Source organism: Rhodoferax lacus, assembly GCF_003415675.1.
Classification (GTDB): domain Bacteria; phylum Pseudomonadota; class Gammaproteobacteria; order Burkholderiales; family Burkholderiaceae_C; genus Allorhodoferax; species Allorhodoferax lacus.
Genome location: NZ_QFZK01000008.1, coordinates 57672 through 113654 on the forward strand (window position 1 = coordinate 57672; position 55983 = coordinate 113654).

The window sequence follows — 55983 nt, forward strand, 5'->3', positions numbered from 1 at the left end:
CGCATCTGGCTCACGAGCTACCCCGCAGGCGTGCCGGCCGACATTGATGTCGGCCAGTACGGCTCGTTGGTGGACTTGATGGAAGAGAGCTTCCGCACCTATTCCAGCAGGGTTGCCTACAGCTTCATGGGACAGGACATCAGTTATGCGCAGACCGACAGCCTGAGCCAGAGCTTTGCCGCCTATCTGCAAGGCCTCGGTCTGGCCCGGGGCGACCGCGTGGCCGTCATGATGCCGAACGTGCCGCAGTACCCGGTGGCCGTGGCGGCCATCCTGCGGGCCGGGCTGGTTCTGGTGAATGTGAACCCTCTGTACACGCCGCGCGAGCTGGAGCACCAGCTCAAGGACAGCGGCGCAAAAGCGATTGTCATCATCGAGAACTTTGCCAGCACGCTGGAGAAGTGCCTGGCTGCCACGCCGGTGAAGCATGTGGTGCTCTGCGCCATGGGCGACCAACTGGGCGTAGTCAAGGGCGCCGTGGTGAACTACGTGGTGCGCTCGCTCAAGAAGCTGGTGCCGCCCTTCGACTTGCCCACGGCGGTACGCTTCAACCAGGCCATTGCGCGCGGCAGCAAGGCCGACTTCACCCGCCCGCTGCTCAAGGCCGATGATGTGGCGGTGCTGCAATACACCGGCGGCACCACCGGCGTTTCCAAGGGTGCGGTGCTCCTGCACCGCAACGTGCTGGCCAACGTGCTGCAGTCCGAGGCCTGGAACGCACCGGCCATGGACCGGGTGCCAGCGGGGGTGCAGCCCACCAGCGTCTGTGCCTTGCCGCTCTACCATATCTTCGCCTTCACCATCGGCATGATGCTGACCCTGCGCACCGGTGGCAAGCTCGTACTCATCCCCAACCCGCGTGACATCCCGGCGGTGCTCAAGGAACTGTCCAAGCACACCGTCCACACGCTCCCGGCGGTCAACACCCTGTTCAACGCCCTGGCTACCCACCCGGACTTCGATACCGTGGACTGGAGTCAGCTCAAGGTGTCTGTGGGCGGGGGTACGGCCGTGCAAAGCGCGGTGGCCAAACTCTGGCTGGAGAAAACCGGCTGCCCGATTTGCGAGGGCTATGGCTTGAGCGAAACTTCTCCTTCGGCCAGTTGCAACCCGGTCACCTCGCTGGAATACACCGGCAGCATTGGCGTGCCTCTGCCCAATACCTGGTTCAAACTGCTCGACGATGAAGGCCATGAGGCCGCTCCCGGCCAGCCCGGCGAGATCGCCATCAAGGGGCCGCAGGTCATGGCCGGTTACTGGCAGCGCCCGGATGAAACCGCCAAGGTCATGACGCCTGATGGTTACTTCAAGACCGGCGATATCGGCGTGGTGGATGCACGCGGCTTCTTCAAAATCGTGGACCGCAAGAAGGACATGATTCTGGTCAGCGGCTTCAACGTGTACCCCAACGAACTGGAAGACGTGGTGGGCCAGATGCCCGGCGTCATGGAGTGCGCCTGCGTGGGCATTGCCGACGCCAAGAGTGGTGAGGCCGTCAAGCTGGTGGTCGTGCGCAAGGACCCGGCCCTGACCGAGGCCGATGTGCGCGCCTGGTGCAAGGAAAATCTCACCGGCTACAAGCAGCCCCGTGTAGTGGAGTTCCGTGACGAATTGCCCAAGACGCCGGTAGGCAAGGTGTTGCGCCGCGAGCTGCGCGACAAATGAGCCTGCAGGTCCACGCCTCTGGCCCGCTGGCCATTCTGAGCGCACTGGCCGAAGAGCAGGCCGGTTTGCTGGAGCAACTGCAGGGGGCAGAGCGCACCCTGCATGCCGGGCGCGAATTCTGGCAAGGACAGCTCGATGGCCTCCCCGTGGTGCTGGCGCTCTCGCGCATTGGCAAGGTGGCCGCAGCCACTACGGCTGTGGCGCTGATCGAGCGCTTTGGCGTTGGGCAGATTGTGTTCACCGGCGTGGCCGGCGGTGTGGGTGCGGATGTGCAGGTGGGCGATGTGGTGGTGGGCACCGGCTATGTGCAGCACGACCTGGATGCCTCACCCCTGTTTCCGCGCTACCAGATACCGCTGACAGGGCAGACCGTGCTGGTGGCCGATGGCAGCCTGGTGCAGGCGCTTTTGGCCGCCTGCGATGCGGGGCTGCACGGGCTGCAGCACGCAGGCCGCGTGCCGGTGGTGCACCAGGGTCTGATTGCCAGTGGTGACCGATTTGTGAATGGCGCCGAAGAAACACGCCGCATCGTGCAGGCCCTGCGCAGCCACGGCCACGCGCCGATGGCTGTGGAGATGGAGGGCGCTGCCGTGGCGCAGGTGTGCCTGGACTACGGCCTGCCTTTTGCGGCGGTGCGTACCATTTCTGACCGTGCCGACGACACGGCGCATGTGGACTTTCCCGTGTTTGTGCGCGACGTGGCACGCGTCTTTGCGCAGCGCATCATGGCCGCGCTGGTGCGCACGCTGTAGGCCGCAGCCCGGCTTCAGCGCAACCAGCCGCGTTTGTAGAAGTACCACATGGGCACGATGGCGCTGGCCACCATCACGCTCACGGTATAGGGGTAGCCCCAGCCACCCAGAAACTCCAGCTCCGGGAACTTCAGGTTCATGCCGTAGACGCTGGCCACCAGAGTGGGCGGCAGCAGGGCCACGCTGGCCACCGAGAAGATCTTGATGATCTTGTTCTGGTTGATGTTGATAAAGCCCACCGTGGCGTCCATCAGGAAGTTGATCTTGTCGAACAGGAAAGCGGTGTGGCTGTCCAGCGAATCGATGTCGCGCAGAATCTGGCGTGCATCGTCAAACTGCTCGGCGTTGAGCATCTTGCTGCGCATCAGAAAGCTCAGGGCGCGCCGCGTGTCCATCACGTTGCGGCGAATGCGCCCGCTCATGTCCTCGTGGCGGGCAATGGCGCCCAGGGCTTCGCCGGCAATGGCATCGGTCACGTTGCCCGACAAGACCTTTTTGCTGACCTTTTCCAGTTCGTCGTAAATGCCTTCCAGTGTGTCGGCCGAATATTCGGCATCGGCATCAAACAGCTTGAGCAGAACTTCCTTGGCGTCCTCGATCAGGCCGGGGGCGCGGCGTGCGCGCATGCGCAGCAGGCGGAACACCGGCACGTCTTCATCGTGGATGGAAAACAGGATGCCCTTGCTGCGCAGGTCGTCGTTGACCAGGTTCAGGATAAAGGCGGCGCGCACCGTGTGGGGCTCATCGTCATCGGCCACCAGAAAGTCACTGCGGATATGGATTTCACCATTGTCCTCGGCATAAAAGCGCGCCGACTCTTCGATGTCTTCGTCCATCACGTCTTCGGGGATGGACAGGCCGTAGTACTGCTTGACCCAGCGCTTTTCTTCCAGCGTGGGCGACTCCAGATCGACCCAGATGGGATTGAATTTGGAGAGCTCTTCCAGCGACTCGATCTCTTCCTGAAAGAGCCGTCCGTTGGCGAGCGTAAAGATATTGAGCATGGCTCACTCCCGGGGGGGTTGGTATCAATGCAAGGCGGTGGATGGGCTTGCTTTCAACCCCGCTGCATGAATGGGAGTTGAAAGCTACCGACTGGGGTAGTTTTCCAAGGAGCGTTCTCCGATTGTTGATCTGCGTAAATTATCGCACCATTAAATCAGGCCAGAGTCGTGCAACTCGCGTTTCACATAGGCGTAGTACAGGGGTGCAGCGACCAGACCGGCCACCCCGAAAATGGCCTCGCCGATGAACATCACGGTGAGCAATTCCCACGCTGCGGTGTTGGTGCGTTTGCCCACCACCTTGGCATTGATGACGTACTCGAATTTGTGAATCGCCACCAGAAACAGCAGGCAGGACAGCCCTACGGTGGGCGACACCGAAACACCGGCAATCGTCAGCACGCTGTTGCACAGCAGGTTGCCCACAATCGGTATCAGCCCGGCCACAAAGGTCAGGCCGACCAGGGTGGCGGAGTAGGGAATGCTCACGCCAAACAGGGGCAGGGCAATCCACAAAAACGCTGCGGTGCAACTGGCGTTGAAGACTGCAATCCAGAACTGGGCCACGACGATTTGCCGGAAGGCCGCCATGAAGTCGGCGCCGCGTTGGCGCAGGGCCTGGCGCAAGGGTCCATTGGCCAGCGGCGTGGGCGTGCCCACGATGAGCGCACCCACGACCAGACCCACATACACCAGCAGGCTGCCGCGCAGCCCGGCCGTGCCAAAGCCGGTGAGCGCATGGGCCTGCGATTGCAGGTACTCCACCAGCCAGCTCTGGGCTGACAGCAACTCGTCTGGCAGATGGCTGGCCAGGTCCGGCGGCAGTTTTTGCCGAATCTCCAGCACGGTGCCCGCCAGATGGTGCAGCAGCGCCTGGTACTGGGCCACTGCGCCAAAGGCCATCCCCTTGGCGTTGGCAAACAGAAAGACCAGGGCAATGATGGGCATGGTGATTACAAAGGCCGAGGCCCAGGCCGGGCGCAGATGGGGGCCGCGCAGCCGCTGCAGGCCCACCAGGGCGGATGCAAACAGGTGCCCCGCGCAAACCGCCAGCAGGCCGGGCAGCAGGCCATAGATCAGCGTGGCCGTGCACAAGGCCACCGCCAGAAGATAGCTGGCCGTGCCTGGGCCCCAGGCTCCAGCGCCAGAGGGAGAGGGCACAGAAACAGGGCGGGACTTGTTATTGGAAGTAACCATAAAGCGTGGTGTGAGGTGACAGGTGTGATTGAAAGTGCATGCCAGCATGTCGGTCCGGCAAAGCCCACAGTGTGTTGCGGCGCATCAGAAGATATCGTTGCCAAGTGCCATTTTCGGGCGCATAGTGAATCCAACGCCATGCAATTGAAACAGACTTTTTTCCCCTGCGTTTCGCGTTCTGCGAGCGCTTCTTCAACCCTGAGAGCAACTGGAGGTTAGATATGAATTTGACGATCAGCGGTCATCACCTTGAGGTTACCCCGGCCCTGCGTACGTATGTGACGACCAAACTGGATCGCATCATGCGACACTTTGATCAGGTGGTGGATGTCAAAGTGCTACTCACGGTAGAAAAGCAGAAGGAAAAGGAAAGGCGTCAACGAGCCGAATGCAATATCCACGTGAAGGGCAGCGACATGTTTGCCGAATGCTCGCACCAGGATTTGTATGCTGCAGTGGATGAACTGGTCGACAAACTGGACCGCCAGGTGGTGCGCCACAAGGACCGTGTACAAAACCACCACCATGAGGCACCCAAGCGCCTGATGTAGCGCCGGGCCGGATTGGCTCCTTCCTTGCACCAAAACCGCCCCCTGCAGGGCGGTTTTTTTATGTGCATAATCGCCTCAACCACCATGAACCAACTCTCCCGAATCCTGCCTCCCGCGCAAGTCTGCGCCCAAGTGGAAGTCACCAGCAAGAAACGCGCTTTTGAGGAAGCAGGCTTGTTGTTCGAGAACCAGCACGGCCTGAGCCGCGCCCTGGTGACCGACAGCCTGTTCTCCCGCGAGCGTCTGGGCTCGACCGGCTTGGGACATGGTGTAGCCATTCCCCATGGACGCATCAAAGGACTCAAGGCGCCTCTGGCGGCCGTGTTCCATCTGGCCCAGCCCATCGGTTTTGATGCGCCGGATGACCAAGCGGTCAACCTGCTGATTTTTTTGCTGGTGCCCGAGGCTGCAACGCAAAAGCATCTGGAAATCCTGTCCGAGATCGCCGAGCTGCTGAGCGACGCCTCCCTGCGCGACCAGATGACCCAGTGCACCGATTCCCTGGCGCTGCATGGGCTGATTGCCGGATGGCATTCGGCGCGCGTGGCCTGAGCCCTTCGCCTCCACAGACTGCCCTGTGAAACCCACCGTAGTCAGCGCCGACGTCCTGTTTGAAGAATTCCGCGGCACGCTGCGCTGGGAATGGGTGGCTGGCCTGGGCGCGTCCGAGCGCCGCTTTGACGAGGTGGCCGTACGCGCCGCCCGTTCCGGTGCCGACCTGGTCGGTTACCTCAACTACATCCACCCCTACCGCGTGCAAATTCTGGGTGAGCGCGAGGTTGCCTACATCACCAACGCGCCGCCTGAAGACTGCGCCCGGCGCATTGCCCGCATCGTCACCCTGGAGCCGCCGGTTCTGGTGCTGGCTGATGGCCAGGTGGCGCCGCAGGCCCTGCTGTCCATGTGCGAGCGCGCGCAGATTCCGATGTTTTCCACGCACGAGTCCTCGGCCTTTGTGATCGACGTGCTGCGTGCCTACCTGTCCAAGCACTTTGCCGACCGCAGCTCCATGCACGGCGTGTTCATCGACATTCTGGGCCTGGGTGTGATGATCACCGGCGAGTCGGGCCTGGGCAAAAGCGAGCTGGGCCTGGAGTTGATTTCCCGCGGCAACGGCCTGGTGGCCGACGACGCGGTGGACCTGTACCGCATCAACCAGACCACCATTGAGGGTCGCTGCCCCGAGCTGCTGCAAAACCTGCTGGAAGTACGCGGCATTGGCCTGCTGGACATACGCGCCATCTTTGGCGAGACCGCCGTGCGACGCAAGATGCGCCTCAAGCTCATCGTGCATCTGGTGCGCCGCGAAACCCTGGAGCGCGAATACGAGCGCATCCCCTACGAGCCGCTCACGCAGGACGTGCTGGGCGTGCCGGTACGCAAGGTGGTGATTCAGGTGGTGGCCGGTCGCAATATCGCCGTGCTGGTGGAGGCGGCGGTGCGCAACACCATTCTGCAGTTGCGCGGCATCGACACCTACCAGGAATTTGTCGAGCGCCACCGCAACGCGATGGCTAACGGAAACTAATAAAAGCTTTTCACGCGTTTCGGTGCGGGCACGCGTCGCGTGTGCAATGCGCGTACAAGCTGAGTGCGTGGTCTGCGATGGCGAAGCCCTTGGCTTTGGCCACTGCGTGCTGGCGCTTTTCAATTTCGGCATCAAAGAACTCTTCCACCCGGCCGCAGTCCAGGCACACCAGATGGTCGTGGTGCTGGCCTTCGTCAAGTTCGTACACCGCCTTGCCGCTCTCGAAATGGCTGCGCAGCAGGATGCTGGCCTGCTCGAACTGGGTCAGCACGCGGTACACCGTGGCCAGGCCCACGTCCGAGTTGTCTTCCAGCAGCACGCGGTACACGTCCTCGGCCGTCATGTGGCGCTGCTTGCCGCGCTGGAACACTTCCAGGATTTTCAGGCGCGGTATGGTGGCCTTGAGTCCGGTGCTTTTGAGTTCGTCGATGTTGGTCATGGTGTCTGGTCACGCCGCTCGGGCGGCTAAAGGTCCGGTATGCCCGGCAAAGGCCCAGCCGCTACAATGGTCCGATCATATCGCTCAGTCCCACATCCATGCTTGATACCCCTCGATTGCGTCTGCCCTTGCTGGCCTTGGCTTTGCTGACGGCCGGGCTTTCGGCGTGCTCCAGCACTCCGGCATCCAAGAGCTTGCTGGACACCATTTCCCCCTACCGCTTCGACCGCGTCCAGGGCAATGTGGTTACCCGTGAGCAGGTTGCCGCATTGAAGACCGGCATGCCACGCGCAGTGGTCAAGGACATCCTGGGCACACCTTTGCTGACCAGTGTGTTCCATGCCGACCGCTGGGACTATGTGTTTACCTTCAGGCGCCAGGGTTCGCCTTCGCAGGAGCGCCGGGTTACGCTGTTCTTCAAGGGCGATGCCCTGGACCACTTTGAAGCCGATGATTTGCCCACCGAAGCCGAGTTCGTGGCCACACTCAAATCCATGCCCACCGAGGGCAAGCTGCCCCCCATGGAGGCGTCCGCAGAAAGCCTGAAGAAATTCCCGCCCGCTGCCAAGCCCGAACCGGTGGCCCCCACGGCCTCCAGGGCGTCTGCCGACTATCCGCCGCTTGAGCCACTGAGCAAATAAGCGTTCGCTGCATATTCGCCCTTTCGCCCTTTGATTGGCACCCACGACACGTTTTGACAGGATTGGGAACATGACCCACAGAATCGCAGTTGCCGGTGCGTCCGGCCGTATGGGGCAGATGCTCGTGGATGCCATTCGGGCATCCGACGATTGCACGCTCACCGGTGCCCTGGACATAGCAGGCAGCCCGGCCATTGGCAAGGACGCCGGCGCGCAGTCCGGCCAGCCCACCGGCACCCTGATCACCGCCGATTTGCGCGCGGGCCTGGCCCAGAGCCAGGTGCTGATCGACTTCACCCGCCCCGAAGGCACGCTGGCCCACCTGAAGGTGTGTCGCGAACTGGGCGTGGCCATGGTGATTGGCACCACCGGTTTTACCGAAGCGCAAAAGGCCGAGATCACTGAGGCTGCTCAGCACATTGCCATCATGATGGCGCCCAATATGAGTGTGGGTGTGAACGTCACGCTCAAGCTGCTGGAGATGGCGGCCAAAGCCCTGTCCACCGGCTACGACATTGAAATCGTCGAGGCGCATCACCGCCACAAGGTCGATGCACCGTCCGGCACGGCCCTCAAAATGGGCGAGGTCATTGCCGACGCCCTGGGGCGCGACCTCAAGGACTGCGCCGTCTATGCCCGTGAAGGCGTGACCGGCGAGCGCGATCCCTCCAGCATCGGCTTTGCCACCATTCGCGGCGGCGATATTGTGGGTGACCACACCGTGCTGTTTGCCGGCATCGGCGAGCGCATCGAGATCAGCCACAAGTCCTCCAGCCGCGCCACCTACGCCCAGGGCAGCCTGCGCGCCGTGCGCTTTCTGGGTGGCAAGACCAGCGGGTTGTTCGACATGTTCGACGTCCTGGGTCTGAAATGAATCCCGCTGACTTTTTGGGCCATCGCGATGCCGTGGGCACGGCAGTGGCCTTGCTGCTGCTGATGATGTCGGTGGGCAGTTGGGTGGTGCTGCTCTGGAAGGGCTGGCTGCTCAAACGTGCCAGCGCCGATATGGGGCGCAGCACCATGGCCTTCTGGCAGGCTGCGTCGCTGGAAGACGGCCTGACGGTGGTGCGCGCCCTGGACCGCGAAGCCCTGCTGCTGCCCCTGGTGGAAGCCGCTCTGGCCAAAACCCCTGCGGGCCATCTGGGCGCTGCGGGCGACAAGTCCCAGCAACTCACCCGCGTGCTGCGCGATGCCCTGCATGGCGTGCTGCACAAGCTGCAGGCCGGGCAGGTGCTCTTGGCCACCGTAGGCTCCACGGCTCCCTTTGTGGGCCTGCTGGGCACGGTCTGGGGTATTTACCATGCGCTCATGGGCATTGCCGGTGCGGGCCAGGTCAGCATCGACAAGATCTCCGGCCCGGTGGGTGAGGCGCTCATCATGACCGCAGCCGGTCTGGCCGTGGCCATCCCCGCCGTGCTGGGCTACAACATCCTGGGTCGCTTCATAGGCCGCATCGAAGCCGACCTGGAAGGCTTTGCGCGCGATCTGCGTGAGCTGCTTTTGACTGCAGCGAAGCCATGATGGCAATTTCCCGCCGGGCCGCCCCAAGGGAAATTCGCCCCCTCGGGGGGCAGCGACCCGCGCAGCGGTGGAGCGTGGGGGCCATAGCCATATGAGCTTCGGCAGGCTTGAGCGTTCGCAGGGCTCCACGCCCATGAGCGACATCAACATGACGCCGCTGATCGACGTGATGCTGGTGCTGCTGGTGATCTTCATCATCACCGCGCCGCTGATGGTCAGCTCGGTCAAGGTCGATCTGCCCAAGGCCGCGGGCACCAGTGCCTCCGCCGCGCCGAAGTTTGTGGAACTCAGCATTGACCGCAGCGGCCAGGTCTACGTGGCCGACGTGGTGCAAAACAGTGAGGCCCTGGCCAATCTGCTGGCCAGCACCGCACGGGCCAATGCAGACGCCGAAGTGCGCCTGCGTGCCGACACCACCGTGCCCTATGGCCGCGTGGTGGAAGTCATGGGCCTGGCGCAAAAGGCGGGTTTGAGCCGCATCGGTTTTGTGGCCGATGCGCCGCCAGCGGCCAAGCCCTGATTCCCTGCCGCACACGCTCCCGGGCTTCTGCCCCGGCACTGCCTCCTGCAGCGCCTAAAATCGCTGCAAGCACCTCTTTTCAGGCCACGCGGCCCAAGCCACACCCATGCAAGACAAATACCAGCACACCGACGTAGAAAAAGCCGCCCAGGCCCATTGGGCCCAACCCTTGTGGAGCGGGCGCAATGCCTACCAGGTGGTGGAAAACGCGCTGGACGCCAAGGGCCAGCCGCGCAAGAAGTTCTATGCCTGCTCCATGCTGCCTTACCCCAGCGGCAAGCTGCACATGGGCCATGTGCGCAACTACACCATCAACGACATGCTCACGCGCTACCTGCGCATGAACAGCTACAACGTGCTCATGCCCATGGGCTGGGACGCCTTCGGCCTGCCTGCTGAAAACGCCGCACTCAAGAACAAGGTGCCGCCAGCGCAATGGACGTACGAGAACATTGCCTACATGAAGAAGCAGATGCAGGCCATGGGCCTGGCGGTGGACTGGAGCCGCGAGGTCGCCACCTGTGATCCGCAGTACTACAAGTGGAACCAGTGGCTGTTTCTGAAGATGTTGGAAAAAGGCATTGCCTACCGCAAGACCCAGATCGTCAACTGGGACCCGGTGGACATGACCGTGCTCGCCAACGAGCAGGTGATTGACGGCAAAGGCTGGCGCACCGGCGCCACCGTGGAAAAGCGCGAGATCCCCGGCTACTACCTCAAGATCACCGACTACGCCCAGGAACTGCTGGACCATGTGCAGTTGGGCAACGACAAGGCCACGCTGAACGGCTGGCCCGACCGAGTGCGCCTGATGCAGGAAAACTGGATCGGCAAAAGCGAGGGCGTGCGCTTTGCCTTCACCCACACCATCCAGGGCGCCGACAAGTCCCTGATCGGCGACGGACGGATGTATGTGTTCACCACCCGTGCCGACACCATCATGGGCGTGACCTTCTGCGCCGTGGCACCCGAGCATCCGCTGGCCACGCACGCCGCGCAAACCAATCCGCAGTTGGCCGCCTTCATTGAAGAGTGCAAGGCCGGTGGCACCACCGAGGCCGAGCTCGCAGTCAAGGAAAAGCTGGGCATGCCCACGGGCCTGCAGGTCATGCATCCGCTCTCGCACCGCCTGGTGGATGTGTGGGTGGGCAACTATGTGCTGATGGGCTATGGCGACGGCGCCGTCATGGGCGTGCCCGCGCACGACGAGCGCGACTTTGCCTTTGCCAAGAAATACGGCATCCCCATCCATGACGTGGTGCACATCGACGGCCTGACCTACGACCACGACCACTGGCAGGATTGGTATGGCGACAAGCAGCGCGGCGTGACCGTCAACTCCGACGTCTACAGCGGACTGTCCTGCAAGGACGCGGTGGATGCCGTGGCCGCCGCCCTGCACGCCCACGGCCTGGGCGAGAAGAAGACCACCTGGCGCCTGCGCGACTGGGGCGTGAGCCGCCAGCGCTACTGGGGCACGCCCATCCCCATCATCCATTGCGAAGAGCACGGTGCCGTGCCCGTGCCGGAAAAAGACCTGCCTGTGGTGCTGCCGCAGGACTGCGTGCCCGATGGCTCGGGCAACCCGCTGCACAAGCACGTGGGCTTTCACGCCGGCGTGGTCTGCCCGGTGTGTGGCAAGAGTGCCCGCCGCGAAACCGACACCATGGACACCTTTGTGGACAGCTCCTGGTACTACATGCGCTACTGCGACCCCAAGAACACCGACAGCATGGTGGCCGAGGGCACCGCCTACTGGATGCGCGACCAAACCAAGGCCACTGGCGGCAGCGGCATGGACCAGTACATAGGCGGCATCGAGCACGCCATCCTGCACCTGCTGTATGCGCGCTTCTGGACCAAGGTGATGCGCGACATGGGCCTGGTGAGCGTGGATGAGCCCTTCACCAAGCTGCTCACACAGGGCATGGTGCTCAACCACATCTACTCCCGCAAGGGCGACAAGGGCGGCAAGGAATACTTCTGGCCGGCCGATGTGGAGCACGTGCTGGACGCCACTGGCAAGGTGGTAGGCGCCAAGCTGACCAAGCAGGTCGGCGACCTGCCCGCGGGCACGGCGATTGACTACGAGGGCGTGGGCACCATGTCCAAGTCCAAGAACAACGGTGTGGATCCGCAGGACCTGATCGAGCGCTATGGTGCCGACACCGCGCGCCTCTACACCATGTTCACAGCACCACCTGAGGCCACGCTGGAGTGGAACGACGCGGCCGTGGAAGGCAGCTACCGCTTTCTGCGCCGGGTCTGGAACTTCGGCCACAAGCTCTCCACCATGGACTTCGCGGCCGCCAACGCCGAGGTGGCAAAGGCCGGCAGCCTGCAGGAAGTGGCCTTTGGCAAGGAAGCCAAAGCGCTGCGCCTGGAGATGCATACCGTGCTGCGCCAGGTGGACTACGACTACCAGCGCATGCAGTACAACACGGTGGTCTCCGGCACCATGAAGATGATCAACGCCCTGGAGAGCTACGCCCCCACGCTCGACTCCAAGGCATTGGAGTCGGCGGGCTTACAGGCCGCGCTGCGTGAAGGCTTTGGCATTTTGCTACGCTGCCTGTACCCGGCCACACCCCACCTGGCCCACACCTTGTGGTCCGAGTTGGGCTATGCCGCGCAACTGGGCGATCTGCTGGATGCGCCCTGGCCGCAGGTGGATGCCACCGCACTGGTGCAGGACGAGATCGAACTGGTGTTGCAGATCAACGGCAAGCTGCGCGGCGCCATCGTGGTGGCTGCCACCGCTGACAAGGCCGCGATTGAAGCCGCCGCCCTGGCCAGCCCCATCTTCATCAGCCACGCGGCCGGCGCCAAAGCCAAGAAGGTGATCGTGGTGCCGGGCCGTCTGGTCAACGTGGTGGTTTAGCCATGGCCTTGCAGCGACGCTCCCTGCTGGCGATGCTGGCCCTGCCAGTGGCTTTGGCCACGCTGGCAGGCTGCGGCTTCAAGCTGCGCACCAGCCAGCCGCTGCCCTTTTCCACCATAGCGGTCACGCCGGAAAAATCAGGTGGCGTGGCCGGAGACCTGGCGCGTTACCTGGGTGACATCGTGCGGCCGGTGGCGCCGGGTGCCGGTGGTGAATTGCCCGAAGTGATTCTGGACATCCTGCAGGAAGGGCGCGAGAAATTGGTGGTGGGTGTGAACGCCTCCGGCCAGGTGCGCGAGTTCGAATTGCGCATGCGCGTCAACTTCAAACTGCGCACCGCCAAGGGCGTCGAGCTGATCGCGCCGTCGGTAATCGAGCAGCGCCGCAGCATCAGCTTCAACGAATCCGCCGTGCTGGCCAAGGAGGCCGAAGAGGTGCTGCTGTACCGCGACATGCAGGCCGACATCGTGCAACAGTTGCTGCGCCGCCTGGGGGCCTTCAAGATGCCAGGCCAGGCGTCCGCATTGCCCGCGGCACCTGTGCCGCCTCTGCCGTCCCCAGCACCCGAATAAAGCGGCCCATGCAAATCTCTGCGGCTCAACTGGCCAACCACCTGCAGCGCGGGCTCAAAAGCCTGTACACCCTGCATGGCGACGAGCCGCTGCTGCAGCAGGAGGCGCTGGACGCCATCCGCTTGCATGCGCGCAGCCAGGGCTTTAGCGAGCGCTCCTCGCACACCGTGTCGGGCGCGCACTTTGACTGGAGTGCCGTGCTGGCAGCCGGCGGCTCCATGAGCCTGTTTGCCGACAAGCAGATCATCGAGATCCGCATCCCCAGCGGCAAGCCCGGCAAGGACGGCAGCGTGGCCCTGCAGCAGTTGGCCGAGGCCTCGCGCGAGAACGCCGAGGTGCTGACCATTGTGCTGCTGCCGCGCATGGACAAGATGGGCAAGTCCGGCGCCTGGTTCTCGGCGCTGGAGAGTTTTGGCATCACCCTGGAAGTGCAGCCAGTGGAGCGCAGTGCCTTGCCGCAATGGATTGCCCAGCGCCTCTCTGCTTTGGGCCTGCGCGTGGAGCCGGGTGAGGCCGGGCAGCGCAGCTTGCAGTTTTTTGCCGACCGGGTGGAGGGCAACCTGCTGGCCGCGCACCAGGAAATCCAGAAGCTGGCCCTGCTGTTTCCGGCCGACTTGCACGGCGGCGTGCTGACTTTTGAGCAGATCGAGAGCGCGGTGCTCAACGTGGCGCGCTACGACGTCTTCAAGCTCTCCGAATCCGTGCTGGCGGGCAACCCCGAGCGGGTGCAGCGCATGCTGGACGGGTTGCAGGCCGAGGGCGAGGCCGAGGTGCTGGTGCACTACACCCTGGCAGAGGACATTCGTGCCCTCAAGCGCGTGAAAGACGCTATTGGCCAGGGCCGCCCCCTGCCGATGGCCCTGCGCGAAAACCGCATCTGGGGCAACAAGGAGCGCCTGTTCGAGCGCGTATTGCCGCGCCTCTCCAGTGCAGCCCTGGCGGAGCTGCTGCAGTCCGCACACCTGGTGGACGGCATTGTCAAAGGCCTCAAGCAACCCGACTGGCCTGCCAGTGGCTGGCAGGCCCTGCATCGGCTGGCGCTGCAGCTGTGCGGCCTGTGTGCCACGGGTGGGGCGGTATCCAAACCCCGCATTTGAGCCAAGCCCGTGGCGTTCTGCGAAAATCCCCGCATGAATGCGCTCAATATCTCCGAATACACCCAAACCCTGGGTTTGCAGGCCAAGGCTGCCGCATGCCACATGGCGGCTGCCTCCACCGCGTCCCGCAACAAGGCCCTGCGCCGCCTGGCCACCCTGCTGCGTGACAACACAGAGGCCCTGCAGCTGGACAATGCCAAAGACCTGGAGCGCGCCGTGGCTGCCGGTTTGTCCGCGCCCATGGTGGACCGCCTCAAGCTGAGCCCCAAAGTGCTGGAAACCTGTGCCCAGGGCTGCGAGCAGCTGGCCGCCATGGCCGATGTGATCGGTGAAATCATTGGCATGAAGCAGCAGCCCAGCGGCATCCGCGTGGGCCAGATGCGGGTGCCCATTGGCGTGTTCGGCATGATCTTCGAGAGCCGCCCCAACGTGACGATAGAGGCCGCCAGCCTGTCCATCAAGAGCGGCAATGCCTGCATCCTGCGCGGCGGCTCGGAGGCCATTGATTCCAACAAGGCGCTGGCCCGCCTGGTGCAGCAGGCCCTGAGTGACAGCGGCCTGCCCGCCGACGCGGTGCAGCTGGTGCAGACCACCGACCGCGAGGTGGTGGGCCAGCTCATCACCATGCCACAGTATGTGGACGTGATCATCCCGCGCGGTGGCAAGGGCCTGATTGAGCGCATCAGCCGTGATGCCAAGGTGCCGGTCATCAAGCACCTGGACGGCAACTGCCATGTCTATGTGGACGACCCCTGCGACATCGCCATGGCTGTCAAGGTGGCCGACAACGCCAAGACCAACAAGTACAGCCCCTGCAATGCTGCCGAAGGCCTGCTGGTGGCGCGCGGCGTGGCGGCTGAATTTTTGCCACTGATAGGCCGGGTGTACGCCGACAAGGGCGTGGAGATGCGCGTCTGCCCTGAGGGCCGGGCGATTCTGCAAGCGGTGCCGGGTGCCCAGCTGACGGACGCCAGCGAGCAGGATTGGTCCGAGGAGTACCTGGCACCCATCATCAGCGTGAAGGTGGTGTCGGGCCTGGACGAGGCGATTGCCCACATCAACCGCTATTCCAGCCACCACACCGACGCCATCCTCACGCGCGACCACATGCACGCCCAGCGCTTTCTGCGCGAGGTGGACTCGGCCAGCGTGATGGTCAACACCAGCACCCGCTTTGCCGACGGCTTTGAATACGGGCTGGGCGCCGAGATCGGCATCAGCACCGACAAGTTCCACGCCCGCGGCCCGGTGGGCATTGAGGGCCTGACCTCGCTCAAGTACGTGGTGCTGGGCGACGGCGAAGTGCGGCAATAGTTTGTGCACAGCGCTTGAATCCGGCCCGGCGGGCTCCATCTAAGGGTGTTGCTACATCCATAACAACGCATTTTTGAAAGTTCCCGCATGGTCCCGCACCTCGTCACCGCCCTGACTGGCCCCATCAACGAGCTGGAGCAGCGCGTGCTGGACTCCATGCCCGCCATCGAACGCTGGTTCCGTCTGGAGTGGATGGAGCACACGCCGCCGTTTTACTGCTCGGTGGATGTGCGCAACGCGGGTTTCAAGCTCGCACCCGTGGATACCGACCTCTATCCGCGCGGCTGGAACAACCTCACGCCTGCCATGCTGCCCCTGGCGGTGCAGGCCGCCATGGCGGCCATCGAGAAGATCTGCCCGGAAGCGCGCAACCTGCTCATCATTCCGGAAAACGACCTGGGCAACACCTTCTATCTCGCCAACCTGCAGCAGATGGCGCGCATCTTCCATATGGCCGGTCTCAACGTGCGCTTTGGCTCCATCAGCCCGGAGGTGAAGAAAAGCACCACCTTCAAGCTGCCCGATGGCGATACCCTGGTCCTGGAGCCGGTGATACGCACCCGTGGCCGCGTGGGCGTGAAAGACTTTGACCCCTGCACCATCCTGCTCAACAACGACCTGGTGGCCGGGGTGCCCGGCATTCTGGAAGACCTGAGCGAGCAGTACCTGCTGCCACCCCTGCACGCCAGCTGGAGCACGCGCCGGCGCAGCACCCATTTCAAGACCTACGAAGAAGTGGCCAAGCGCTTTGGCAAGCTCATCGGCGTGGACCCCTGGCTGATCAACCCCATGTTTGACCGCTGCGGCGGCGTGGACCTGGGCACCGACGAAGGCCTGGAAGCGCTCACCGCCCGGGTGGAGACCCTGCTGGCCAAGGTGAAGAAGAAGTACAAGGAATACGGCATCAAGGAGCGCGCCTTTGTGGTGGTCAAGGCCGACAACCTGGGCGGCAGTGCAGGATTGATGTCGGTGCGTGATGCCAAGGATGTGAATGCCCTGGCCAAAAAAGCACATGGTGCGGCGGGCAGCCCGTTCCAGGGCGTGCAGGAGCTGATCCTGCAGGAAGGTGTGCTGACCCTGGAGCGCATGAACGCCGCCGTGGCCGAACCGGTGGTCTACATGATGGACCGCTATGTGGTCGGCGGCTTCTACCGCATCCACGCCGAGCGTGGCATTGACGAAGACCTGAATGCGCCGGGTTCCGCCTATGTGCCACTGGCCTTTGACCAGAGCACCCATCTGCCCCAGCTCGGTGTGCGTCCCGGTGCCAGCGCACCCAACCGTTTCTATATGTATGGCGTGATTGGCCGCCTGGCCATGCTGGCAGCCAGCTACGAACTCGAAGCTACCGACCCGCAGGCAGAAAAGTACGATTAAGGCGCCTGGCCCCCGGGTCAGCTTCTACTGGTGTGGCGCGTCCCCATAGCACTTCGCAGGGGTGGGGGCAAGGCAGTTGCTGCGCCGCAACACGGTTTTGGCATGTCAAATATATGCGTCAGCGCCTGTTGCCCCCAGCTTGACCGGGCGCAAAATAGCGCTCCCGAACGGAATGGACTCCGGCCTCTCGCTGGGCCGGGATAACTTGTGTCAGCATCAAAATCGTCTCTAGCGGCGCTTACCCTGGGCGCCATCGGTGTCGTGTATGGGGATATTGGCACCAGCGTGCTGTATGCCATGAAGGAAGTCTTCGGATCTGGCCATGTGCCGTTCACCGAAGAAAACGTCTACGGCATTCTTTCCATCTTCTTCTGGACCCTGACGGTCATCGTCTCCCTCAAGTACGTGGTGCTGGTGCTGCGGGCCGACAACAAGGGTGAGGGCGGTCTGGTGGCCATGCTGGCGCTGGCCTCGCAGTCAGTGAAAGACCGGCCCAGGCTGCGCCGGGTGCTGCTGCTGGTAGGGGTGTTTGGCACCTGCCTGTTCTATGGTGATGGCGTCATTACCCCGGCCATCTCGGTGCTGTCGGCCGTGGAAGGCCTGGAGGTGATTTCCCCAACCTTCAAGAAGTATGTGATCCCCATCACGCTGGTGATCCTGTTTTGCCTGTTTGCAGTGCAAAAGCGCGGCACTGCGGGTATTGGCAAGTTCTTCGGGCCCATCACCGTGGTCTGGTTCCTCACGATTGCCACGCTCGGGGTGGTGCATATCATGGAGGATCCGGACATCCTGTGGGCCATCAGCCCCACCTACGCCCTGGGCTTTATCTGGAAGCAGCCCGGCACCACCTTCATCATTCTGGGTGCCGTGGTGCTGTGCGTGACCGGGGGCGAGGCCCTGTACGCCGACATGGGCCACTTTGGCAAGAAGCCGATCCGCGTGGCCTGGTTTTCCATTGTCATGCCCTGCCTGACGCTCAACTATTTCGGCCAAGGTGCCCTGCTGCTGACCCATCCGGAGGCTGTCAAGAACCCTTTCTTCAACATGGCGCCGGACTGGGCGCTGATACCGCTGGTCATCCTGGCCACCATGGCCACGGTGATTGCCTCGCAAGCCCTGATTTCGGGCGCCTTCTCGGTCACCAAGCAGATCATCCAGCTGGGCTATCTGCCGCGCCTGCAGGTGATGCACACCAGCGTCAAGGACATGGGCCAGATCTACCTGCCGTTCGTGAACTGGGGCCTGTTTGTCACCATTGTCCTGGCGGTGGTGATGTTCAAGTCGTCGAGCAACCTGGCCGCGGCCTACGGCATTGCGGTCTGTACTGACATGCTGATCACCACGGTGCTGACCTTCTACGTCATACGCCACGGCTGGAAGTACCCGCTGTGGCTGTGCATCGGCGCCACCGGTTTCTTCTTCGTGGTGGACTTTGCCTTCTGGGCCTCCAACCTGCTCAAGCTGTTTGACGGCGGCTGGTTCCCCTTGCTGATTGGTGGGGTGGTGTTCACCCTGATGCTGACCTGGAAGGACGGCCGGCGCCTGATGAACCAGAAGCTCAAGGCCGACGCCATCGACCTGCCGAGCTTTCTGGAGGCCGTGTTTGTCAGTCCACCCACGCGCGTGGATGGCACGGCCGTGTTCCTGACCGCCGAGGTCGGCACGGTGCCCAATGCGCTGTTGCACAACCTCAAGCACAACAAGGTGCTGCACGCCAACAACCTGTTTGTCACCGTGCGCAGCCACGAGACGCCCTGGATTGGCCTGGACAAACGCATCGAGATCGATTCCCTGGGTCACGACTGCTGGCAGGTGGTGATCAACTACGGCTTCAAGAACGATCCTGACGTGCCCAAGGCCCTGCAGCACATCAAGGCGCGTGGCTGCGACTTGAACGCCATGACCACCAGCTACTTCCTCTCGCGTGACACCGTGGTGCCCACGCTGGGCGAGGGCATGGCGCCCTGGCGTGAAAAGCTCTTTGCCCAAATGCACCGCAATGCCAGCGCCGCGGCCGACTTCCTGAACCTGCCCAACAACGCCGTGGTGGAGTTGGGCAGCAAGGTCGAAATCTAGGGGCCAGCACTGCATGCGGTTCTTGAAGGACTGGAGCCTCTCGGCCTTGAGCGCCGGCTTTGTTGCCGTGCTGGTGGGCTTTACCAGCTCGATTGCCATCGTCTTCCAGGCCGCACTTGCCTTTGGCGCCACCCCGGCGGTCATGGCCTCGTGGATGTGGGCCATCGGCCTGGGTATGGGTCTGTGCACCCTGGTGCCCTCGCTGTGGTTGAAGAAGCCCGTGATGGTGGCCTGGAGCACGCCCGGTGCGGCGGTGCTGGCCAGTGCCGGTGTGGCCGGCGGTTTCACTATGCACGACGCCGTGGGGGCCTTCATGCTGTGCGCAGCCCTCATCGTGCTGGTGGGTGCCACCGGCTGGTTCGAGCGCCTGATGGACCGCATTCCGGTGGCCATTGCCTCGGCCCTGTTGGCCGGTGTGCTGGCGCGCTTTGGCCTGTCGGCTTTCACGGCCGCGCAAACCAATCTGCCGCTGGTGGTGCTGATGCTGGTCACCTATTTGGCGGGCAAGCGCTTCCTGCCGCGCTATGCCGTGCCGCTCACCCTGCTGCTGGCCGTGGGCTATGTGGCGCTCACCCATGGATTTGTGGCCACCGACATCCAGTACGGCCTGACCACGCCGGTGTGGGTGTCGCCCGCGTTTTCTGTGTCGGCCTTTGTGAGTCTGGCGCTGCCGCTGTTCATCGTTACGATGGCCTCGCAAAACCTGCCGGGGGTGGCCGCCATCCGGGCTGCCGGTTTTGGTGACCAACGCGCCAATGGCGGCGATGCCGGCATCCCGATCTCGGCCACCATCACGCTCAGCGGCCTGTGCACCCTGCTGCTGGCGCCCTTTGGTGCCTTTGCCCTGAACCTGAGTGCCATCACGGCAGCCATCTGCATGGGGCCCGAGGCCCATGCCGATCCCAAGCGCCGCTACACGGCGGCCGTGTCCTGCGGCGCCATCTATGTGCTGGTGGGCCTGTTTGGCGCCACCATCATCGGCGTGCTCACGGCTTTCCCCAAGGAACTGGTGGCAGCCATTGCCGGCCTGGCCCTCTTGGGCAGCATTGCCGGGGGCTTGCGCGTTGCGCTGGACAAGGAGCAGGACCGCGAGGCCGCCACCATCACCTTTTTGGTCACCCTCAGCGGGGTCACGCTGGCCGGTGTAGGCTCGGCCTTTTGGGGTGTGGTGGCTGGTGCACTGGCGCTGGCCGTGCAGCACTGGCACAAGCCCCAAACCATTTAGCTTCCGTGGGGCCAGTCCCCGCGTTTCACACGTAAAGAACCATGCACATTCTGTTTGTCGCCGACCCGCTGGACTCGTTCAAGATCCACAAAGACACCACCTTTTCCATGATGCGCGAGGCCCAGCGCCGCGGCCACACGGTGGCGGCCTGCGAGCCCCGGCACATCGTCTGGCAGCGCGGCGGCGTGGTGCAGGCCCTGGTGCAGCGCATCTGCCTGACCGGCCACGCAGAGAACTGGTTTGAGGTCAGCGCCACCGAGACCGTGGCCCTGCATAGCTTTGACGCCATCATCATGCGCAAGGACCCGCCCTTTGACAGCGAGTTCTTCTACGCCACGCATCTGCTGGAGCAGGCCGAACGCGAGGGCGCGCGCGTCTTCAACCGCCCGCGCGCCCTGCGCGACCACCCGGAAAAGCTGGCCATCATGGAGTTCCCGCAATTCATTGGCCCCACGTTGGTCACACGCGACCCGCAGGCCGTACGCGCCTTCCACGCCGAGCACCGCGACATCATCCTGAAGCCTCTGGACGGCATGGGCGGCACCGGCATCTTCCGCGTCAAAGACGACGGCCTGAACCTGGGCGCCATCACCGAAACCCTGAACGCCGACGGCGCCCGGACCCTCATGGTGCAGAAGTTTTTGCCCGCCATTGAATTCGGCGACAAACGTGTGCTGGTGATTGGCGGCAAGCCCGTGCCCTTTTGCCTGGCGCGCATACCGCAGGGCGGCGAGGTGCGCGGCAACCTGGCCGCCGGTGGCAAGGGCGTGGCACAGCCCCTCACAGACGCTGACCGCGCCATTGCCGAAGCCCTGGGGCCGATCCTGGCCGCGCGCGGCCTGCTGCTGGTGGGCCTGGATGTGATTGGTGACAGCCTCACCGAAATCAATGTGACCAGCCCCACCTGCTTTCAGGAAATCACCGACCAGACTGGCTTTGATGTGCCCGCCATGTTTATCGATGCGCTGGAGGCGGCGCTGCAGAACCCGCTGGTGTAGTGCCTTCGGGCGGCCTTGGCGGCGTCCGAGGCCGGTTCCTGGTGAGGTGTGAAAAACCAATCGGTCTGAAATTTAAACTGGTTAGTTTTCATATATACCACACAGTATTTATGGATACTCAATGGTAACTATGATCCGTTTGCGTCACATTTTTGGCGCTTTAACGGATCTGGTATCCATTGGAGAATTCTGTGAAAAAGACACTTATTGCATCGTTGCTGGCATTTGGCGTGGTGTTGTCTGCCCAGGCCAAGGACATTGTGGACACCGCCGTGGCAGCCGGCAGTTTCAAGACACTGGCAACCGCCCTGACGGCAGCGGGACTGATTGACACACTCAAGGGCCCTGGCCCCTTCACCGTGTTTGCGCCCACCGATGAAGCCTTTGCCAAGGTACCCAAGGCCGATCTGGACGCCCTGCTCAAGGACAAGGCCAAGCTCACTGCGGTGCTGACCTACCACGTGGTGGCTGGCAAGGTGATGGCCGCCGATGTCAAGGCAGGCAAGGTCAAGACGGTGCAGGGGTCCGAGCTGACTGTCAGCACCATGGGTGGTGTCATGGTGGACAAAGCCCATGTCATCAAGACCGACATCGTGGCCGACAATGGCGTGATTCACGTCATCGACAGCGTCATCATGCCCAAGTAAACCGGGTCGCAACCAGCGGTTCTGCCAAGTCACCGGCTAGTCCGGTGCCTTGGCTTTTTTGCTTTTTGAGCACCTCAGACCAGCAAGGCGCCGTCGCAAAAAGCCCGCAGTTCGCCGGGCTGCATGGCCACCCAGTCCTCGTTGGTGGTGAGCGGTTCGGTCACCACAATCACCAGCCGGTCTTCGGGGCCGTTGAAGTCGGACAGGTCCATGCTGACATCCTCGTCCTTGAGATGCACCGAATTGAAGGGGTACTGGCGCTGCACATAGTGCAGCTTGGTGCTGGCGTGCGCCCACAGCGCCTGGCCGTTGCTCAGCAGAAAATTGAAGGTGCCGTGTCTGGCAATTTTGGGGGCCAGTTCAGCCAGGGTGTGGGAGAGTTCCTCCACCGAGGGCACCGTGGCATGCGACTTGTTGAGCTCTTGCATCAGCCAGCAAAACGCCAGCTCGCTGTCGGTGCTGCCTACCGGCTTGAAGGCTCCATGCAAAGGCGGGTTGAAGTCCTTGAGGTCGCCGTTGTGGGCAAAGAACCAGTAGCGGCCCCACAGTTCGCGCACAAAGGGGTGGCAGTTCTCCAGCGTCACCGCGCCTACCGTGGCCTTGCGCACGTGGGCTACGACATTGTGGCTTTTGATCGGGTAGCTGCGCAGCATCTGCGCTATCGGCGAGGTGGAGGCACTCTCCTTGTCGACAAAGTGCCGCGCCGCACGTCCCGGCGTCTGGCCATCGGCCTCGAAGAAGGCGATGCCCCAGCCATCCGAATGGTGGTCGGTGCAGCCCCCGCGTTGCGAAAACCCCGTGAAGCTCAAGGTCAGGCTGGCGGGCAGCCGACTGTTCATCCCTAGCAATTGGCACATGCGTTCAGTTTACTCCCGGTCAGCGTGAGGGCAGAGAGCGACACGCAGTGCGCGAACGTGGGGGCGACATTCAGCTTCTGGGTTCGGTCCAGAGCTTGCCTCCGGTGGCCCAGTTTTCGCGTTTCACGTCGGTGATCAGGATGTCCACCGAATCGGGGGAGCCGCCCAGCACTTCGACGGTGATGCGCGTGATCTCCTGCACCAGCTTGCGCTTTTGCTCGATGGTGCGGCCTTCAATCATTTCAATATGGTACGTGGGCATGTTTTGCTCGGCAGTTAGACTGCAGACATTGTATGGATGGACTGCCTGTTTTGCCCCCGCTGAATTCGAATATGCACATGACAGACGCGTTGTTGCAGCACGCGCAACGCTTGCCCACGGGCACCCGTTGGCTGCTGGCCCTGGTGTTTGGCCTGCATGCCCTGCTGGGTGCGGTGCTGGGCCTCTCGGTGGACGAGGCGCACTACGCGCTGTACGCCGCCCATCCCGCCCTGAGCTACTTTGACCATCCTCCCCTGGTGGGCTGGGCGCAGTGGCCACTGGTGGCCCTGGGTGCGCCCACCGTGGTGCTGCGCCTGGTGCCGGGCCTGCTGTGGCTGGGCACCCTGCTGCTGGTGTACCACCTGGCCCGGCGCTTGCAGGCCGCAGCGCCTGGCGGAGCAAGTGAGCAGGCCGGTTTCTGGGCTGTGGCCAGCCTCTTGCTGGCGCCCTTGATGCACATCCTGGGCATCAGCCTGTTGCCCGATACCTTGCTGATGTTCTGGTCTGCTGCGCTCATGCTGCAGACCCTGCGGCTGATGCAGCGCACGCAGCCCCCGGCACTGTCCCAGTGGCTGCTGCTGGGCGCCCTGCTGGGCCTGGCGGGCCTGAGCAAGTACACCGCCATCTTCACTGCCGCAGCCGTGGCCCTGTGCCTGCTGCGCGCGCATGGCATGGCGGTGTTGCGCCAGCCCGGCCTGTGGCTGGGTACGCTGCTGGCGCTGCTCATCGTCAGCCCGGTTCCGATCTGGAATGCGCAGAACCACTGGGTCTCGTTTGTCTACCAGGCCAAGCACGGCGCGGGCAGCGGCTGGCAGGGTTTGAATGTGGCGCGCTTTGGGCTGCTGCAACTGCTGGCCTATGGACCACTGCTGCTGTGGGGCTGGCAGGGCCTGCGGGTTGCCACTGCAGCGCAGCGCAGCCTGCTTGCTTTCTTTGTGATTCCCTTTGTGGTGCTGGCTTACCTGTCCGGTGGCGGCTCCAGCCTGCCGCACTGGACGGCACCGGCCTGGGTGGCGCTGGCACCGTTTGCCGGCGTGGGCCTGGCGCGCACCTGGGCTGCTGGCAAGCCTTGGGCGGTGCGCGCCCTGGTGCTGCTGCAGGCCCTTGCTTGCGTGGCCCTGCCCGCTGCCATGGTGAGTGCCGGCATGCCCTTCCTGCAAGGCCAGGCAGCCAGTGCCCAAGCCGGCAATGCGCCCAACCCGTTTGCCGACCTGCATGGCTGGGACGCCGCCGGAGAGCGCGCCCAAGCGCTGGCGGTGCAGCACGGCCTGGACGCGCTGGCGGTGCAAAACTGGACACTGGCCAGTCGCATCGGCTGGTATGCGCGGCCCCTGAAGGTGCATGTGCTGCACGACGGCTTTGACCAGTTTGACTTGTGGGCCGGCAAGCTGGCCGCGGGGGGCAGTGCGCTGCTGGTGGACTGGTCGCAGTTGCCCTATGAAACCCCGCTGGGTGCCCATGGCTTTGCCCAATGCAGCTGGCTGGAGCGCCAGGAGGTTCAGCGCCTGGGCTATGCCGTCTCCAGCTTCGATTTTTATGCCTGCAGCGGCTGGTCCGGCGCGCCCCAGCCGCGCCTGCGCTCCATGCCTCTCCAGCCGGGTGCGGATGCAGCCCGTTCTACGGCCACACCCTGATATGCGCAGCATGCCCTTTTCCCTCTTTCCGGCGCGCCTGTGGCTGCTGCCCTTGCTGGTCTTCGTGCTCTCGGCGCCGCTGTGGCTGCATGTCTGGGAGCCGGGCATGTTCGTGTTTCTCAACCAGCTGTGCCTGCCGGTGGCCGCACCGGTGTGGACCGGGCTGTCCTTGCTGGGCAATGGCTGGGGCGTTCTGGCGGTCACAGCGCCGCTGCTGCGCTGCGCGCCGCGATTGATGTGGGCCTGGGTGTGTGCGGCGCCCTTTGCCATTGTGTTTGCCCGCGTGGGCAAGGCCTATCTGGTCAGCCCGCGCCCGGCGGCCGAGGTGGACAACGCACAGATGCGCATCGTGGGTGAGGTGCTGCACAACGTCTCCATGCCTTCGGGCCACACCACCACGGCCTTCGCTGTGGCCAGCGCTATTTTCTTTGCCCTGACGCCCCGGCAGCGCAAGCGGCACGGGTGGATTCTGCTGCTGGCGCTGGGTGCGGGTCTGTCGCGCATTGCGGTGGGTGCGCACTGGCCGGGCGATGTGGCGGTAGGCATCAGCTTGGGATTGTTGGCCGGCCTGCTGGGTAACGTGCTGCTGGCGAGCCTGCCTGCGCGCTGCCTGGACGCGTCGCACTGGAGCCTGCGGCTGCTGGCGCTGCTGGTGCTGTGCGCGGTGTATTTTCTGCTGACTGAGGAGCTGGACTTTGCCGAGAACCTGCCGCTTCAGCGGCTGCTGGCGGGCGTGGCGCTGCTGTCGGTGCTGGCCTTTGCCATGCGCAGCGCCAGGGCGCTCAAGGCCTCGTAGGCGGCACCGGCCTGCGCATCCCATTGCGTGACGGCGGCGGCCTGTTGGGCAATGGCTGCCACGTCGCCCCGTGCGGCCGGGCCGGTGAGCGCGCCTTGTGGCCCCAGGCGCGTGATGTTGGCCACCGCATTGTTCAGCAGGGCGGCACGCAAACCCGGCAGTAAATCGGTGGGCACACCGCTGGCCGTCCAGGCCTCTTCGGCCACGTTCTGCAGCACCGGCAGGAAGTTGGTGGCGAATACGGCGGCTGCGTGGTAGAGCAGCTTGTCCTGGCTTTTCACCGCAAAACAGCGGGCCTCAATGGCCGTGAAGGCCTGGTGCAACAGAGCCGTGGCCAAGGTATCGCCCTCCAGCGCGCAGGGCGTGCCGGAGAACTGCTGCAGGGCGGCCTGAGCCGAGGCAAAACTGAGGATGCAGTGGGCGCTGGCGGTCTGCCAGCCCTTGGCTGCCAGCGGCGCCAGCAGGGCCGCGCTTTGCGCGCCGCTGCAGTGGAAGACGGTGGCGGGCGGTAGCTGCTCTGCCTGTGCTGCCAGCGCCTGTGCCGTGGCTGCAATGTGGGCGTCCGGCACGGCCAGCATCCAGACATCGGCGGCACGCATATGGGCAGCTTGTGTCACCGGTGTGCCGGCGCCCATGAAGTGGCAGGCGGCCTGCGCGCTGGCGGGTGATTGGGTCAGCACATCCTGCAAAGCGAAGACGCCTTGGCTGTGCCACAGGCGCCCCAGGGTTTGGCCTACGCGTCCGGCGCCGATGATGTTGAGGGTTTGCATGGTGCGAGTTCCCGGGCGCGCTGTGGGCCTAGACGATGAGCGGCGGCTCTTCCATGGCTTCGAGCTGCTCCTCGAGCATCTGCACCTGCCCCTGCCAATAGTCGCTGCTGCCAAACCACGGAAAGTTGGCCGGAAACGTCGGGTCGGTCCAGCGCCGCGCCAACCAGGCGCTGTAGTGGATCAGGCGCAGCGTGCGCAGCGGCTCGATCAAGGCCAACTCAGCCCGGTCAAATTCGCGGAACTGCTCATAGCCATCCACCAACGCGCCGAGCTGGCGCTGGCGCTGCTGGCGGTCACCGCTGAGCAGCATCCAGAAGTCCTGCACGGCCGGGCCTGTGCGGGCATCGTCCAGGTCCACAAAGTGGGGCCCGGGCCCGAGGTTGGGTGCGGCATCGGCCGGGGTCCAGAGGATGTTGCCAGGGTGGCAGTCGCCATGCAGGCGCAGCACGCGGATGTCTCCTTTGGGCGCTTCGGCGTTGAGCGTGTCGTAGCTCCGGATCACGGCAATGGCTTTTTCCACGCCGCGCGTCCAGGCCGTCTGCACATCCAGCGGCACCATGTCGTGGCCCAGCAGCCACTGCATGGGTTCCTCGGCAAAGGTCTGCACGTTGAGTGCCGGGCGGGTGACAAAGGGCTTGCGGGCCCCCACGGTGTGGATGCGCGCCAGAAAGCGGCCTATCCACTCCAGTACCTCACCATCGTCGAGCTCGGGCGGGCGTCCACCGCGGCGCGGGCTCACGCTGAACCAAAAGCCGCCAAAGGTATGCAGGGTTTTGCCGTTTGCCGCATCGGGCAGCACCAGGGGGCCAATGGCGGGCACCTCAAAGGCCATCAGCTCGGCGGCGAAGGCGTGCTCTTCCAGAATCTGGGCCTCGCTCCAGCGCTCGGGCCGGTAGAACTTGGCCACCACCGAGGTGCCGTCTTCCAGCTGCACCTGGTAGACCCGGTTTTCGTAGGAGGAGAGTGCGGTCAGGCGCCCGTCACCGCGCAGGCCCACGCTCTCCAGGGCATCGAGAACCAGATCGGGCGTGAGGGATTCAAAGGCATGGGTCATGCACCCATTGTCGCGCTATCAGAATGGCCAGTCGGAATCCGAGTCGGAGTAGCCGCCTGTGAGTGCGCCATGCTGGGAGGGGGCATCGCCCAGAAGCTCGAAGGGCACGGCCTGCTTGACCAGGATGATGGTGCAAGGTGCGTCCATGGCCACCTTGATGGGCACGGTGGCTACAAAGCGCTGGGTCAAGAGGCCGTGGGTGGCCGCACCCATGACGATGACGCTCACGTTGTTGCCCCGCGCATAGTCCAGCAGGGCCTGCGCCACATCGCCCGACTCCAGCACGTGGAAGGACATCTGCTGGTCCGGTTGGTCCAGCGGTTGCGCCCATTGCTGCAGGGTGCTGAGGTAGCGCCGGTGCACATTGGTCTCGCTTTTGGCCTCATCCGAGGCGCTGGTCTGGCTGGGGGATATCACGGTGACGCAGGCCAGGCGCGCACCGGGCCGCGTGCCCAGCGAGCGCGCCACGGCCTGGCGCAGGGAGTACAGCGTGGCGTCGGTCACGTCCTTGTGCGGCACGGCGACCATGACGATGGGCACCTCGTCAATCTGCTGCGAGGGCAGGGGGCTGGGCTGGTAGTGCATGCCCGCGGCCTTGATCCAGCGCTTGAAGTGGGTGCGAAAGCTCGTTCCCGTGACGTTGTTGCCGCGCGCCGTGACGCGGATCTGCTCCGGCTTGGACAAATCAAACGCCAGGTGCGCGCCCGAGGGGTAGCGCAGCGCCGCCTCAGGCTCCAGGCAGCGCAACACCACTTCCTGCAACCAGGGTGGCAGGTCGGGCTTGAGCTTGCGCGGCGGCGTCGGGTCCATCCACAGGCGCTGGCGCATGCCGGCGGCGGTTTGCGGCTCGCCAAAGGGCAGCTCGCCGGTGCACAGCTGGTAGAGCATCACACCAATGGCGAAGATGTCGCTGCGCGGGTCACCGCGCACGCCCACCACCTGCTCGGGCGCAATCCAGGCGGGTGAGCCCACGGCCTTGCGCAGCTGCTCGGCCAGCAGGTCGGGGTAGTGGGCGTGGCAGGACAGGCCGAAGTCCAGCAGCACCGCACTGCCGTCCGCGCGGATCAGCACATTGGCGGGCTTGAGGTCCAGGTGCACCGTGTTTTGCTGGTGCAGGGCATGCACGGCCTGCGCCATGGCGACACCCAGGCGGGCAATCTCGTCCACGCCGGGCAGGGTGTCCGCGTCCAGCCAGCTTTGCAGGGTGCGGCCGTGCACGTACTCCATCACCAAGTAGGGCACGCGGTTCAGGTCGCCGGCGGCAACAAAGCGCGGCACATGGCTGCCGGTGAGCACCTGCATGATCTGCGTCTCGACCTCGAAGCTGACGATGTTCTCGGCACCGTCCCCGGCGGTCATGCGCGGGATCTTCATGGCCATGGGGAATCCGGGGCCACTCCGGTTATCGGCGTAGCGCACTTCGTAGATGTGGGCCATGCCGCCGGAGTGGATGCATTCCTCCACCACAAATCCGTCCAGCACGGTACCGGGTTCCAGCAGTTTCATCGGCCCTTCTCCAGTCGGTCGGCAAAGTAGTGCGGCAGCCCGGCCGCGCGTATGGCCCAGGCGGCAGCCCCATGGTCGTAGGGTACGCGGTGGAAGGTGAGCTGCCAGCGCTCGGTATCCAGCACGGCGTACATGGCCTCGGGCCTGCCGTCGCGCGGCTGGCCGACTGAACCCACGGTGGCCAGCCACTGGCGGTGGCTTGGCACCGGCACCGCCACGCCGGGCTGGGGTGTGAACTTCATCAGGCTGGCGGTGGATCCGCGGTAGTACAGGCTTTGCTCGTGCACGTGGCCGCCAAACACGTAGCGCACACCAGCCCAGCCGTTGATGGCTGCATCCAGGCTGGCGGTGGCGGCGCGCTCGTCATAGACATAGCGCCAGAGTTCGGGGCCGTCGGCACTGGCGTGCACCAGCAGGACCTTGTCCAGTTGGGCGCTCAGGGGGAGTGCGTCCAGCCAGTCGCGCTGCTCGGGCGTGAGCTGGTTGTGGGTCCAGGCGGCGGTGCTGGCACCTACGTTTTTGACTTCTGCCGGGGGGTGCACGGCCATCTCGTCGTGGTTGCCCTTGAGCACCAGGGCACCTTCTTCGGTGAGCAGCATGATGCGCTCCAGCACCGCGTCGGGGTCGGCACCGTAGCCGACCATGTCACCCAGAAAGGCAAAGCGTTGCGCCTTCTGCGCGCGCGCATGGTGCAAGCAGGCGTCCAGCGCCTGGATGTTGCCGTGGATGTCGGACATCAATGCCAGTCTCATGCGGTCTCCGGAATTTTTTGGGCTTGTTATGGCCCCAATCATGCCGCAGCTGGCTGACGCGAGGGTTGCAGCGCTATTTGTTGAAGCGTTTGCGCGTCAGGGCCAGTGCCACCCAGAACGACACACTGGCGTAAGTCGCCAGCACCAGCAGGTGGCGGGCAGCGTCGGTAGGCCACTGGTCCATGAACAGGGGTCGCACCAGGGCCACGGCGCTGGCCAGGGGCAGCCAGTCGGCCACCAGGCGCACGCTGGCAGGGAGTTGCTCCAGCGGGAAGAACACGCCGCTCAGGAACATCACCGGGGTGAGGAACAGGGTGAAGTAGTAGGTGAAGAAGTCGTAGCCCTTGGCCAGTGCGTTGAACACCAGGGCCATGCAGCTGAAGGTCACGCCCACGCCAAACAGGATGGGCCAGGCCAGCAGGATCTTGGGTGAATGGGTGATGCCCAGCGCCAGCATGACGCCGATGATGGCGGTGACCGTGAACAGGGCCTTGAAGGCGGCCCACAGCATCTCGGCCAGCACGATGTCGTCCAGGCCCACGGGCGCGTTCATGATGCCGTCCCAGGTCTTTTGCACATGCATGCGCGAGAAGGCCGAATACAGCGCCTCGAATGACGCCGCCTGCATGGCGCTCATGCAGATGGAGCCACTGGCCAGGAACAGGATGTAGGGCACGGGCACCGGCCCTTGCGGTGTTTGTACCGTGATCTGGCCGACCAGCGCGCCCATGCCGTAGCCAAAGGCCACCAGCCACATCAGCGGCTCGGCAATATTGCCCACCAGGCTGGGAATGGCCAGCTTGCGCCAGACCAGCAGGTTGCGCAGGAACACGGGCCAGAAGCGCAGGGAGAGTTGGGGCGCGCGCCAGACGTTCTGCGTAGTTGGGATTGAATTGTTAATCATAGAAAAGGTCTTCGCCTGCAAGGTATTTTTCAGGGACACCGCAGAACCGGCTTCGCCGGGCTGCTGGTGTTGCCCCCTGCAAGGGGGAAAGAGGCCACACGCAGTGGGCAAGCCGGGGGGTGTGCATACCTAGGCGTCTTCCCGGATCTGGCGGCCCGTCAATTTCAAAAACAAATCTTCCAGGTTGGCCGGCCGGTGCAGGGTGCGCAGGTTCGGGTGTATGCCCAGGGCGTCCAGCAGGTCGCGGGCGTTCTGGGTGTAGAAAAACACGGTCTCGCCGCTCACCTCCACGCGCGCGGCATAGGCGCGCAACGGGCTGTCCACCAGGCCCAGGGCGCCGTTGCCATACACCTCCACCACATCGGGCTCCAGGTGCGCGGCAATCAGCTCGCGTGGGGTGCCTTCGGCAATCTTCTTGCCGTGGTCCAGCACCAGCAGGCGCGTGCACAGGCGTTCGGCCTCGTCCATGAAGTGGGTGGTGAGCAAAATGGATTTGCCCTGTTGCAGCAGCAGCTGCAATCGCTCCCACATCAGGTGGCGGGCCTGCGGGTCCAGACCGGTGGTGGGCTCGTCGAGCAGCAGCAGCCGGGGGTCGTTGACCAGTGCGCGCGCCAGCGACAGGCGGCGCTTCATGCCGCCCGAGAGTTCACCAGGCTTGGCACTGGCTTTGCTGGTGAGCGAGGCGAATTCCAGCAGCTCGGGGATGCGCGCCCGGATGTCACGGTCCTTCATGCCGAAGTAGCGGCCGTAGACCAGCAGGTTTTCCGCGCAGGAAAAGTCCGGATCCAGCGTGTCGAGCTGCGTCACCACGCCCAGCTGCGCCTTGATGGCCAGCGCATCACGCGGCATCTCCAGGCCCATGGCGTGGATGCTGCCGCTGTCGGGTGCAGTCAGCCCCAGGCACATGCGGATGGTGGTGGTTTTGCCCGCACCGTTGGGGCCGATCACGCCCAGGCATTCGCCCGGCGCGATCGAGAAGGACAGGTCGCGCACCACCTCGGTGTCGCCGTAGCGCTTGACCAGGTTGCGGGCGCTGAAGAAGTCAGCGGGTGTGGAAGATGCAGTGTCGGGCGGCATGATGCGGGCTTGTTTCGGGGAGTCGGTGGCTATTGGAACGCCACTTCGGCAAAGCTGCGCAGCTTGCGGCTGTGCAGCTGGTCGGCGCCTTGGGCGCGCAGCAATTCGAGGGCGCGCATGCCGATGCGCAGGTGCTGGTCCACGCGCTCGCGGTAGAAGTGGTTGGCCATGCCGGGCAGCTTGATCTCGCCGTGCAGGGGCTTGTCGCTTACGCACAAGAGCGTGCCGTAGGGCACCCGGAAGCGAAAGCCGTTGGCGGCAATGGTGGCACTCTCCATGTCCAGTGCCACGGCGCGGCTTTGGCTGAAGCGGCGCTCGGCCTGGTTGTCGGGCAGCAGCTCCCAGTTGCGGTTGTCGGTAGAGGCAACCGTGCCGGTGCGCATGATGCTCTTGAGCGCAGCGCCCTCGATCTGCGTGACATCGGCCACGGCCCGCTCCAGCGCCACCTGGATTTCGGCCAGCGCGGGAATCGGCACCCACAGCGGCAGCTCTTCGTCCAGCACATGGTCTTCGCGCACATAGCCGTGGGCCAGCACGTAGTCGCCCAGTTGCTGGGTGTTGCGCAGGCCCGCGCAGTGGCCCAGCATGATCCAGGTGTGCGGGCGCAGCACGGCAATGTGGTCGGTAATGTTTTTGGCATTGGCCGGGCCCACGCCGATGTTGACCATGGTGATGCCCATGCTGTCTTCGCGCACCAGGTGGTAGCCCGGCATTTGCGGCAGGCGTGGCGGCGCTTTGCCCAAGGCATCGGCGTCCTGCGCGGGCAGGCCTGCGCGGCGCGTCACCACGTTGCCGGGCTCAATAAAGGCGCAGTATTCGCTGTCAGGGTTGGCCATGGCCGCGTGGCCCAAGGCGATGAACTCGTCGATGTAGAACTGGTAGTTGGTGAACAGCACAAAGTTCTGGAAGTGCTCGGGGCTGGTGCCGGTGTAGTGGCGCAGCCGGTGCAGCGAATAGTCCACGCGCGGCGCGGTGAACAGGGCCAGCGGCAGGGCGTCACCCGGCTTGGGTACAAAAGTGCCGTTGGCAATGCCGTCGTCCATGGCGGCCAGGTCGGGCAGGTCAAACACGTCGCGCATGAGGGCGCGGCGATCGGCCGACATATTGCCCTCCACATGGTCGTGCTCGGCAAACGAGAAGTGCACCGGAATCGGCTGCGAGCTGGTACACACCTCGAGCTCCACGCCGTGGTTTTCCAGCAGCAGGCGGAACTGCTCCAGGTAGTAGCGGTGGTACAGGTCGGGGCGGGTCAGCGTGGTTTCGAAGCGCCCGGGCCCGGCCACAAAGCCAAAGCTCAGGCGCGCCAGGTCGGCGCCCCCGGCCCGCGACACGGTGGAGGTGTGGATGCGCACCATGGGGTAGCAGGCGCGCACATGGTCGGTGATGTCATCGCCGGCCACAAAACGCTGCATGGCGCTGCGCAGGTGGGCAATGCTGCCCTCATAAATCTTGTGCACCTGGGCCAGCGCTTGGGCGGCGTCGGTGAAACTCTGGGGCGCGATAAAGGGGGGGCGTATGGGCATGGGCGTATTGTGCCCGTGGCCGATGGCAAACCGGTTACCAACGGGCTTCTTAGCACCCGCTTGGGCTTGCAGCCTATTTGCACAGCACCTGCAAGGCGGCGGGCGCCACCTGTACCGTAAGTGCATTGGCCGCCCCGATGTATTCGCCATCCGTGGCCAGCGGCAGTGCCTGTGCGGAAGCAATGGCCATGTGCTGGAAGCGCCGGGTCTGCACCCGCGGGTGGCTCAGGTGCCGGGCCGCCAGCAGGCGCGGCAGCATGGCCAAGGTCTGCAGGGCGTTGAACTCTCCAGCCACCAGCACGTCCAGCGCGCCATCGTCGATGCGTGCCGCCGGCACGGCGGGCATGCCGCTGCCATAGGTGGGCGTGTTCAGGGTGGAGGCAAACAGGGTGCTGCCCTGGTGCAGCGGCACGCCGTCCAAGGTGACCTGCATGTCCCAGGTCTGCAGTGCGGACAGCTCGCGCAAGGTGGCCAGCAGGTAGCGCGGCAGGCCGCGCAGCCAGCGCGGGCCAATCAGGGCCCGGTAGCCCACGGCCGAGTCAAAGCCCACGGTCAGGCTGGAGAGGAAGGGGCGCTGCAGGGTGTCGGTGTGCAGCCAGCCCACGTCCATGGGCCGGGGTGTTGCCGTTTGGGCCAGCTGCAAGGCGTGCTGCCAGGGCATGCCATACACGCCGATGGCCCGCGCCACATCGTTGCCGCTGCCCTGGGGTATCAGGGCCATGCATAGTGCGTTGTCCAGCAGGGCCGGCAACATCTGGTTGACGGTGCCGTCACCACCCACCAAGGCCACCGTGGCGCCGCGCGGCAGGGCCCGGAGCCAGTCCAGCGCCTGGGGCACGCTGTCGGCCACACACAGTGCGCCCGGTGTGGCATGCGCGCGCACCCGTTCCTGCAGCACCGGGACAAGACGGGCAGCCCTGCCGCCACCTGCGTGCGGGTTGATAAGTATGTTGAGTGTTCCCATGCGGGGCGAGTACACCAGACCCGGACCATGGTTGTCAAAGCAGGCCGGGTAGGACATTGCGCAGCCTTGGGTTAGAGTTGCGCCACTTTATTCATGTGCTGGAGCGCGTTGGTGCCGGACCCCAAGAAACCACCCAAACCCGAAGTCGGCTTTCCCTCGCTGAGTTGGGAAGAGGAAGAACTCGCCACGCGGCCCATGCCCCTGCATGAGCGGCCTCTGCAAGCGCGGGTGGATGTGGAGATGGCCCTGATTGCCCAGTACCACGTGCGCATTGCCCTGGCGGTGGAAAGCTTCTGGGGCCACCGCGACTGTGTGGACTACCTCCAGGGCCTGGTGCTCAGCGGCTACAAGGAAGGCGAGAAGCGCATGGGCTTCAAACCCGAGGTGCTGACTGCGCTCATGACCTTGGTGGAACTGCACAAGCAGCAGTTCGGAAAATAGGGCAGGCCGCTCGCGCAGCGAGCGACCGTGGGGGCAATAACCCGCGCCGGGCCGCCCCAAGCGGGGTTGGCCCCCTCGGGGGGCAGGGAGCTACGCGCAGCGAGCGAGCGTGGGGGCAATAACCACCCCGCGCCGGGCCGCCCCAAGCGGGGTTGGCCCCCTCGGGGGGCAGGAAGCTTCGCGCAGCGAGCGACCGTGGGGGCAATAACCCGCGCCGGGCCGCCCCAAGCGGGGTTGGCCCCCTCGGGGGGCAGGAAGCTACGCGCAGCGAGCGACCGTGGGGGCCATCTCTCAGGAGGCTTTTACCTTCAGGCGCCAGGCGTGCAGCAGCGGCTCGGTGTAGCCGCTGGGCTGCACCAGGCCCTTGAACACCAGATCGCAGGCGGCCTGGTAGGCCATGCTGGTGCCAAAGTTGCCAGCCATCTTTTGGTACAGCGGGTCACCGGCGTTTTGCTTGTCCACCACGCCAGCCATGCGCTCGAAGGTCTCGGTGATTTGCTCCTTGGTCACCACGCCATGGTGCAGCCAGTTGGCCATGTGCTGGCTCGATATACGCAGGGTGGCGCGGTCTTCCATCAGGCCGATGTTGTGGATGTCAGGCACCTTGGAGCAACCCACGCCCTGGTCCACCCAGCGCACCACATAGCCCAGAATGCCCTGGGCGTTGTTGTCCAGCTCCTGCTGTTTCTCGGCCGCTGTCCAGTGGGGGGTAGCGGTCACGGGGATGGTCAACAGGCCGTTCAGGAGCGTGTCGCGTTCCTTGTTGGCGTTGATTTTTTCCAGCTCTTTTTGCACGTCGGCAACCAGCACCTGGTGGTAGTGCAGGGCGTGCAGGGTGGCGCCAGTAGGGCTGGGTACCCAGGCGGTGTTGGCACCGGCCTTGGGGTGGGCAATCTTCTGCTCCAGCATGGCCTTCATCAAGTCGGGCATGGCCCACATGCCCTTGCCGATTTGTGCCTTGCCACGCAGGCCGCAGGAGAGGCCCACCAGCACGTTGTTGCGCTCGTAGGAGCTGATCCAGGCGCTGGTCTTCATGTCGCCCTTGCGGATCATGGCGCCGGCTTGCATGGCGCTGTGCATCTCGTCGCCGGTGCGGTCCAGGAAACCGGTATTGATGAAGGCCACACGGCTCTCGGCGGCTGCAATGCAGGCCTTCAGGTTGACGCTGGTGCGGCGCTCTTCGTCCATGATGCCGAGCTTGACGGTGCTGGGTGCCAGGCCCAGCACTTTTTCCACGCGGCCAAACAGTTCATTGGCAAAGGCCACTTCCGCTGGGCCGTGCATCTTGGGCTTGACGATGTAGACCGAGCCCTTGCGCGAGTTGCGCACCCGGCCCGCTGCCGCATCCTTGGGCGTGCGCTGCAGGTCATGCAGGGCGATGGTGGTGGTCACCATGGCGTCCAGAATGCCTTCGGGGATTTCGCGCGTTTGCCCCAAGGCGTCGGTGTAGGTGATGGCCGGGTTGGTCATCAGGTGGCCCACATTGCGCACAAACATCAGCGAGCGGCCGTGCAGCGTGACTTTCTTCTTGCCGTTGGGCGCGGTGTAGACGCGATCGGGATTCAGGCCGCGCGTGAAGGTCTTGCCACCCTTGCTCAGCTCTTCGGTCAGCGTGCCCTGCAGAATGCCCAGCCAGTTGCCGTAGGCCTGCACCTTGTCATCTGCATCCACCACGGCCACGGAGTCTTCCAGGTCCAGAATGGTGGAGAGGGCGGCTTCCAGCACCAGGTCGCAGACACCAGCGGCGTCGCTCTTGCCGATGACGGTGTCGGCATTGATGATGAGGTCCAGGTGCAGGCCGTTATGCGCCAGCAGCACGGAGGTGGGGTGCTTGGCCTCGCCCTGGTAGCCCACCAGCTGGGCTGCATCTTTCAGCTTGGAGGTGCCGCCTTCTGCCAGCGAGACAACCAGCTCGCCATCCTTGTTGATGCGGTAGCCAGTCGACCCCACGTGCGAGCCCTTCTTCAAAGGCGCAGTGCGGTCCAGCACGTTGCGTGCGTATTCAATAACCTTCTGGCCGCGCTTGGGGTTGTAGCCGCCTTTTTTGCCAACCTTCTCGCAGCCCTTGTCTTCGGACAGCACATCGGTGCCGTAGAGCGCGTCGTACAGGCTGCCCCAGCGGGCGTTGGCAGCGTTCAGGGCGTAGCGGGCGTTGGTGATGGGCACCACCAGCTGCGGGCCGGCCTGCTTGGAGAGCTCGTTGTCCACATTCGAGGTGCTGATCTTCACCTTCTTGGGGCTCTCCACCAGGTAGCCAATTTTTTCCAGAAAGGCCTTGTAGGCGGGCATGTCGGTGATGGGGCCAGGGTGGGCGGTGTGCCAGGTGTCCAGCTCGGTTTGCAGGCGGTCGCGCTCGGCCAGCAGGGCAATGTTTTTGGGGGCCAGGTCGGCCACGATGGCGTCAAAGCCCTTCCAGAAGGTCTCCGCGCTGACGCCGGTTCCCGGCAACACCTTGTCGTCAATAAACTGTTGCAATACCGTGGCCACCTGCAGGCGGTGGATAGAGGTGCGGGAGGTGCTGGAAGCAGTGGACATGGCTGGCCTTTAAGAGAATGATCCGATGCCCCTACTGTATTCCAACCTTATCCGGGCACTATATGGAAAAATATCAATCTATTCGTGACAAATAAGAAGGTACTGACAATGAGCCCAGCCTCTCCTTCCACCCGTGTCCTGCCCCTGGCAGGCATACGCGTCGTCGAGTTCACCCACATGGTGATGGGCCCCACTTGCGGCATGGTGCTGGGGGACCTGGGCGCAGAAGTCATCAAGGTCGAGCCGCTGGGGGGCGACAGTACGCGCAAGCTGTTGGGCAGCGGGGCCGGGTTTTATCCCCTGTTCAACCGCAACAAGAAAAGCCTGGCGATTGACCTGCAAAGCGCCAAAGGGCGTGAGGTGGTGCTCAAACTGGTCGGCACGGCCGACATCGTCAGCGAAAACTTCAAGAGCAGCACCATGCAGAAGCTGGGTTTGGACTACGCCGCACTCAGCAAGCTCGACCCGCGCCTCATCTATGTGAGCCACAAGGGGTTTCTGCCCGGCCCCTACGACCACCGCACCGCCTTGGACGAGGTGGTGCAGATGATGGGGGGCCTGGCCTACATGACCGGGCGCCCGGGCGACCCGTTGCGCGCGGGCAGCAGCGTCAACGACATCATGGGCGGCATGTTCGGTGCCATTGGCGCCATGGCAGCCCTGATGCAACGCCAGCAGACGGGGCTGGGCCAGGAGGTGGAGTCGGCCCTGTACGAGAACAATGTGTTTTTGGTGGCCCAGCACATGATGCAGTTCGCCATCACCGGCAAAGCCGCTGACCCCATGCCGCAGAAAATTTCGCCTTGGGGGATTTACGACGTGTTCAGCGTAAAGGACCAGGGGCAGATTTTTCTGGCCGTGGTCAGTGACACGCAGTGGGCCATCTTCTGCAAGGCCTTTGGCTTTGGCGACCTGCAGTCGGACGCGCGCCTCTCCAGCAACAACCACCGGGTGCTGGCGCGCAGTTGGCTGATCCCGCTGTTGCGTGAGCGCCTGGCCGGGCGCGATGCCAGTGCGCTGGCGGCGGTGTTCGAGCAGCACGGCCTGCCGTTTGCGCCCATCACCGACCCGCAGCATTTGTTTGACGACCCGCACCTGAACGCCACCGGTGGCCTGGCACCCATGACCCTGCCGGACGGACGCGAGACGCGCGTGCCCTTGCTGCCCCTGAAGCTGGATGGAGAACGTTTGGGCCTGCGGCTGGACCCGCCCCGGCTGGATGAGCATGGCAGCGCGCTGCTGTACAGCCTGGGCTATTCCAAGGACGAAGTGGCCGCCATGCGCCGCGATGGTGTGCTGCTGCCCGAGGCCAGTGGTTCGCCAGACGCAACTCAGAGCGAGGGTGCGTCCTCAGGAGGCCCGGCTTAGCCGGAGGCAACACCGCATGGACAAGCTCAAGCAACTCGAATCCTTTGTCTCGGTGGCCGCGCGCGGCAGCCTCACCGCTGCGGCCAATGCCGAGGGCGTGGCCCCGGCCATCATGGGCCGCAGGCTGGACGGCCTGGAGGAGCGCCTGGGGGTGAAGCTTTTGTTGCGCACCACGCGGCGCATCACCCTCACGCACGAGGGCAGCGCTTTCTTGGAGGACTGCCAGCGCCTGCTCGCTGACCTGGCCAATGCCGAGGCCAGTGTCAGCGCCGGGGGCGTCAAGGCCAGCGGGCATTTGCGCATCACCGCACCGGCCGGTTTTGGGCGGCGCCATGTGGCACCGCTGGTGCCCAGGTTCTATGAGCTGCACCCGGACGTGACCCTTTCGCTCAACCTGAGCGACCGCGTGGTGGACATTGCGGGGGAAGGTTTTGACTGTGCGGTGCGCGTGGGCGACATGCCCGACTCGTCCCTGGTGAGCGTGCGCCTGGCCGACAACCGCCGCCTGTGCGTGGCCACACCGGCCTACCTGGCGCGCCACGGTACTCCGCAGACCCCGGCAGACCTCTCGCGCTTCCATTGCCTGACCCTGTCGAGCGACGCCTCGCAGACGCGCGGCTGGGCCTTCCAGGTGCCGGTCAGCGACAAAAGCACAGGACCGGCAAAGGCCGCGAAGGTTGATGTGCAAGCTCCGGGTAAAGGCGGCGCAACCGGCCAGGCGGATGAGGTCATTTACCTGAAGCCGGACGGCCCGCTGGACTGCTCGGACGGGCAGGTACTGCACGACTGGTGCCTGGCCGGCCACGGCATTGCCTGGCGCAGCATCTGGGAGGTGGAAGCGCAAATTGCCGCCGGCACGCTGGTAGCCGTGCTGGAAGATTTTTCCGCCCCGCCCAACGGGGTGTACGCCGTGTTTCCGCAGCGCAAACACCTGCCACTACGGGTGCGGCTGTGGATCGATTTTCTGAAGGAACGCTACAGCACGCCGGGCTTTTGGAAGGGCGTGGCGCAATAGGGCGTCAAGTGGAGGGCCGTGCTGTGTCGGCCCACCATATGGACAGCGGCACCGCCCACAACTTGTCGCCAAAGGGCAGGACTTCGCGCCCGGCATACAGCACGATGCCGCGCTGGAAAATAGCACTTTCGGTCTCCTGCAAATGGCGCAGGCCCTTGAAGTCTTTGCTGTCCACCGTGGCACTGGCCTTGACCTCAATGCCGGTAATCTGGCCCAGGCGGTTTTCCAGGATGAAGTCCACCTCGATATGGTTTTGCGTGCGGTAGTGCCACAGTGTCAGGCGCAGGTTTGAGAACGCCACGTGTTTGAGTAACTCGGCCAGCACAAAGGTTTCTACCGATGCGCCGGGTAAGCCCGGCCTGGCAGCCAGTGCCTGGGGCGTGTCTGCCAAAAAGTAGCTGAGCAGGCCGCTGTCGGGCAAGAACACCTTGGGTGCCTTGACCAGGCGTTTGCTGGCATTGCGTTCCCAGGAGGGCAGGCGCACCACCAGAAACAGCATCTCCAGCAGTGCGAAATAGCGTTTGAGCGTGGTCTGGGGCAAGCGGGCGCTGCGCGAGAGCTCCGCCAGGTTGAGCAGCGTGCCGCTGCGGGTTGCCAGTAGCTGCAGCAGATTCGGGATTTCGGTGAGCTGCTCGATGTGGGCCAGGTCGCGCACATCGCGCTGCAGTATGGCCTGCACATAGCTCTGGAACCAGGCCTCGCGGCGCGCTGGCGTGGTCCGTGCCGCAGCCTCGGGAAAGCCGCCGCGGACCAGGCGTGCAATCAGTTCGCCTTTGTCACAGGCGGGCACCCTTAATGCGGACCAGTCACCCAAAAACAAGGCATCGGCGCGGTTGAGGGTGGGGCTGTCTGCCAGTTCGGCAGTCGAGAGGGGCCAAAGGGAGAGCACCTCCATGCGCCCTGCCAGCGAATCGGCAATGCCGGGCAACAGCAGCACATCGGCTGAGCCCGTGAGCAGGAACCGGCCGGGCTCACGGTGGCGATCAACCGCTGCCTTGATGGGCAGGAACAGCTCGGGCGCGCGCTGCACTTCGTCCAATGTCACCGGCCCTTGCAAGCCGTTCACAAAGCCAGCCGGGTCGGACTTGGCGGCACTGAGAACGGCCGTATCGTCCAGCGTGAGATAGCGCCGTGGTGTCGACTCTGCCCCACTCTGGGCCCACTGCGCCAGTGTGCTTTTGCCGCTTTGGCGGGCGCCATTGATCAGTACAACCGGTGTGTCCCGCAGTGCGTCAGCCAGCAGGGGGGTAATGTGTCGTGGATGCATGTCGGCATTTTAATGGTTGAAAATCAACCATGCAATGGACGATTTTCATCCGTTGGCGCTCAGGCCTTGCCGAACTCGTCACCCATTTCCCGGGCCCGGTTGCGCGCCGCGTGCAGGGCTTTGGCAAAGCTGGCCTTGATGCCGCTTTCGTCCATGGAGGTGATGGCGGCATAGGTGGTGCCACCCTTGCTGGTGACACGCTGGCGCAGCACTTCGGGGGCTTCGGTGGAGGCGCGGGCCAGTTCGCCTGCGCCTATGAAGGTGGCCACGGCCAGCTGGTAGGCCTGCTCGCGCGTCAGGCCCATCTCGGCACCGGCCTCGGTCATGGCTTCCATGAAATAAAACATATAGGCCGGGCCCGAGCCGGAGATGGCCGTTACCGCGTCCAACTGGTCTTCGCGCTCCAGCCACAGGAACTGCCCGGTGGTGGCGATCACCTCACCGGCCCACTGCTTGTCGGCGTCTGTAACGCCCGCGCGGGCCACCAGAGCGGTCATGCCCTTGCCGATGAGCGCGGGGGTGTTGGGCATGCAGCGGATGATGCGCTCGCTGCCCAGCCAGGCGGCAATGCTGTCGCTGCGGATGCCGGCGGCCACGCTGAGGTGCAGGGCTTGGGCGGTGTGGGCTTTGGTTTGATGCGCGGCGTCCTTGAAGGTCTGGGGCTTCACCGCCCAGACCACCAGACCGGCGCGCTCCAGCGTGGCGTCGGGGGCGCTCAGTGCCGTAATGCCAAACAGGTCTTTGAGCTTGGCGCGGGCCTCATCAAACGGCTCCACCACCAGGATGTTGTGGGCCGGCAGGCCTTGTTGGATCAGGCCGCCGATGATGGCGCTGGCCATATTGCCGCCGCCTATGAATGCAATGGTTTGGGTCATGCCCGCCAGTGTAGGTCAGCGCAGGGCTCACAAAACCGTTTGGGCCACGGCGTGCTCCCAACGTGCCATCAGTTCCTCGGCCCGCACACGCGCCATGGTGGGAATAAAACGGCGCTCGGCGCGCCACAAATCGCTCAGCTCACTCGTGCTCTGGTACACGCCGGTGGCCAGGCCCGCCAGGTAGGCGGCACCCAGAGCCGTGGTCTCGGTCACGGCAGGGCGCACCACCGGAATGCCCAGCAGGTCGGCCTGGAACTGCATCAGCAAATCATTGACGCAGGCACCGCCATCTACGCGCAGTTCGGACACCGTGGCCACACCGGCACTGGCCGCGTCGCGGCCCATGGCCAGCAACAGGGCGGCACTCTGGTAGGCAATGCTTTCCAGCGAGGCGCGGGCAATGTGTGCCAGCGTGCTGCCGCGTGTCAGGCCGGTGATCGATCCGCGTGCTTCGGGTTTCCAGTAGGGCGCGCCCAGCCCGGTGAAGGCGGGCACCACCATCACACCGCCCGAGTCCGGCACGCTCTCGGCCAGGCCCTGCACCTGGGCGCTGCTCTGGATGGCCTGCAGTCCGTCGCGCAGCCACTGCACCACGGCGCCGCCCACGAACACGCTGCCTTCCAGCGCAAACTCGGGTTGGCTGGTGGCTTGTGCAGCGCTGGTGGTGATCAGGCCGTTGACAGAGGTCTGGAACACATTGCCGGTGTGCATCAGCATGAAGCAGCCGGTGCCATAGGTGTTCTTCGCCATGCCCGCCTTGAAGCAGGCCTGGCCGAACAGGGCGCTTTGCTGGTCCCCGGCCACACCGCCAATGGGGATGGCGTGGCCGAGCAGGGCGGGGCTGACTTCGCCAAACAGAAAGGCCGAGGGCTGCACCGCCGGCATCAGGTTGGCCGGGATGTCGAGTGCCGCCAGCAGATCGGTATCCCACTGGTTGCTGTGCACATTGAAGAGCATGGTGCGCGCGGCGTTGCTGACATCGGTGGCATGCACCCGGCCCTCGGTGAGCTGCCAGATCAGCCAGGCATCCATGGTGCCAAAGGCCAGTTCACCGTTCTCGGCCTGGGCCCGCGCACCGGGCACGTTGTCCAGAATCCATTTGAGCTTGGTGCCTGAAAAATAGGCATCCACCAGCAGGCCGGTCTTGCTGCGGATGGTGTCTGCCAGGCCGCGCGCGCGCAGCTCTACGCAGGTGGGCTCGGCCCGGCGGTCCTGCCAGACGATGGCGTTGTGGATGGGCTGTCCGGTCAGGCGGTTCCAGACCAGGGTGGTCTCGCGCTGGTTGGTAATGCCCACGGCCTTGACCTGTGCCGCCGTGATACCGGCCTGCGCCAGGGCCTCGCGCGCTGTGGCGAGTTGCAGGCGCCAGATCTCCAGCGCGTCATGTTCCACCCAGCCGGGCTGGGGATAGATCTGGGTCAGCTCCTTCTGCGCCATGGCTACGGTGTGGCCGCTGGGGTCAAACACAATGCTGCGGCAACTTGAGGTGCCTTGGTCCAGGGCGAGCAAATAGGTCATGTTCAGGGGTGTTTAGATGAAGGGTTGTGCGGGCACGATGGCCTTGCAATGTTCAGGGCGCTGCAACCGTCAGCCGGACTTGCGCCTCGGCCAGCAGGGCGGGAAATGGCTCGGGGGGCTGGGCATCGGTGAACAACCGGTCGATCTGCGACAAGCTGGCCACCTCAGCCATGGCCGGACGGTTGAACTTGCCGATGTCGGCTGCCAGCCAGACCTCGCGGGCATGGGAGATGATGGTTTGCGAGACCTTGACCTCGCGGTAGTCGTAGTCGCGCAGCGAGCCATCGGCCTCGATGCCGGAGATGCCTATCAGCGCAATGTCCACCTTGAACTGGCGAATGAAGTCCACTGCTGCCTCGCCAATGATGCCGTGGTCGCGCCCGCGCACCACGCCACCCACCACGATGACTTCGCACTGCGGGTTGGTGCACAGGATGTTGGCCACATGCAGGTTGTTGGTGATGACGCGCAGGCCGCGGTGCTTGAGAAGGGCGCGGGCAATCGCTTCGGTGGTGGTGCCGATGTTCAGGATCAGGGAGCAATCGTTGGGCACGGCTTCCGCCACGCTGAGCGCGATGCGCGCTTTGCCGTCGGCATTGAGCGTTTGGCGCTGCTGGTGGGCGATGTTTTCCGTGGTGGAGCGTGGCAGCCGCACGCCACCGTGAAAGCGCGCCAGCATGCCTTCGTCGGCCAGACGCTGCACGTCGCGCCGTACGGTCTGCAAGGTGACACCCAGGGTGTCAGCGAGCTGCTCCACGGTGACGGAGCCTTGGGCCTGCACAACGGAAAGCAGGGTGAGTTGTCTGGGGTTGGGGCTCATGGTGTATTTGTACCCCGAATGCATGAGGCCCATGGATGGTAAAACGAATCAAAAGGAATGCATTCAGGGTAAGTACCAAGTAAAAACGAATCAAAACGAACAATAATTATCGAATTCGAAAATACATTCGACCCAAAAATCTGAAAAGAAAAGGCAGTGTGATGCAGTTGACTCTTGAAGGCATCAGCAAAAAAGTCGGGCCGCAAACCTGGCTGTACGACATGGACCTGGCCCCGCGCAGCGGTGCGGTCACCGTGTTGCTGGGTGCCACACAGGCCGGCAAGACCAGCCTGATGCGTGTGATGGCGGGGCTGGATGCACCTACCGCCGGGCGGGTGCTGGTGGATGGGCAAAACGTGGTGGGCGTGCCGGTGCGCGAGCGAAATGTCTCCATGGTCTACCAGCAGTTCATCAATTACCCCTCGCTCAAGGTGCGCGACAACATTGCCTCACCGCTCAAGCTGCGCGGCGACAAAAACGTGGAGCAGCGCGTGCTTGAACTGGCCCAGAAGCTGCACATCGACATGTTCCTGGACCGCTTTCCTGCCGAGCTCTCGGGTGGCCAACAGCAGCGCGTGGCACTGGCCCGCGCCATGGCCAAGGGCGCGCCCCTGATGCTGCTGGACGAGCCGCTGGTGAATCTGGACTACAAGCTGCGCGAAGAACTGCGCGACGAGCTCACCGCCCTGTTTGCCGCCGGTGACTCCACCGTGATCTACGCCACCACCGAGCCGGGTGAGGCCCTGCTGCTGGGTGGCTACACGGCCGTGCTGGATGCCGGTGAACTGCTGCAATACGGCCCCACCTCCGAAGTGTTTCATGCCCCGGCTTCTATTCGGGTGGCCCGCGCCTTCAGCGACCCACCCATGAACCTGTTGGGCGCCAATGCAGCCGCAGGTGGCGTGCAACTCAACAAGGGCCCCTTGCTGCCTTTGGACTTGCCAAGCACCCATGCCGCAAGTGGCACGCTGACGATGGGCATGCGCGCCAGCGCGCTGCACGTCAAAGAGCAGCCTGGCGACGTAGCCCTGGCTGGCAAGGTGGAGTTGGCCGAGATATCCGGCACCGACACCTTTGTGCACTTCGAGACGGCACTGGGTGAACTGGTGGCCCAGCTTACCGGCGTGCACCACTTTGGCCTGGGGCAACCGGTCACCTTCTACTTCAACCCGGCTGCGGTCTATGTGTTTGATGCACAGGGCATGCTGCTGCTGGCTCCCGTGCGTCGCAAAGGAAACTGACATGGCACGCATAGAACTCGACCTGGCCCACGCCTACCGCGCCAACCCGCAGCAGGACAGCGACTACGCCCTGCTGCCCCTGAAGATGGCGTTTGAAGACGGCGGCGCCTACGCACTGCTAGGCCCCTCGGGCTGCGGCAAGACCACGCTGCTCAACATCATGTCGGGGCTGGTAACGCCCTCGCAAGGCGGCGTACGCTTTGACGGCAAAGACGTCACACGCTTCACTCCGCAACAGCGCAACATCGCCCAGGTGTTCCAGTTCCCGGTGATTTACGACACCATGACGGTGGCCGAGAACCTGGCCTTTCCCCTGCGCAACCGCAAGATGCCTGCTGCGCAGATCAAACAGCGCGTGGGTGCGATTGCCGAGATGCTGGAGATGAGCGGCCAGCTCAACCAGCGTGCCTCGAATCTGGCGGCCGACGCCAAGCAAAAAATCTCGCTGGGCCGCGGCCTGGTGCGCCCGGATGTGTCGGCCGTGCTGTTTGATGAGCCGCTCACCGTGATCGACCCGCACCTCAAGTGGCAGCTGCGCCGCAAGCTCAAGCAAATCCACCACGAGCTCAAGCTCACGCTGATCTATGTCACCCACGACCAGGTGGAAGCACTCACCTTTGCCGACCAGGTGGTGGTGATGACCCGTGGCCGCGCCGTGCAGGTGGGCTCGGCGGCCGACCTGTTCGAGCGCCCCAGCCATACCTTTGTGGGCCACTTCATCGGCTCGCCGGGCATGAACTTTCTGCCCGGCACCATGACCTCGGCGGGTTTCCACACGGTTGGCGCCACGGTGGCTGCACCGGCTGGACGCAGCTTGCGGGATGGCGAATTCAAGCTCGGCGTGCGCCCGGAATACGTGTCCATTGCGGCTGCCCATGCCGAAGGCGCCCTGCCCATGGCGGTGAGCCAGGTGCAGGACGTGGGCACGCATGTGATCGTCAGCGCCACCCGCGAAGGCCACACCCTCAAGGCGCGTCTGTCTGCCAACACCACCGACTTGCGCGTGGGCGACAGCGTGTGGTTCAAGGTGATGGGTGAGCACACCTGCTTCTACCAAAACGAGGAGATTGTGCAGTGAGCACTACGACCAAACCGGTGAACCAGAAGGCCTGGTTCCTGATCCTGCCCGTGCTGCTGTGCGTGGCTTTTTCTGCCATCCTGCCGCTGATGGTGGTGGTCAACTACTCGGTGCAGGACATCATCTCGCCCGAGCGCCGCGTGTTTGTGGGCACCGAGTGGTTCGCCGCCATCATGCGTGACGAGGAACTGCACGGCGCCCTGTTGCGGCAAATCACCTACTCCTTTGCCGTGCTGGCTGTGGAGCTGCCCCTGGGCATCCTGCTGGCGCTGTCCATGCCGGCGCAGGGCTGGAAGTCATCGGCCGTGCTGGTGATCGTCTCGCTGTCCTTGCTTATTCCGTGGAACGTGGTGGGCACGATCTGGCAGATTTTTGGCCGCACCGACATCGGCCTGATGGGAGCGGCCCTGCAGGGCATGGGCATTGAGTACAGCTACACCGGCAACGCGCTGCATGCCTGGCTCACCGTGCTGCTGATGGATGTGTGGCACTGGACGCCGCTGGTGGCCCTGCTGGGCTACGCCGGTCTGCGCTCCATCCCGGATGCCTATTACCAGGCCGCCAGCATTGACGGCGCCAGCAAGCTCGATGTGTTCCGCTTTGTGCAGTTGCCCAAGATGCGCGGTGTGCTGGTGATCGCGGTGCTGCTGCGTTTCATGGACAGCTTCATGATCTACACCGAGCCCTTTGTGCTCACCGGCGGCGGGCCCGGCAATTCCACCACCTTCCTGTCGCAGTTCCTGACGCAAAAGGCCGTGGGCCAGTTTGACCTGGGGCCAGCCGCAGCCTTCTCGCTGATCTATTTCCTGATCATCTTACTGATGTGTTTTATCTTGTACAACTGGATGCAGCGCGTGGGCACCCAGTCCAAGGAGGGTGGCCATGAATAAGCCGAAATTCCAGAAGCGCTCGCTGTTCATGCTGGCGTACATCGTGTTCGCCCTCTTGCCCATCTACTGGATGGTCAACATGTCGTTCAAGACCAATAACGAAATCCTGGCGGGCTTCACCCTGTTCCCGGACCACTTCACCTGGGACAACTACAAGACCATCCTGACCGATCCGGCCTGGTACTCGGGCTATATCAACAGCCTGATCTATGTGGGCATCAACACGGTCATCTCCTTGATCGTGGCCTTGCCCGCGGCCTATGCCTTCTCGCGCTACAGCTTCCTGGGCGACAAGCATGTGTTCTTCTGGCTGCTGACCAACCGCATGACGCCACCGGCCGTTTTTTTGCTGCCCTTCTTCCAGCTCTACACCTCGGTCGGGTTGATGGATACGCACATTGCGGTGGCCCTGGTGCATCTGCTGTTCAACGTGCCGCTGGCGGTGTGGATTCTGGAGGGCTTCATGAGCGGCATCCCGCGCGAAATTGACGAGACCGCTTACATCGACGGCTACTCCTTCCCGCGTTTTTTTATCCGCATCTACATTCCGCTGATCAAGGCCGGGGTGGGGGTGGCTGCCTTCTTCTGCTTCATGTTCAGCTGGGTGGAGTTGTTGCTGGCGCGCACGCTCACCAGCGTCAACGCCAAGCCGATTGCCGCCACCATGACCCGCACCGTGTCCGCTTCGGGCATGGACTGGGCCACGCTGGCTGCGGCCGGTGTGCTGACCATCGTGCCGGGTGCCATCGTCATCTGGTTTGTCCGTAATTACATCGCGAAGGGATTCGCGATGGGCCGTGTTTGAGAGGAACGCACGATGTTTGAATGGATGGCCTGGACCACGCCGGTGGCCGTATTTTTTAGCTGCATTGCCTTGATGCTGGTGGGTATGACGGTGTGGGAGATCAAATCCCCTACCACTCTGCGCAAGGGCTTCCTGCCCATGGAGACCACGCGCGGTGACCGCCTGTTTATCGGGCTGCTGAGTGCGGCCTATGTAAACCTGGCCTTTGTCGGTATCAGCGGGCGGCTGACCGAGTGGCTGAGCCTGGAGGCCGAGCCCTCCATCTGGATCAGCTTTGTGCTGTCCATGGCCTTGCTGGGCCTGGTGATGCGCAAGGGTTGAAGTTTTCCTAAGCAGCGGCTCTTATCCCCCTGGAGCTGCTGCAGTTGACACACAGGGGTTTTCACAAAACGAGGAGATTGACAATGAAACTGAAGTATTCCGTACTGGCCGTTGCCATGGCCTGCACCCTGGGTACCCAGGCTTGGGCCGACGAAGCCGCTGCCAAAAAATGGATCGACAGCGAGTTCCAGCCATCCACGCTGAGCAAGGCGCAGCAAACTGCCGAGCTGAAATGGTTTATCGACGCCGCCCAAAAGCTGCAGGCCAAGGGCGTGAAAGAAATCTCCGTGGTCTCGGAAACCATTGCCACGCATGAGTACGAGTCCAAAACCCTGGCAAAAGCGTTTGAGGAAATCACCGGCATCAAGGTCAAGCATGACCTGATCGGCGAGGGCGATGTGGTGGAGAAGCTGCAGACTTCCATGCAGTCCGGCAAGTCCATTTATGACGGCTGGATCACCGACTCGGACCTGATCGGCACCCACTACCGCTACGGCAAGATCATGAATCTGACCGACTACATGGCGGGCAATGGAAAAGAGTGGACCAACCCCGGCATCGACATCAAGGATTTCATTGGCACCAGCTTCACCACGGCACCAGACGGCAAGCTCTACCAGTTGCCCGATCAGCAGTTCGCCAACCTGTACTGGTTCCGCGCCGACCTGTTCGAAAAGCCCGAGCTCAAGGCCAAGTTCAAGGCCAAGTACGGCTACGACCTGGGTGTGCCGCTGAACTGGAGCGCCTATGAGGATATCGCCGCCTTCTTCAGCGAAGACGTCAAGACCATCGACGGCAAGCCTATCTATGGCCACATGGACTACGGCAAAAAGGACCCCTCGCTGGGCTGGCGCTTTACCGATGCCTGGCTGTCCATGGCCGGTACTGCCGACATCGGCATCCCCAACGGCAAGCCGGTGGACGAGTGGGGCATCCGCGCCTCGGCTGACGGTTGCACACCCCAGGGCGCCTCCGTGTCGCGTGGCGGCGCAACCAACTCCCCAGCTGCCGTGTACGCTTTGACCAAGTACATCGACTGGATGAAGAAGTACTCGCCCAAGGAAGCCATCGGCATGACCTTTGGCGAAGCCGGCCCTGTGCCCGCCCAGGGCCAGATCGCCCAGCAGATCTTCTGGTACACCGCCTTTACCGCCGACATGATCAAGCCCGGCCTGCCCGTGGTGAATGCCGACGGCACGCCCAAGTGGCGCATGGCCCCCGGCCCCAACGGCCCGTACTGGAAGCAGGGCATGCAAAACGGCTACCAGGACGTGGGCTCCTGGACCTTCTTCAAGGACCACGATGCCAACAAGGTGGCTGCCGCCTGGCTGTACGCCCAGTTTGTGACCGCCAAGACCACGTCGCTGAAGAAGACCATCGTGGGCCTGACACCTATCCGCGAGTCCGACATCCAGTCCAAGGCCATGACCGACATGGCCCCCAAGCTGGGTGGCTTGGTGGAGTTCTACCGCAGCCCGGCACGCGTGGCCTGGACGCCTACCGGTACCAACGTGCCTGACTACCCCAAGCTGGCGCAGCTGTGGTGGAAGAACGTGGCCGTCGCAGTCACCGGTGAGAAGACGCCACAGGCAGCCATGGACAACCTGGCTGAAGAGATGGACGGCGTGATGGGTCGCCTGGAGCGCTCCGGCATGGCCGTGTGCCCACCCAAGCTCAATGCCAAGAGCAGCCCCGACAAGTGGCTGAGCGACAAGGGTGCGCCTTGGAAGAAGCTGGCCAATGAGAAGCCCAAGGGTGCCACCATTGCCTATGACACGCTGCTCAACGCGTGGAAGGCTGGCAAGGTACGTTAATTGCGTCAGCGTTAGCTGACCAGGGGTGCGGCGGTGGCGCATGTGCGCCGCCGCCGCCCTGTGCGGGGCCTTGGACAGGTTCCGCCCATTCTTTTGAACTACTGAAATGCGAATTCGATATGGCCAACACCGAGCAAGCTCTGCGAACAACGCGTAAGGACCTGCTGACGCGCTTGGCCGAGGAGCGGGTCTACGACCTTGCCATCGTCGGCGGTGGTGCCACCGGTTTGGGCGTGGCGCTGGACGCCGCAGCACGGGGCTTGAGCGTGGTGCTGCTGGAGTCCCATGATTTTGCCAAAGGAACTTCGTCGCGTGCTACCAAGCTGGTGCATGGCGGTGTGCGCTACCTGGCACAAGGAAATATTTCGTTGGTGCGTGAAGCTCTGCACGAGCGCACCACCCTGTTGCATAACGCCCCCCACCTGGCGCAACCGCTGGCCTTTGTGGTGCCAGCCTACCAATGGTGGGAAGCGCCGTTCTACGGCATCGGCTTGACCCTGTATGACCTGTTGGCCGGCAAGGCCGGTCTGGGCAAGACGCGGTTTTTGGGGCCGCAGGCCACATCCACGGCACTGCCCACTGTGCGCACGCAAGGCCTCAAGGGTGGCGTGCAGTACTGGGACGGCCAATTCAACGACGCCCGCCTGGCCTTGGCCCTGGCGCGCAGCGCAGCAATCCGCGGTGCGCTGCTGGTCAACTACTGCGCGGTGACCGGTCTTCTCTATGAAGGCGGAAAAGTCAGCGGCCTGCAGGCCCAGGACACCCTCACCGGGCACAGCTACCCGGTGCGGGCCCGCTGCGTCGTCAATGCCGCCGGCGTCTGGGTGGATTCTTTACGCGAAATGGATGGCGAGGCCCACAGCGCCAGCGGCGGGCGCACCATCAAACCCATGGTGGCGCCCAGCCAGGGCGTACACATTGTGGTGGACCGCAGCTTTCTGGAGTCTGATACGGCCCTGATGGTGCCCAAGACCTCGGACGGCCGGGTGCTGTTTGCCGTGCCCTGGTTGGGCAAGGTCATCCTGGGCACGACCGACACCCCGCGCAACGACCTGGCGCGCGAGCCACAGCCCTTTGCCGAGGAAGTGGCGTTCATATTGAAGGAGTCGGCGCGCTATCTCACCCGGGCACCGACCCGCGCCGATGTGAAGAGCATCTGGGTGGGTCTGCGCCCCTTGGTGAAGCCACAGGACGACGATGGTGAAAGCACCAAAGCCCTGAGCCGCGAACACACGGTCATCGTCAGCCGCAGCGGGCTGGTGACGGTCACAGGCGGCAAATGGACTACCTACCGCGCCATGGCCGAAGACGTGCTGCAGCAATGTGCCGACAAGGGGCTGGTGGAGCGCCGACCTGCCGGGCAGACCAACGACTTGTTGCTGGTGGGGGCCGATGCGGTGGCGGGCGTGGCACCGGTTTCGGTCAGCCAAACGGAAGGTGCGCATTCCTATGGCAGCGAGAAATCCCTGCTGGAAGCATTGCCCGGGGCCGCTGTCTGGCTGACCCCGGGTTTGAGCGAGGCGATGGTGCGCTTCGCAGCGCGTTATGAATACGCTGTCACCGTGGAAGACATGCTGGCGCGCCGCTCCCGCTTGTTGTTCCTGGATGCCCGTCTGGCCGCAGAGTTGGCCCCGCGGGTGGCCGGCATCTTGCAGGAAGAGACTGGCCTGGACCCTCAGATGGCCGCATTTGCCCAGCTAGCAGCCCAGTATCTGCAAATTCCCTGAAAAGAATGTTGACCGGCCCTGTAATGCGGGGCATAATAGTGGGCTTCGCTTGAAAAAGTATGAAGTTTCTGCCCAAATGGAAGTCGCTCGAGTGGTTTGAGCGGTGGACAGCGGGCCCAAGACTGACTTGATGTGTTGGTCTGCCACCCTACAGAGGTAGGTGCAGATTGGTGCAGCAGGTGCAAGTTGGGAATAATTGAAATGATCCAAACTGAATCTCGACTGGAAGTCGCCGACAACACTGGCGCTAAGTCCGTTCTCTGCATCAAGGTGCTGGGCGGTTCTAAGCGTCGTTACGCCAGTGTTGGCGACATCATCAAAGTTAGCATCAAAGAAGCTGCTCCGCGCGGCCGCGTCAAAAAAGGCGAGGTCTATAGCGCTGTTGTGGTTCGCACCGCCAAGGGCATCCGCCGCAGCGATGGTTCTTTGGTGAAATTCGACGGCAACGCAGCAGTGTTGCTCAACGCCAAGTTGGAGCCTATCGGCACCCGCATCTTTGGACCCGTGACGCGTGAACTGCGTACCGAGAAGTTCATGAAGATCGTGTCCCTGGCTCCTGAAGTTTTGTAAGGACACGCCATGAACAAGATTCGCAAGGGCGACGAAGTCATCGTTATCGCAGGACGCGATAAGGGCAAGCGCGGCAAGATCGCGCTGCGCAAGGATGACTCGCACGTAGTCGTAGAGGGCATCAACCTGGTGAAGAAACACACCAAGCCCAACCCTCTCAAGGGCGCCACCGGCGGCATCGTCGAAAAGACCATGCCTATTCACCAGTCCAACGTAGCGATTTTCAACGCTGCCACGGGCAAGGCTGACCGTGTTGGTATCAAGTTGCTTGCTGACGGCAAACGCGTTCGCGTTTTCAAGTCCAGCGGCGAAGAAATCAAGGCAGCATAAGCATGGCACGTCTTCAAGAAATCTACCGCGACAAAGTGGCGCCTGAACTGATGACCAAGTTTGGTTACAAGTCGGCCATGCAAGTGCCCCGTTTCACCAAGATCACCCTGAACATGGGTGTGAGCGAAGCGGTTGCCGACAAGAAGGTCATGGACAACGCTGTCTCCGACCTGACCAAGATTGCAGGCCAGAAGCCTGTGGTGACCAAGTCCAAAAAGGCTATCGCCGGATTCAAGATCCGCGAAGGCCAGGCCATTGGTTGCATGGTGACCCTGCGCGGCGTGCAGATGTTTGAGTTCCTGGACCGTTTCGTCACCGTGGCTCTGCCCCGCGTGCGTGACTTCCGTGGTATCTCCGGTCGCGCCTTTGATGGCCGCGGCAACTACAACATCGGCGTCAAAGAGCAGATCATTTTCCCTGAAATTGAATACGACAAGGTCGATGCCTTGCGCGGTCTCAATATCAGCATCACCACGACGGCCAAGACTGACGAAGAGTGCAAGGCACTGCTCGCGGCATTCCGTTTCCCCTTCAAGAACTGAGGCGACCTGTGGCAAAAATGGCATTAATCGAGCGCGAGCTCAAACGTGACAAGCTGGCTGCAAAGTACGCAAAGAAATATGCGGAACTGAAGGCCATCTCTACCGACGCTAAGCGTACCGATGACGAGCGCGCTGCTGCCCGTCTGGGTCTGCAAAAGCTGCCCCGCAACGCGAACCCCACGCGTCAGCGCAACCGTTGTTCCATCACCGGTCGCCCCCGTGGCACGTTCCAGCACTTCGGTCTGGCACGCGCAAAGATTCGTGAAATGGCCTTTGCTGGTGAAATCCCCGGCATCGTCAAGGCCAGCTGGTAAGCGACAGGAGAACCAATATGAGCATGAGTGATCCCATCGCCGACTTGTTGACACGTATTCGCAATGCGCAAATGGTGGCAAAGACTTCGGTCTCCATCCCCTCTTCCAAAGTGAAGATTGCCATTGCAGCCGTGCTGCAAGAAGAAGGTTATATCGACGGTTACAAGGTTGTTGCTGAAGGCGGCAAATCTGAACTCGTTATCGCCCTGAAATATTACGCCGGTCGCCCTGTGATCGAACGTATTGAGCGTGTGAGCCGTCCCGGCCTGCGCGTTTACCGTGGCAGCGATGCCATCCCCCAGGTCCAGAACGGACTCGGTGTGGCCATCGTTACAACGCCCAAGGGCGTGATGACTGATCGCAAAGCGCGCGCTACCGGTGTCGGTGGCGAAGTGCTCTGCTACGTCGCTTAAGCCACATAGAGGAGTATTCAAAATGTCCCGTGTAGGCAAACTTCCAGTCATGATCCCCGCCGGTGTGGATGTGTCTTTCAATGCAGGTCTGGTCAGTGTCAAAGGCACTGGCGGCGCCCTGCAGCTGACACTCAACAGCCTGGTGACCATGGCTAACGACGCAGGCAAACTCAACTTTGCTCCTGCCAACGACTCCCGTGAAGCAGATGCCATGACCGGCACCATGCGTCAACTGGTCAACAACATGGTGGTCGGCGTGACCAAGGGCTTCGAGAAGAAGCTCAACCTGATCGGCGTGGGCTATAAGGCCTCTGCCGCAGGTACCAAGTTGAACCTGGTGGTGGGTTACTCCCATCCGGTGAACATCGATATGCCTGCTGGCATAACGGTGGCTACCCCCACCCCCACAGAAATCCTGATCAAGGGCGCTGACCGTCAGCGCGTTGGCCAGATTGCTGCTGAGATCCGTGCTGTTCGTCCTCCAGAGCCTTACAAGGGCAAGGGTATCCGTTACTCGGACGAAAAGATCACGATCAAAGAAACCAAGAAGAAATAAGGAGCTGCACCATGTTGACCAAAAAAGAGCAGCGTCTTCGCCGGGCCCGTCAGACGCGTATCCGCATCGCCACACAAGGCGTTGCCCGTCTGACCGTGAACCGCACCAATTTGCACATCTACGCATCCGTCATCTCTGGCGACGGCGGCAAGGTGATTGCAACGGCCTCTACAGCCGAAGCCGAAGTGCGTACCGCACTGGGTGCAGCTGGCAAGGGCGGCAATGTTGCCGCAGCAGAATTGATCGGCAAGCGCGTGGCTGAAAAGGCCAAGGCTGCTGGCGTCGAAAAAGTGGCATTTGACCGCGCAGGTTTTGCGTACCACGGCCGAGTCAAAGCGTTGGCTGATGCCGCACGCGCGGCTGGCTTGCAGTTCTAAGCAGATCGGAAATCAGTATGGCTAAAGTTCAAGCAAAAATGCAAGGTAAGGCCGAGGGTCCTGAGGACGGTCTGCGCGAGAAGATGATCGCGATCAACCGCGTCACCAAGGTTGTGAAGGGTGGTCGTATTCTCGGCTTCGCTGCACTGACCGTCGTGGGTGATGGCGATGGCCGCATCGGTATGGGCAAGGGTAAATCCAAGGAAGTTCCGGCTGCTGTGCAGAAGGCCATGGAAGAAGCCCGTCGCAACATGCTGACCGTCTCTCTCAAGAACGGCACCATTCACCACAAGGTGATGGGTCGCCACGGCGCTGCCAGCGTCATGATGGCACCGGCTCCCAAGGGTACCGGCATCATTGCAGGCGGCCCCATGCGCGCTGTCTTCGAAGTGGTTGGTATCACCGACATCGTGGCCAAGAGCCATGGTTCGTCCAATCCCTACAACATGGTCCGTGCGACTCTGGATGCCCTGTCTGTGTCTACGACACCGGCTGCTGTGGCTGCCAAGCGTGGCAAGACTGTTGAAGAACTCTTCGTTTAATCGGGGATTCCAATCATGACAACACAACAAACCGTCAAAGTCCAATTGGTGCGTAGCCCCATTGGCTGCCAGGAATCACACCGCGCCACCGTGCGTGGTCTGGGCCTGCGCAAGCTCAACAGCGTCAGCGAACTCAAGGACTCTCCTGAAGTGCGCGGCATGATCAACAAGATCGCATACCTGGTCAAGGTTCTCTAAGGGATTCATGATGGAACTCAATGACATCAAGCCCGCAGCGGGTGCAAAACACGCCAAGCGTCGCGTCGGTCGCGGCATTGGCTCCGGTCTGGGTAAAACCGCCGGTCGTGGTCACAAGGGTCAGAAGTCGCGTTCGGGCGGCGGACCAGCAGTCGGCTTTGAAGGCGGTCAAATGCCTATGCACCGTCGCTTGCCCAAGCGCGGTTTCAAATCGCATTTGCTGCAATTCAATGACGAAATCACTTTGACAGCCCTGGAAGCCCTGGGCGTTGCCGAAGTCGATCTGCTGACATTGAAGCAAGCCGGCGCCGTGAGCCAGAAG

The 55983-nt window shown here is 63.4% G+C and carries 58 protein-coding genes (2 of these 58 running past the window's edge); 40 read left to right on the plus strand and 18 right to left on the minus strand.

All coding sequences use genetic code 11. The annotated features are described in order from the left end of the window. Window positions 1-1665: the 3' portion of a long-chain-fatty-acid--CoA ligase gene (locus tag DIC66_RS13435; protein ID WP_117178045.1), read on the plus strand. It extends 9 nt beyond the left edge of the window; the window shows 1665 of its 1674 coding nt (coding positions 10-1674); the start codon falls outside the window, past its left edge; it ends in the stop codon at window positions 1663-1665. Then, window positions 1662-2417 carry a 5'-methylthioadenosine/adenosylhomocysteine nucleosidase gene (locus DIC66_RS13440; protein ID WP_117178047.1) on the plus strand — a complete coding sequence of 252 codons (756 nt, stop codon included), beginning with the start codon at window positions 1662-1664 and terminating at the stop codon, window positions 2415-2417. The genes DIC66_RS13435 and DIC66_RS13440 overlap by 4 nt, the downstream gene beginning before the upstream one ends. A 14-nt stretch (window positions 2418-2431) precedes the next feature. Here the strand turns inward: DIC66_RS13440 and corA are convergent, their stop codons facing one another. Together corA and DIC66_RS13450 are read right to left on the minus strand one after the other, a co-directional pair. Continuing rightward, a complete protein-coding gene (corA, locus tag DIC66_RS13445) occupies window positions 2432-3421 on the minus strand; it encodes a magnesium/cobalt transporter CorA (protein ID WP_117178049.1) in 990 nt (329 codons plus the stop codon). 150 nt (window positions 3422-3571) lie between these two features. Then, window positions 3572-4618 (minus strand): AI-2E family transporter, encoded by a 1047-nt coding sequence (locus tag DIC66_RS13450; protein WP_117178051.1) that lies wholly within the window; start codon window positions 4616-4618, stop codon window positions 3572-3574. Between the two features lie 221 nt (window positions 4619-4839). On the opposite strand from DIC66_RS13450, the gene hpf reads away from it, so the two are divergent. The 3 genes from hpf to hprK all read left to right on the plus strand — a co-directional run bounded on the left by hpf (window position 4840) and on the right by hprK (window position 6697). After that, window positions 4840-5169, plus strand: coding sequence for a ribosome hibernation-promoting factor, HPF/YfiA family (gene hpf, locus DIC66_RS13455; protein WP_117178053.1), 330 nt, complete (start codon window positions 4840-4842; stop codon window positions 5167-5169). Window positions 5170-5253: 84 nt separating this feature from the next. Further along, window positions 5254-5721 carry a PTS sugar transporter subunit IIA gene (locus tag DIC66_RS13460; RefSeq protein WP_117178258.1) on the plus strand — a complete coding sequence of 156 codons (468 nt, stop codon included), beginning with the start codon at window positions 5254-5256 and terminating at the stop codon, window positions 5719-5721. A gap of 25 nt (window positions 5722-5746) precedes the next feature. Next, window positions 5747-6697: an HPr(Ser) kinase/phosphatase gene (gene hprK / locus DIC66_RS13465; protein ID WP_117178260.1), complete on the plus strand. Its 951-nt coding sequence runs from the start codon at window positions 5747-5749 to the stop codon at window positions 6695-6697. A 10-nt stretch (window positions 6698-6707) separates the two neighbouring features. Here hprK and fur read toward each other — a convergent pair whose 3' ends face one another. After that, window positions 6708-7136, minus strand: a complete 429-nt coding sequence (gene fur, locus DIC66_RS13470) for a ferric iron uptake transcriptional regulator (protein WP_117178055.1) — start codon at window positions 7134-7136, stop codon at window positions 6708-6710. Window positions 7137-7234: 98 nt separating this feature from the next. On the opposite strand from fur, the gene DIC66_RS13475 reads away from it, so the two are divergent. From DIC66_RS13475 to DIC66_RS13535, 13 genes are all read left to right on the plus strand, one after another. Then, complete coding sequence (locus DIC66_RS13475; protein ID WP_117178057.1) at window positions 7235-7777, plus strand: outer membrane protein assembly factor BamE; 543 nt, start codon at window positions 7235-7237, stop codon at window positions 7775-7777. Between the two features lie 70 nt (window positions 7778-7847). Further along, window positions 7848-8651: a 4-hydroxy-tetrahydrodipicolinate reductase gene (gene dapB, locus DIC66_RS13480; protein ID WP_117178059.1), complete on the plus strand. Its 804-nt coding sequence runs from the start codon at window positions 7848-7850 to the stop codon at window positions 8649-8651. After that, window positions 8648-9298 carry a MotA/TolQ/ExbB proton channel family protein gene (locus DIC66_RS13485; protein ID WP_117178061.1) on the plus strand — a complete coding sequence of 217 codons (651 nt, stop codon included), beginning with the start codon at window positions 8648-8650 and terminating at the stop codon, window positions 9296-9298. The genes dapB and DIC66_RS13485 overlap by 4 nt, the downstream gene beginning before the upstream one ends. Window positions 9299-9389: 91 nt before the next feature. After that, window positions 9390-9818: an ExbD/TolR family protein gene (locus tag DIC66_RS13490; protein ID WP_117178063.1), complete on the plus strand. Its 429-nt coding sequence runs from the start codon at window positions 9390-9392 to the stop codon at window positions 9816-9818. A 106-nt stretch (window positions 9819-9924) separates the two neighbouring features. After that, window positions 9925-12699: a leucine--tRNA ligase gene (leuS, locus tag DIC66_RS13495; RefSeq protein ID WP_117178065.1), complete on the plus strand. Its 2775-nt coding sequence runs from the start codon at window positions 9925-9927 to the stop codon at window positions 12697-12699. 2 nt (window positions 12700-12701) lie between these two features. Continuing rightward, a complete protein-coding gene (locus DIC66_RS13500; RefSeq protein ID WP_338052496.1) occupies window positions 12702-13271 on the plus strand; it encodes an LPS-assembly lipoprotein LptE in 570 nt (189 codons plus the stop codon). A gap of 8 nt (window positions 13272-13279) precedes the next feature. Then, on the plus strand, window positions 13280-14368 hold the full coding sequence (gene holA, locus DIC66_RS13505; RefSeq protein WP_117178067.1) for a DNA polymerase III subunit delta: 1089 nt from the start codon (window positions 13280-13282) through the stop codon (window positions 14366-14368). A 33-nt stretch (window positions 14369-14401) separates the two neighbouring features. Further along, a complete protein-coding gene (locus DIC66_RS13510; RefSeq protein WP_117178069.1) occupies window positions 14402-15682 on the plus strand; it encodes a glutamate-5-semialdehyde dehydrogenase in 1281 nt (426 codons plus the stop codon). An 87-nt stretch (window positions 15683-15769) separates the two neighbouring features. Further along, window positions 15770-17059: a glutamate--cysteine ligase gene (gene gshA, locus DIC66_RS13515; protein WP_117178071.1), complete on the plus strand. Its 1290-nt coding sequence runs from the start codon at window positions 15770-15772 to the stop codon at window positions 17057-17059. A 207-nt stretch (window positions 17060-17266) separates the two neighbouring features. After that, window positions 17267-19135 (plus strand): potassium transporter Kup, encoded by a 1869-nt coding sequence (locus DIC66_RS13520; protein ID WP_117178073.1) that lies wholly within the window; start codon window positions 17267-17269, stop codon window positions 19133-19135. A 13-nt stretch (window positions 19136-19148) separates the two neighbouring features. Beyond that, window positions 19149-20360: a benzoate/H(+) symporter BenE family transporter gene (locus tag DIC66_RS13525; RefSeq protein ID WP_117178075.1), complete on the plus strand. Its 1212-nt coding sequence runs from the start codon at window positions 19149-19151 to the stop codon at window positions 20358-20360. Between the two features lie 41 nt (window positions 20361-20401). Continuing rightward, window positions 20402-21358, plus strand: coding sequence for a glutathione synthase (gshB, locus tag DIC66_RS13530; RefSeq protein WP_117178077.1), 957 nt, complete (start codon window positions 20402-20404; stop codon window positions 21356-21358). A gap of 191 nt (window positions 21359-21549) precedes the next feature. Then, window positions 21550-22005, plus strand: coding sequence for a fasciclin domain-containing protein (locus DIC66_RS13535; protein WP_117178263.1), 456 nt, complete (start codon window positions 21550-21552; stop codon window positions 22003-22005). Window positions 22006-22079: 74 nt separating this feature from the next. Here DIC66_RS13535 and DIC66_RS13540 read toward each other — a convergent pair whose 3' ends face one another. Both DIC66_RS13540 and DIC66_RS13545 read right to left on the minus strand, forming a co-directional pair. Further along, window positions 22080-22862, minus strand: coding sequence for a class II glutamine amidotransferase (locus tag DIC66_RS13540; RefSeq protein WP_117178079.1), 783 nt, complete (start codon window positions 22860-22862; stop codon window positions 22080-22082). A 70-nt stretch (window positions 22863-22932) separates the two neighbouring features. Further along, on the minus strand, window positions 22933-23124 hold the full coding sequence (locus DIC66_RS13545) for a 4-oxalocrotonate tautomerase (RefSeq protein ID WP_117178081.1): 192 nt from the start codon (window positions 23122-23124) through the stop codon (window positions 22933-22935). 77 nt (window positions 23125-23201) lie between these two features. Between DIC66_RS13545 and DIC66_RS13550 the strand changes: the two genes are divergently transcribed. Next, complete coding sequence (locus DIC66_RS13550) at window positions 23202-24758, plus strand: ArnT family glycosyltransferase (protein ID WP_158558909.1); 1557 nt, start codon at window positions 23202-23204, stop codon at window positions 24756-24758. Window positions 24759-24768: 10 nt separating this feature from the next. After that, entirely contained in the window at window positions 24769-25554 is a 786-nt protein-coding gene (locus DIC66_RS13555) for a phosphatase PAP2 family protein (protein WP_158558910.1), read from the plus strand. Here DIC66_RS13555 and DIC66_RS13560 read toward each other — a convergent pair. The 8 genes from DIC66_RS13560 to DIC66_RS13595 form a co-directional block, all read right to left on the minus strand. Continuing rightward, a complete protein-coding gene (locus DIC66_RS13560; RefSeq protein ID WP_117178085.1) occupies window positions 25473-26324 on the minus strand; it encodes a Rossmann-like and DUF2520 domain-containing protein in 852 nt (283 codons plus the stop codon). The genes DIC66_RS13555 and DIC66_RS13560 overlap by 82 nt on opposite strands. A 28-nt stretch (window positions 26325-26352) precedes the next feature. Then, the gene (locus DIC66_RS13565; protein ID WP_117178087.1) at window positions 26353-27378 is read right to left on the minus strand and encodes a serine/threonine protein kinase; all 1026 of its coding nucleotides are present in this window, start codon (window positions 27376-27378) and stop codon (window positions 26353-26355) included. Between the two features lie 18 nt (window positions 27379-27396). Then, window positions 27397-28884, minus strand: coding sequence for a serine/threonine protein kinase (locus DIC66_RS13570; RefSeq protein ID WP_117178089.1), 1488 nt, complete (start codon window positions 28882-28884; stop codon window positions 27397-27399). Continuing rightward, on the minus strand, window positions 28881-29636 hold the full coding sequence (locus DIC66_RS13575; RefSeq protein ID WP_117178091.1) for a metallophosphoesterase family protein: 756 nt from the start codon (window positions 29634-29636) through the stop codon (window positions 28881-28883). The genes DIC66_RS13570 and DIC66_RS13575 overlap by 4 nt, the downstream gene beginning before the upstream one ends. 73 nt (window positions 29637-29709) lie before the next feature. Next, the gene (locus DIC66_RS13580) at window positions 29710-30540 is read right to left on the minus strand and encodes an ABC transporter permease (protein WP_117178093.1); all 831 of its coding nucleotides are present in this window, start codon (window positions 30538-30540) and stop codon (window positions 29710-29712) included. Between the two features lie 129 nt (window positions 30541-30669). Then, window positions 30670-31617: an ATP-binding cassette domain-containing protein gene (locus DIC66_RS13585; RefSeq protein WP_117178094.1), complete on the minus strand. Its 948-nt coding sequence runs from the start codon at window positions 31615-31617 to the stop codon at window positions 30670-30672. 29 nt (window positions 31618-31646) lie between these two features. After that, a complete protein-coding gene (locus tag DIC66_RS13590) occupies window positions 31647-33140 on the minus strand; it encodes an AMP nucleosidase (protein ID WP_117178096.1) in 1494 nt (497 codons plus the stop codon). Window positions 33141-33213: 73 nt separating this feature from the next. After that, window positions 33214-34161, minus strand: a complete 948-nt coding sequence (locus DIC66_RS13595) for a diacylglycerol/lipid kinase family protein (protein ID WP_117178098.1) — start codon at window positions 34159-34161, stop codon at window positions 33214-33216. 54 nt (window positions 34162-34215) lie between these two features. On the opposite strand from DIC66_RS13595, the gene DIC66_RS13600 reads away from it, so the two are divergent. Next, window positions 34216-34545 carry a hypothetical protein gene (locus DIC66_RS13600; protein WP_147321313.1) on the plus strand — a complete coding sequence of 110 codons (330 nt, stop codon included), beginning with the start codon at window positions 34216-34218 and terminating at the stop codon, window positions 34543-34545. A gap of 291 nt (window positions 34546-34836) precedes the next feature. On the opposite strand, the gene DIC66_RS13605 is transcribed toward DIC66_RS13600, so the two are convergent. Continuing rightward, window positions 34837-37080, minus strand: coding sequence for a malate synthase G (locus tag DIC66_RS13605; RefSeq protein ID WP_117178102.1), 2244 nt, complete (start codon window positions 37078-37080; stop codon window positions 34837-34839). A 108-nt stretch (window positions 37081-37188) separates the two neighbouring features. Here DIC66_RS13605 and DIC66_RS13610 point away from each other — a divergent pair, with 108 nt between their 5' ends. After that, a complete protein-coding gene (locus tag DIC66_RS13610) occupies window positions 37189-38448 on the plus strand; it encodes a CaiB/BaiF CoA transferase family protein (RefSeq protein WP_117178103.1) in 1260 nt (419 codons plus the stop codon). Between the two features lie 16 nt (window positions 38449-38464). Next, window positions 38465-39463, plus strand: a complete 999-nt coding sequence (locus DIC66_RS13615) for a LysR family transcriptional regulator (protein ID WP_117178105.1) — start codon at window positions 38465-38467, stop codon at window positions 39461-39463. Window positions 39464-39467: 4 nt separating this feature from the next. Here the strand turns inward: DIC66_RS13615 and DIC66_RS13620 are convergent, their stop codons facing one another. From DIC66_RS13620 to DIC66_RS13635, 4 genes are read right to left on the minus strand one after another with little or no spacing between them, the layout of a single operon-like run. Then, window positions 39468-40730, minus strand: a complete 1263-nt coding sequence (locus tag DIC66_RS13620) for an ATP-binding protein (RefSeq protein ID WP_117178107.1) — start codon at window positions 40728-40730, stop codon at window positions 39468-39470. Window positions 40731-40789: 59 nt separating this feature from the next. Beyond that, on the minus strand, window positions 40790-41605 hold the full coding sequence (proC, locus tag DIC66_RS13625; protein ID WP_117178109.1) for a pyrroline-5-carboxylate reductase: 816 nt from the start codon (window positions 41603-41605) through the stop codon (window positions 40790-40792). A gap of 27 nt (window positions 41606-41632) precedes the next feature. Then, on the minus strand, window positions 41633-43123 hold the full coding sequence (gene glpK / locus DIC66_RS13630) for a glycerol kinase GlpK (RefSeq protein WP_117178111.1): 1491 nt from the start codon (window positions 43121-43123) through the stop codon (window positions 41633-41635). A 52-nt stretch (window positions 43124-43175) separates the two neighbouring features. Then, a complete protein-coding gene (locus DIC66_RS13635) occupies window positions 43176-43943 on the minus strand; it encodes a DeoR/GlpR family DNA-binding transcription regulator (protein ID WP_117178267.1) in 768 nt (255 codons plus the stop codon). A 161-nt stretch (window positions 43944-44104) separates the two neighbouring features. Here DIC66_RS13635 and DIC66_RS13640 point away from each other — a divergent pair, with 161 nt between their 5' ends. The 17 genes from DIC66_RS13640 to rplO all read left to right on the plus strand — a co-directional run. Then, a complete protein-coding gene (locus tag DIC66_RS13640; protein ID WP_117178113.1) occupies window positions 44105-45184 on the plus strand; it encodes an ABC transporter ATP-binding protein in 1080 nt (359 codons plus the stop codon). A gap of 1 nt (window position 45185) precedes the next feature. Further along, window positions 45186-46262 carry an ABC transporter ATP-binding protein gene (locus DIC66_RS13645; RefSeq protein WP_117178115.1) on the plus strand — a complete coding sequence of 359 codons (1077 nt, stop codon included), beginning with the start codon at window positions 45186-45188 and terminating at the stop codon, window positions 46260-46262. Then, a complete protein-coding gene (locus tag DIC66_RS13650) occupies window positions 46259-47152 on the plus strand; it encodes a carbohydrate ABC transporter permease (protein WP_117178117.1) in 894 nt (297 codons plus the stop codon). The genes DIC66_RS13645 and DIC66_RS13650 overlap by 4 nt, the downstream gene beginning before the upstream one ends. Next, window positions 47145-47957: a carbohydrate ABC transporter permease gene (locus DIC66_RS13655; protein ID WP_117178269.1), complete on the plus strand. Its 813-nt coding sequence runs from the start codon at window positions 47145-47147 to the stop codon at window positions 47955-47957. The genes DIC66_RS13650 and DIC66_RS13655 overlap by 8 nt, the downstream gene beginning before the upstream one ends. A 12-nt stretch (window positions 47958-47969) precedes the next feature. Next, entirely contained in the window at window positions 47970-48278 is a 309-nt protein-coding gene (locus DIC66_RS13660) for a DUF2160 domain-containing protein (RefSeq protein WP_117178119.1), read from the plus strand. A gap of 83 nt (window positions 48279-48361) precedes the next feature. Continuing rightward, window positions 48362-50092, plus strand: a complete 1731-nt coding sequence (locus DIC66_RS13665) for an ABC transporter substrate-binding protein (protein WP_117178120.1) — start codon at window positions 48362-48364, stop codon at window positions 50090-50092. A 119-nt stretch (window positions 50093-50211) separates the two neighbouring features. Continuing rightward, complete coding sequence (locus tag DIC66_RS13670; RefSeq protein ID WP_117178122.1) at window positions 50212-51819, plus strand: glycerol-3-phosphate dehydrogenase/oxidase; 1608 nt, start codon at window positions 50212-50214, stop codon at window positions 51817-51819. 201 nt (window positions 51820-52020) lie between these two features. Further along, window positions 52021-52389: a 50S ribosomal protein L14 gene (gene rplN / locus DIC66_RS13675; RefSeq protein WP_117178124.1), complete on the plus strand. Its 369-nt coding sequence runs from the start codon at window positions 52021-52023 to the stop codon at window positions 52387-52389. 9 nt (window positions 52390-52398) lie between these two features. After that, complete coding sequence (gene rplX / locus DIC66_RS13680; protein ID WP_117178126.1) at window positions 52399-52719, plus strand: 50S ribosomal protein L24; 321 nt, start codon at window positions 52399-52401, stop codon at window positions 52717-52719. 2 nt (window positions 52720-52721) lie between these two features. Beyond that, the gene (gene rplE / locus DIC66_RS13685) at window positions 52722-53261 is read left to right on the plus strand and encodes a 50S ribosomal protein L5 (RefSeq protein WP_117178128.1); all 540 of its coding nucleotides are present in this window, start codon (window positions 52722-52724) and stop codon (window positions 53259-53261) included. A gap of 8 nt (window positions 53262-53269) precedes the next feature. Next, window positions 53270-53575: a 30S ribosomal protein S14 gene (rpsN, locus tag DIC66_RS13690; protein ID WP_117178130.1), complete on the plus strand. Its 306-nt coding sequence runs from the start codon at window positions 53270-53272 to the stop codon at window positions 53573-53575. A 17-nt stretch (window positions 53576-53592) separates the two neighbouring features. Continuing rightward, window positions 53593-53988: a 30S ribosomal protein S8 gene (gene rpsH, locus DIC66_RS13695; protein WP_117178132.1), complete on the plus strand. Its 396-nt coding sequence runs from the start codon at window positions 53593-53595 to the stop codon at window positions 53986-53988. A 22-nt stretch (window positions 53989-54010) separates the two neighbouring features. Next, a complete protein-coding gene (rplF, locus tag DIC66_RS13700; protein ID WP_117178133.1) occupies window positions 54011-54544 on the plus strand; it encodes a 50S ribosomal protein L6 in 534 nt (177 codons plus the stop codon). A gap of 11 nt (window positions 54545-54555) precedes the next feature. After that, window positions 54556-54921, plus strand: coding sequence for a 50S ribosomal protein L18 (rplR, locus tag DIC66_RS13705; RefSeq protein WP_117178135.1), 366 nt, complete (start codon window positions 54556-54558; stop codon window positions 54919-54921). A 17-nt stretch (window positions 54922-54938) separates the two neighbouring features. After that, window positions 54939-55463, plus strand: coding sequence for a 30S ribosomal protein S5 (rpsE, locus tag DIC66_RS13710; protein ID WP_117178137.1), 525 nt, complete (start codon window positions 54939-54941; stop codon window positions 55461-55463). Between the two features lie 15 nt (window positions 55464-55478). Continuing rightward, a complete protein-coding gene (rpmD, locus tag DIC66_RS13715) occupies window positions 55479-55661 on the plus strand; it encodes a 50S ribosomal protein L30 (protein ID WP_117178139.1) in 183 nt (60 codons plus the stop codon). A gap of 10 nt (window positions 55662-55671) precedes the next feature. Continuing rightward, window positions 55672-55983, plus strand: partial view of a 50S ribosomal protein L15 gene (gene rplO, locus DIC66_RS13720; RefSeq protein ID WP_117178141.1) — the 5' portion only. 120 nt of this gene lie beyond the right edge of the window; the window shows 312 of its 432 coding nt (coding positions 1-312); it begins with the start codon at window positions 55672-55674; its stop codon lies beyond the right edge, outside the window.

Coding starts and splice junctions, on each gene's coding strand:
- DIC66_RS13585 (WP_117178094.1), bottom strand. CDS start 31,617: ATGCCGCCCGACACTGCATCTTCCACACCCGCTGACTTCTTCAGCGCC.
- DIC66_RS13635 (WP_117178267.1), bottom strand. CDS start 43,943: ATGAGCCCCAACCCCAGACAACTCACCCTGCTTTCCGTTGTGCAGGCC.
- DIC66_RS13605 (WP_117178102.1), bottom strand. CDS start 37,080: ATGTCCACTGCTTCCAGCACCTCCCGCACCTCTATCCACCGCCTGCAG.
- DIC66_RS13450 (WP_117178051.1), bottom strand. CDS start 4,618: ATGGTTACTTCCAATAACAAGTCCCGCCCTGTTTCTGTGCCCTCTCCC.
- DIC66_RS13510 (WP_117178069.1), top strand. CDS start 14,402: ATGAATGCGCTCAATATCTCCGAATACACCCAAACCCTGGGTTTGCAG.
- DIC66_RS13660 (WP_117178119.1), top strand. CDS start 47,970: ATGTTTGAATGGATGGCCTGGACCACGCCGGTGGCCGTATTTTTTAGC.
- DIC66_RS13580 (WP_117178093.1), bottom strand. CDS start 30,540: ATGATTAACAATTCAATCCCAACTACGCAGAACGTCTGGCGCGCGCCC.
- DIC66_RS13560 (WP_117178085.1), bottom strand. CDS start 26,324: ATGCAAACCCTCAACATCATCGGCGCCGGACGCGTAGGCCAAACCCTG.
- DIC66_RS13485 (WP_117178061.1), top strand. CDS start 8,648: ATGAATCCCGCTGACTTTTTGGGCCATCGCGATGCCGTGGGCACGGCA.
- rpmD (WP_117178139.1), top strand. CDS start 55,479: ATGACAACACAACAAACCGTCAAAGTCCAATTGGTGCGTAGCCCCATT.
- rplN (WP_117178124.1), top strand. CDS start 52,021: ATGATCCAAACTGAATCTCGACTGGAAGTCGCCGACAACACTGGCGCT.
- holA (WP_117178067.1), top strand. CDS start 13,280: ATGCAAATCTCTGCGGCTCAACTGGCCAACCACCTGCAGCGCGGGCTC.
- gshA (WP_117178071.1), top strand. CDS start 15,770: ATGGTCCCGCACCTCGTCACCGCCCTGACTGGCCCCATCAACGAGCTG.
- DIC66_RS13570 (WP_117178089.1), bottom strand. CDS start 28,884: ATGAAACTGCTGGAACCCGGTACCGTGCTGGACGGATTTGTGGTGGAG.
- glpK (WP_117178111.1), bottom strand. CDS start 43,123: ATGACCTATTTGCTCGCCCTGGACCAAGGCACCTCAAGTTGCCGCAGC.
- rplR (WP_117178135.1), top strand. CDS start 54,556: ATGTTGACCAAAAAAGAGCAGCGTCTTCGCCGGGCCCGTCAGACGCGT.
- DIC66_RS13525 (WP_117178075.1), top strand. CDS start 19,149: ATGCGGTTCTTGAAGGACTGGAGCCTCTCGGCCTTGAGCGCCGGCTTT.
- DIC66_RS13665 (WP_117178120.1), top strand. CDS start 48,362: ATGAAACTGAAGTATTCCGTACTGGCCGTTGCCATGGCCTGCACCCTG.
- DIC66_RS13500 (WP_338052496.1), top strand. CDS start 12,702: ATGGCCTTGCAGCGACGCTCCCTGCTGGCGATGCTGGCCCTGCCAGTG.
- rplX (WP_117178126.1), top strand. CDS start 52,399: ATGAACAAGATTCGCAAGGGCGACGAAGTCATCGTTATCGCAGGACGC.
- DIC66_RS13610 (WP_117178103.1), top strand. CDS start 37,189: ATGAGCCCAGCCTCTCCTTCCACCCGTGTCCTGCCCCTGGCAGGCATA.
- DIC66_RS13640 (WP_117178113.1), top strand. CDS start 44,105: ATGCAGTTGACTCTTGAAGGCATCAGCAAAAAAGTCGGGCCGCAAACC.
- gshB (WP_117178077.1), top strand. CDS start 20,402: ATGCACATTCTGTTTGTCGCCGACCCGCTGGACTCGTTCAAGATCCAC.
- DIC66_RS13620 (WP_117178107.1), bottom strand. CDS start 40,730: ATGCATCCACGACACATTACCCCCCTGCTGGCTGACGCACTGCGGGAC.
- DIC66_RS13655 (WP_117178269.1), top strand. CDS start 47,145: ATGAATAAGCCGAAATTCCAGAAGCGCTCGCTGTTCATGCTGGCGTAC.
- rpsH (WP_117178132.1), top strand. CDS start 53,593: ATGAGCATGAGTGATCCCATCGCCGACTTGTTGACACGTATTCGCAAT.
- corA (WP_117178049.1), bottom strand. CDS start 3,421: ATGCTCAATATCTTTACGCTCGCCAACGGACGGCTCTTTCAGGAAGAG.
- fur (WP_117178055.1), bottom strand. CDS start 7,136: ATGACCAACATCGACGAACTCAAAAGCACCGGACTCAAGGCCACCATA.
- DIC66_RS13475 (WP_117178057.1), top strand. CDS start 7,235: ATGCTTGATACCCCTCGATTGCGTCTGCCCTTGCTGGCCTTGGCTTTG.
- leuS (WP_117178065.1), top strand. CDS start 9,925: ATGCAAGACAAATACCAGCACACCGACGTAGAAAAAGCCGCCCAGGCC.
- DIC66_RS13590 (WP_117178096.1), bottom strand. CDS start 33,140: ATGCCCATACGCCCCCCCTTTATCGCGCCCCAGAGTTTCACCGACGCC.
- DIC66_RS13565 (WP_117178087.1), bottom strand. CDS start 27,378: ATGACCCATGCCTTTGAATCCCTCACGCCCGATCTGGTTCTCGATGCC.
- DIC66_RS13575 (WP_117178091.1), bottom strand. CDS start 29,636: ATGAGACTGGCATTGATGTCCGACATCCACGGCAACATCCAGGCGCTG.
- proC (WP_117178109.1), bottom strand. CDS start 41,605: ATGACCCAAACCATTGCATTCATAGGCGGCGGCAATATGGCCAGCGCC.
- DIC66_RS13615 (WP_117178105.1), top strand. CDS start 38,465: ATGGACAAGCTCAAGCAACTCGAATCCTTTGTCTCGGTGGCCGCGCGC.
- DIC66_RS13460 (WP_117178258.1), top strand. CDS start 5,254: ATGAACCAACTCTCCCGAATCCTGCCTCCCGCGCAAGTCTGCGCCCAA.
- DIC66_RS13670 (WP_117178122.1), top strand. CDS start 50,212: ATGGCCAACACCGAGCAAGCTCTGCGAACAACGCGTAAGGACCTGCTG.
- DIC66_RS13540 (WP_117178079.1), bottom strand. CDS start 22,862: ATGTGCCAATTGCTAGGGATGAACAGTCGGCTGCCCGCCAGCCTGACC.
- DIC66_RS13645 (WP_117178115.1), top strand. CDS start 45,186: ATGGCACGCATAGAACTCGACCTGGCCCACGCCTACCGCGCCAACCCG.
- DIC66_RS13555 (WP_158558910.1), top strand. CDS start 24,769: ATGCCCTTTTCCCTCTTTCCGGCGCGCCTGTGGCTGCTGCCCTTGCTG.
- rplF (WP_117178133.1), top strand. CDS start 54,011: ATGTCCCGTGTAGGCAAACTTCCAGTCATGATCCCCGCCGGTGTGGAT.
- rpsE (WP_117178137.1), top strand. CDS start 54,939: ATGGCTAAAGTTCAAGCAAAAATGCAAGGTAAGGCCGAGGGTCCTGAG.
- DIC66_RS13550 (WP_158558909.1), top strand. CDS start 23,202: ATGACAGACGCGTTGTTGCAGCACGCGCAACGCTTGCCCACGGGCACC.
- DIC66_RS13545 (WP_117178081.1), bottom strand. CDS start 23,124: ATGCCCACGTACCATATTGAAATGATTGAAGGCCGCACCATCGAGCAA.
- rplE (WP_117178128.1), top strand. CDS start 52,722: ATGGCACGTCTTCAAGAAATCTACCGCGACAAAGTGGCGCCTGAACTG.
- DIC66_RS13440 (WP_117178047.1), top strand. CDS start 1,662: ATGAGCCTGCAGGTCCACGCCTCTGGCCCGCTGGCCATTCTGAGCGCA.
- hpf (WP_117178053.1), top strand. CDS start 4,840: ATGAATTTGACGATCAGCGGTCATCACCTTGAGGTTACCCCGGCCCTG.
- DIC66_RS13490 (WP_117178063.1), top strand. CDS start 9,390: ATGAGCTTCGGCAGGCTTGAGCGTTCGCAGGGCTCCACGCCCATGAGC.
- DIC66_RS13595 (WP_117178098.1), bottom strand. CDS start 34,161: ATGTCCTACCCGGCCTGCTTTGACAACCATGGTCCGGGTCTGGTGTAC.
- dapB (WP_117178059.1), top strand. CDS start 7,848: ATGACCCACAGAATCGCAGTTGCCGGTGCGTCCGGCCGTATGGGGCAG.